The sequence below is a fragment of the Paenibacillus sp. LT-B23 genome (assembly GCF_059417685.1).
This window is the reverse complement of record NZ_JBSQBM010000004.1, coordinates 230,685-277,520: the sequence shown is the minus strand read 5'-3', so window position 1 is coordinate 277,520 and position 46,836 is coordinate 230,685. Positions and strand designations below refer to the sequence as shown.

Below are 46,836 nucleotides of genomic sequence, written 5' to 3'. Positions count from 1 at the left end.
AACAAACATAAGCTTGTATAACGTATAGCACTAGTACAAGGTCTCCATACTCCAGCGTATGTCGTAGATGCGCTGTGATCAACTCATTAGCCATACGACCATTGTGTTCAGACGATATTTAGCGATGGAATACGAACGTCGTCAAGCGAATGATGATCGGACGTTCGGGGGGCTCTTTTTTCTCTTATTCCTCGGAATGTCCGAAGCAAAAACAAAGAAGAACAAAATGTCTGTATTTTCAACTACAGGATAGAATCTCTAGTTTACCCAGCTATATCAAGGGTTTGTTTAAAAATTTGAGCGGCGAAAGTTGAGTTACTAATTTATGAAAACTTATAAGAATTAAGTATAGAATGCATTAACTTAGTTAATAGGATGTTGAAAAATAACAACGGACACTACCTTGTTGGTAGTGTCCGTCAGCAAGTCAAATGAAGCGACGTTTAACGATCTCTGGTTAACATCCGCAGATTTCGAAGTGGTCTCCAAAATACCCCACGAATAAGTCCCTTATTTGCAAAAGCCCTTTTTCTCTTGTAGTGCCTTTACGCTGTCGAAGCCGAGACTTTGTGAACCAAGCAGACTCGGCTTGTCCCCATAAAAACCATGGAAGTCCGACCCGCCCGTCATGATCAGCTCGTACTCATGCGCCAGACTCCGGGCTCTCGCTTCATCCATCGCGCTGTGATCCGGATGTTTAACCTCGATGCCCATTAGTCCGGCCTCCGCCCATTCCGGCACCGCGTCGTAGTTGTCCATCTGCCCCGGATGCGCCAGCACCGGGATGCCACCGGCGGCAAGGATCGTGCGAATCGCATCGAACGCATCCACATAGGTTAGCGGCACATAAGCGATACCAGTCTCCTTACCGTCGCCACCACGTGCAAACAGTGTCTTGTACAGCGGGCTGTAGATCGCGTCGGTGTAGCCACGGTCGATCAGGGCATGCATAATGTGCTGCTTGTACACACCCGTCCCACCTTCTGCATACGACTGCACCTGCTCCCAATCGATGTCGTACCCCGCTTCGCGAATGCGTTCCACCATCTCCCGACACGCCTCATGCCGGGCCGCCCTCAGCGGCGCGCACAGCTCCTCGATCGCCGGATGATCCGGCTCTACATAGAAGCCAAGAAAATGTGCGCGTCTCCCGCGTTTGTAATCGTAAGCCGATATTTCGATGCCGGGAATAACCTCAACTCCGTGCTGCTCGCCCAGTGCAATCGCTTCTCGCAAACCCATCGTCGTGTCGTGGTTCGTGATCGCCAGATGCGTCACGCCCGCTTCCCTAGCGAGCCGAATGACTTCCTCGGTTGTGAAGGAGTTATCCGAGATTTTGGTATGACAGTGCAAATCTACAACGTCCATAGATGTTCACCTCCTCCTATTTGGATATAATCTGAATCAGCCGACTATCATCGGCCTTTCGTTCATGTTACAGACAACACTTCCATCTACGATTGTGGTATGGATAAAAGGCCTATTCCCATATTCCCGTACGAGCAAAAGGTCGGCGACCTTGCCCTCTTCGATCGAACCGATCTTTCCATCCAGACCCAGTGCACGCGCCGGATGCAGTGACGCCATATTTACGCTATAGGACAACTCGTATCCGGCATGAAACAGCGCGAACACCGCTTGAATCAAGGACGGCGGATAGTAGTCGGAGCATAAAATATCTACCGCTCCCTCCCGGACCGCCTCAAGCGCGGACAGGTTTCCGCTATGCGAACGGCCGAGCAGCACATTCGGCGCGCCCATGGTTACATAGATGCCACGCCGTCTTGCTTCCAGCGCCACCTGCAAATCAATGGGAAATTCGCTGATTGCAGCGCCCCATCCTACAGCCCGATCCAACTTGTCAAGGCTCTCGTCATCGTGGGAAGCCAGGCGGACGCCGCGGCTGTTCGCCCGGTGCGCCAGCCCGGTCAACACGTCATCGCTTGCCTTCCGCTGCCGCCTACGAATGTCCAGCGCTTCGCGCGCTTCTGCCTCCGACTTTTGTTCCGAACTCATAATGTATTGAAGCTGGATGTCCTCATTGCGGAATTGCCCTTGGCCGGGGGTATGGTCCATAAAGGACAGCAGGTCGATCTCCCCTTGGCTCAGCAGCTCCTCAATCACGGGTATCGCACCTAGATTGACCATCTCCAGGCGCATGTGAAACTTGTGGCGAATCATACAGCGCTCCCGCTGCAACTGCCGGAACGTACGTATGAACCGTATGACGTTGTCGTTCTTACGTGCCTCTTCTCCGGCATCCTCTCCCCACATGCTGAAGGAGTGATACATGGTGGTAATACCTTGAGCGGCCAGCTTCCGTTCCAGTTCGTAAAAGGCAATGTCCAGCGGCAGAGCGGACGCCTTCCGTGGGTACAGTTCCTTCTCGATCGCGTCGCTGTGTGAATCGATCAGACCGGGGAGCACCCACATGCCTGCGGCATCAACTGTCCGGCAAGGCGTTCCGCTCCCGTCCTGTCCGCTGCCGACGCGAACGATGACACCGTCTTCGATGGTCACCTCACCGTCCAAGATACCGTTAGGCGTAACGATGCGGCCATTCACGATTTTCCAACGGCCACTCGCGGCCCCGCATTCTATTTGCATACCAAAGCCGCCTGCCCTTCCGTTGCGGTCAAATCCAGCACCCGATCCGAAATGGTCCGCATCACTTCCCGATCGTGGAAAATGCCGATCATCGTGACGCCTTGCCGCTTCAATTCTTCCATCATTTCCAGGACAACAGCAGTCGCTTCCCCGTCCAGCGAAGCCGTCGGCTCATCCAGAATCAGCAGCCGCGGCGGCATGACGAACGCTCTGGCCAGATTAACCCGCTGCTGCTCGCCGCCGCTGAACGTGGCCGGATACGCCTTCCATAAGTTGCTCGGAATGCGCAGTCGTTCAAGCATTTGCTTGGCTTCCTCCTCGGCTTGCTCAGCAGGCATTCCATTTGAGAGCAAACGCTCCATGACGATGTCGAGCGTCGAAACGCGCGGAATCACTCTCAGAAATTGCGACACGTAGCTGATTTCCGTTTGCCTGAGCCGCACGATTTGCCTCTCCGTTGCCGTGGCGAGATCGATGCGGCCGAAAGCGCGGGAGTCATACCAGATATGCCCCGCTGAGGGTAAATACGTTCTGTATATGCACTTCAAAATCGTCGATTTGCCCGCGCCGCTTGGACCCGCAATGCCGAGAAAGCGGCCTTCGTCGATTTGAAAGGAAAGGTCCTTGATCGGGAATACGCGCACCCCTTGAGAAATATGCAGTTCAAACGTCTTAGACATTTTTTGTACATCGACTATCACCGGCAGTTCTCCTTTCGTTTATAACAGCGAATGAACCAGCAGTTGCGTATACGGATGCTGCGGGTCCTCCAATATTTGATCGGTTAGCCCGGACTCCACAATCTTGCCCGAGCGGAGCACCATGGTTCGGTCGGCCAGCATGCGGATAACGCCGAGATCGTGCGAGACGACGACCATTGCGACGTTCAGTTCGCTTTTCAGACTTCGAATCAGATCGAGAACCCGCGCTTGTACGGACAGATCGAGCCCTGTCGTAACCTCGTCCAGCAGCAGCAGCGGCGGATTGTTCGCCAGCGCCTTTGAGATTTGCACCCGCTGCTGCATCCCTCCGCTGAACAACGCAGGGGCCTCGTCCATCCGGCTTAACGGTATCTCGACGCGATCCAGCAGCTCCGCCGCCCGCTTGCGGATGCTCCCAACATGGAATTGTCCGGCATCGAGCAGCTTTTCCGCAATGTTGCCGCTGCTCGAGAACGACATCCGCAAACCCAAATGCGGATTTTGATAAACGAGTCCCATGACGCGGTTGCGAATGTACCTTTTTTGCTGGGAGGACACATCGAACAGATTCGTTTGTCCGTCCTGATATGATGAAATGTACATGGCGCCGGCGGAGGCAGATTCGTTGAAATAGAGGCAGCGCATCATCGTGCTTTTGCCGGAGCCGCTTTCGCCCACCACGCCCAGAATTTCTCCCGGATACAGCTCGAAATTCAAGTTGTCGCATGCCGTAATCGATCCGTATGTTTTGGTTAAGCCCGTTACCCGGAGCAGCGGAACCTCCGTCCCCGTAGGATTAAGCTTGTCCGCCAATGCAAGTTCAAGAGTTTTGTCCATGAATGCGCAGCTTCCTTTCCTCGCTTCTTTTGTGGCAATAAGAGGTATCCGAGCACTGATAACGGGCTTCTCCGCTCACTTCGTCGACCGACATGTCCATATAAGAATCCGTGCTGCCGCAGTGCCGGCAGGCGTGGCCTTGGAAGCTTTCCGGCTCGAAGGCGTAGTCGTCGAACTGCAGTGACACGACGCTTGTGTATGGGGGAACGGCATAAATCTTCTTTTCCCGGCCGGCTCCGAACAGCGTCAAATGATCAGCCCGGTGCAGCTTGCCGTTATCCCAGCGCGGGATCGGCGTCGGGGCCATCATATACCGCTCATGCACGATAACGGGATAGTTGCTGCCCCTATTGATGAAATCCCACTTCACTACACTTTCATACAACGTCAGCCACATGGAGCTGTAATCCATCTCCGCATGCTGGCGCTGCGTGACCTGCTCGCTCGGTTCCACCTCGCGCAGCGGCTCGGGCCCCGGAACCTGCAGCACCAAAATTTGCTCGCCCGCGAGGCGCTCTTCCGGAATGCGGTGACGCGATTGCACGATCGTCGCCCGTCTCGTATCCTCCGTTGTCGCCACCGCACTGGTACTGCGGATCAGATTCCGAATGCTGACAGCGTTGACGCTGTCGTCGTTGCCCTGGTCGATCACTTTGACCACATCGCCCGAACCAATCAGCGAGAGCGTAATTTGCAAGCCGCCCGTGCCCCATCCCCGGCCGACCGGCATCTCCCGCGAGCCGAACGGCACCTGATAACCCGGGATGGCGACGGCCTTGAGCAACGAGCGGCGGATTTCCCGCTTGCTGCCTTCGTCGAGAAAGGCGTAATTGTAGGCCGGCGTATCGAACCTTGCCGCTGTTGTATGGGCATCTTTATTGACAGTCATCTTCCGGTTCCTCCCCTTCGCTGATGGAATCGTTCCTGTGAACCGCCGCTTTCTGCAGAAGATCCAGTGAGGACTGAAACGTAACATAGTGGGGGAGCTTCAAGTGAGAGACATACCCGCTCGCTTCCACGCAGTCAATATGCGTGAGCACGAACTCTTCGTCCTGCGCCGGCGAGCTCCCTTTCGTATCCAGGCTTCGTTCCAGCACAGCCATCGCGATCACTTTCAATTCGTTTTGACCGACGACCAGCCCGTAGCCCATCTCCAAATAAGGCTCGCCGGTTCGTTCATCCTTCTTCAGCTCGTTGATCAAATCCGTCTCGGTCACGAGCATCTCTCCGATGTAATAGGGCTCGTCCTCCACGCCGTCGCCATACGGGTCGTCTATCAACACAGGAACGTAGCCGACGCGCAGTTCGGCCAGCAAACCATGAACTTGGCCGTAGCCGCGCATGCTGCTATAGGCCAGCGCATTCATCGCCCCGGTCTCCCCACGGGCCAGCGTCTGCAATTTGGCCGATCGCGGTGCGGGAAAGGTCAGCCCCTGCCGGGTCACATCGAACGGCTCTTCCTCGGCCTCCCGGTCAGCCGACTTCACCAGGCCCTGCTGCTTCAGCAGTTCGACCGCCTTGGAGACCGTCGCATGCTGCTCCTCATCCAGTGCCGGGTTCGGCGCACATTCCCGCAAGAACGCTTCCCGCTCGCGTTCGCCTTCCTCGTAAAGCGAAAAATCGAGCAACCGGTGCGTATAATCCCGGGTAGGACCAAGTAATTGCCCGCCAGGCAAATCGCGAAAGGAAGACGATATTCTGCGCACCAGCCGCATCGCGTCCATATCCAGACAGCGGGAGTAGTGATTGCGCTGCAAGGTGGACCGATAGGCGCGCAGCAGAAATACCGCTTCGCTGGGATCTCCTTCCGCCTGCTTCAAGGCCAGGGCAGCCAAGCGCGGCTCGTATAACCCCGCCTCGCCCATAATGCGATCGACAAGCGAGCGCATCTGCGTCTGGATCGCTTCCGTCGCCAGAAGCGGTTCGGCTTCCTTCAGCCGATAATACCGGCTAAGCCGATCCGCCTGCACGATCGCTTCCTGTCCCCCCGTTACTGCTACATATGCCATTATATTACGCCCCTTCCACCTTGGTTGTTCGCGGTAAACCGATGATTTGACCGGAACGGGTGAACAGCACGATATCCGCACCCATCGGATACTCCGCATTCCACCGTTCGCGTGTACGCAGCCAGAATGCCGTCAATCCGCCGACCCCGATCCGCTTCTCCGTCTCAATGCCCGGACCGGATAACCGCAAAAGGACAAGACCTCTGCCGGACGCCGGAATTTCTTCCGTCAGCTCGTCCACCTCCAGAACAACCGTGCCGCTTCGTTCCGGCGCTGCCAAAGACCCCGTTCGTATCGTCTCGCTCCACGCCGCGACGTCGGTGCGTCCGTCGGCGAATATATAGTCAGCCTGGTCCGGTTCGCTCTGTCTGGCCAATGTGTAGGTTTGAATGTCATGCGCCAAACCGTCCGCCTGCGGCAGTTGGACGCTAAATCGAACCTCGCCGTCGAGAAGGGAGTACGCCAAAGCCCGTACCATGCGGACGGAAGCATCCGACGCTTCGACCTTGCCGGCTTGCGCGGCGATCGTACGGACATCCCCCGGACGGGCAAATGCCTGCAGCAGCTCGCGGAACAGCCCCCCCGCGTCGTGTACACGATCGAACACAGCTGTTTTATTCGTTGCCATACGCTTCCTCCATCGTTTCAAATTGAACTTTCGTCTGTTGGACCAGTTGCCATTCCCGCAACTGCTTTTGCCGAATCACGTTCTCCTCGGTCAGCAGCAGATGCTGCCAATTCGCCGTCTCTGCGAGCCGCAGCTTAACAGCAGCATCGATAACGGCGAGTTGGAACGCTTGATCGGGGCGGTTGCCCATCAGAATGCCGAATCCGATCGTGCCTTCCACCGAGACCGTACATTCCGTCGTCAGCACCTCCGTAAAATAAAACGGCTGGCCGGACACCGAATCTCTCGCTTTGCACATCACCAGACTTTTCTCCGGCGCTTTCACGATGCTCACTGCATATTTCCCCTCGATATCGGCAGCCATTCGCTCCATCAGCGCCGGATCGCCTTCGATCAGGATACGTGTTCTTCTTACCCGTTCTATCATAGCGTCCACCCCGCTTTCGCCTGCTCGAACCGGAATGGATTCGTAAACGCCAGCAGACCGCCACGTTCGTCCCTAAATTCAATGCGCAGCCAATCCCCCGGCTCCACCGGCACGCGGAGGCGGATGGATCCACTGCCCTTCATGTTCCCGGTCACCTCCGCCTTGCCGTTCTTAACGACGTGCACCTCGTGTTCAACCGTAAACTGGGAGGTGATTTGCAATTCGACGCCTGATGACTCCCTCAACGGAATGCGGTCCCCGACGACATAGACGCGGCCTTCACAGATAACACTTGCCTCTACCGGCTCTCCCCGGGAGACGATGACTCTTCCTTCCTTAAGTCCCTTCAGCAAATCCGCTTCTGACAGCTGTGCGGCCAAAATATAGGTCGTCGGATAACCCAGACGATACGTGTCCGATTTCTCGCGATGAAAGTCGCTGCCGCCGATCCCGGCTATGCTCACACCCTGGTTCAGTAGCTCGTCCCACCGCTGCAGCGCCTGTTCGTTGTCGGACATTTCCTCCAGTCCATTCCACACTTCAAAGCCAGCAACCAGCGACCAATCGATGTCCCATTCCTGCCACTGGCACTGGTTCGAATAAGCGGAGTACGGATGGTTGACGGAAAACAAAGCTTCCTGCTTCTTCGCATCCGACGCTGCATCTTGGAACGTTCGACTACTGCCGTCGACGCGCCAATCCATGCAGCAGGACAAGCCGATCGCGTTGGCATGACCCCGGTTCGTCGTCAGCTCCATTCCCCGGATGACGACAAAGTCTTGATCCTTCCGGCCAAAGTCGTAATCGATGTCGGCAAACGCGCTGAACGTGTTATGGTCCGTGAGGCACATGTACTTCAAACCGCGCTCGATGGCCGTGCGTCTCAGCTCTTCCGGACTGAGCAGACCGTCGGAATGATTGGAATGAAGATGAAGGTCGCCGGGATACCAGATCAGCGCCACCGAATCCCGCTGCTTCGGCCGGCACACCTTCAAGGAAAATGAGGTGCGGTCAACCAGCGGAATAGCCCATACGTGCAGCCTCCACTTCCCGGAAACGACCGGTCCTTGAATCAATCCCCGGGTCGCAAGGTCTCTGGCGATGCCGATTTCAAATTCCTTTCCGTACTCCTCTTCGTACCAGGGAACGAAGTGCCCTCTGCTGCGAATCGGATCGTTCCACTGGAACGCTAGACGGCTGCTGCCCTCTATGTGAATTTGAACGAGCAGTTCCTCTGTATGGTCCGGCACATCAAACGTCGTTTCCCATGTGCTTGACCGTTCGTCGATAAATCCTGACACTTCGAAGAACGGTTCCCATAGTTGTTTGTCATTCTTGTTCTGTTGCTGCATTGCTAACCCTCCATTCATTTGATCCCGAAATAAACAAACGCCCGAATGATCCGCTGCCTAGCTGCCCAGAACACGATCAGGATCGGTGCCATCAACATGAGATTGCCTGCCATGACCACATTCCAGCTAATCGCCCCTTCTGTCGAGCGGATGCGATCCACACCGATCGGCAGCGTACGCGCCGCGTCCGAACTGGTCATGACAAGCGGCCAGAAATATTCGTTCCAATGCGAAATGAAGCTGAGCAAACCGAATGCAGAAATCGTCGGCATCGCCATCGGAATCATAATTTTACGAATGATGCGCCATTCCCCCGCGTGATCCAATCTGGCCGCCTCCACTAATTCATCCGGAATCTGCTTGAACGCCTGACGGACCATAAATACGCCGAGCGCGCTGGATGAGAATGGAAGAATAAGCGCGAATAACGTATCGACCATATTCCACGAGCTGAGCAGCAAATAGACTGGCAAAAAGATCAGCTGCACGGGAATCATCAACGTTACGAGCGTTAGTGCGAACAGCAGCCGGCTACCTCGGAACCGGTATCTGGCGAAAGCGTACGCCGCGGGAATAACCGTCAGAAACTGCAGCACCAGAATACTCCCCGTTACGACGATGCTGTTAACGATATACCGCAGGAAAGGTCCCGATTCCCACGCCAAGCGAAAATTGTCCCAGGTGATCTGCCGCGGCAGCCAGGCCGGCGGAAAGGTCAGTAATTCAGACGCCGGCTTGAGCGCCGTTAAGATCATCCACAGAAACGGGACGAGAAATAAAGCGCCTAAACCAATCGACATAACGGTGGGCGCTACGGCAAGCCATCGCCTTATCGTTTTCATTCGTGTCACCTACCTATAATGAACTCGCCGCTCCAAAAATTTGAAATGAAGCACGGTCAAAATTCCGATCACGACCATCAGCACAACACCCGCCGCCGAGGCATAGCCGATTTTGAAAAATTGGAATCCGTTCTGATAGATGTAATAGACGAGCATGTTGGTCGAGTTGACAGGACCGCCTGCCGTCATGATCGATACCGTATCAAACACCTGAAATGAGTTGATCATGCCGATCACGACCAGAAAAAACAGCGTCGGCGAAAGCATCGGCAGCGTAATTTTCAGGAACGATCGGTGGAAGGGCGTCCTGTCGAGTGCCGCAGCTTCGTAAAGCTCTTTCGGAATGCTCTGCATACCGGCCAAAAAGATCAGGGCGTAAAATCCGACCTGCTTCCAGACGGAGACGAGAACAAGCGACAGCAAAGAGGTATCCGGACTACTGAGCCACTGCAGCCCCGGCAGTCCGACCGCTCTCAGCAGCCCGTTCAGCAGTCCGTACTGCGGGTCCATCATCCACATCCAAAGCACGGACACAGAGACCATCGACACAATATAGGGACTGAAGGTCGCGCTTTGCAGAAATCCGGCAACCCATCCCGCCCTGTTCATCCATAGAGCCAATCCGAGCGCCAGGATCATATTAGCGGCTACCGTCAAAAACGTGTAGAGCAGCGTATTCTTCAACACCTGAGCGAACAGCGGGTCTGTCGCCAGATCGATATAGTTTTGCAAGCCGACGAACCGCTTGTCCGGACTGAGCAAATCCCACTGCATAAAACTCAAGTAGATCAGGTAGAAGATGGGATAGATGAAAAAACAACTAAATACGAAGATCGCCAAAGCGATCATGAGATACGGACGTGCCTGCGTTCCTTTCATGCGATCAGCCCTTTCTCGAAGGCTGATTCGTCGGAACGAATCGGCCTTCAGGGCTCGGCATCCGCTGACCACGCTCATCGAAGAAATGCAGGTCGGAATAAGCGACGAAGAAATCGGCGACGGGTCCCTGCTGATTCGGAGACAGAAAGTCCCGCCAATACATGGCACCGATTTCCGTCTGCAGCTCATAGACGGTCTCTGCGCCAAGCGTCTGACCGGATACGATTACTCCGTTTACGACGAGCCCCGATGTTTCCCGTTTGTCCCACAGCTTCAGCTTTTCCGGCCGAAACCCGACATGAGCGGCACCGGCAAGCCGTTCTTGCAGTTCGGCGGGGAACAGATTCGAGAAACGGCTGCTGTCCACCAGATTCATCGGAGGCGAGCCGATGAACTGCGCCGTAAACCGATTGGCCGGTTCATGATAAATGTCCAGCGGACTCCCCTTCTGCTGAATTTGTCCGCTATTCATCACGACGATCTCTTCCCCCATCGCCATCGCTTCGTTCTGATCATGCGTGACGTACACGAACGTCGTGCCGAGGCGCCGATGCAGTTCGACCAGTTCATTTCTCATTTGAATCCGCAGCTTGGCATCCAGATTGGACAGCGGCTCGTCCATCAGGAACACTTTCGGCTTCTTGATCATCGCCCGAGCCAGCGCCACACGCTGGCGCTGGCCGCCGGACAGTACGCCCGGATTTTTGTGCAAATAATCCTGCAAGCCGACCGTCTCTACCATTTCCTCCACAAGCTTCGTCCGCTCTTTTTTGGGCACCTTCCGGTTCACCAGACCGAATTCGATATTTTCCCGTACCGTCATAGTCGGATACAACGCGTAGTTTTGAAACACCATGGCGACATCCCGCTCGCCGGGACTAACACGATCCACGCAAGTGTCGCCGATCCATACTTCGCCGCGATCCTGTGTTTCCAGACCAGCGATCATCCGCAGCGTCGTCGTCTTTCCGCAGCCGGATGGACCCAGCAGTACGGTGAATGAACCGTCGCGGATGGTCATGGTTAAATCGGGGATGACCGTTTTGTTCTCGAACTGTTTTTGAATGTGCATGAATCTGATTTCGGCCACCTGATCTCCTCCCTTACCATTCGTTTTCGTTCACTCATTGTTTTTGCAGCAACTCGTTGGCCTTCTGGGCCACTTGGGCGATAACGCTCGCGGGATCCGTCTTCGGATCGAGCATTAGCCTTTCGATTTCCGTGCGAAGATTGGTGGCAATTTCTTTATAAGCCGGTTCCATCGGGCGGGCCGCCGCCACTTCCATTTGCTCTGCGGCTATGCGGTACACCGGGTTTTGCTCGAACAATGTCTTCATGTCCTGACTGTTTAATGCCGAATTGGTAGCAGGAATATATCCCAAGTTCTGGGCGACCAGCACTGCTTGTTCCGGTTCCGCCAGCCAATTCAGAAACTTCCAGGCCGCTTGTTTCTTCTCTTCGGACAGCCCTGCGATCATGGCGATGTTGGCTCCCATGGCATTGGACGAAAACGATATGCCTGCGTCCTTATTGGGAAACAGCGCGGCTTGCAAAGCGAAGCCCGCTTGCTTGGCGCCGTCTGTAATTTCCGCAATATCCGACGTACTGTTCAAAATCATCGCCGTTTGCCCGCTCAAGAAGCTTTGCTTTGTCTTCGCGTACTTGTTGGCTTCCCCCGTATCCACCGGAGAATCCATCACGCCGTCCCGCCGCAGGTCGGTCCAGAATTTCAGTGCCTCAAGGCCGCTGGCCGAATCGAACGCGGCCTTTTTGCCGTCGTCCGACAACATCGTGCCACCCGCCGCGCTGATACTGGCCTCGAAGCGGTATTCGTCCAGATTGGTTGTAATGCCATACCGTTTTCCCGGAATCGCCAGCTTGTGAGCGTAAGCGGCCAGCTCGTCCCATGTTTTTGGTCCGGACGGATCAAGGCCGTTCTCCTTCAGCAGCGTGGCGTTCATGAACAAGATATTCGTGCTGATCTTAAAAGGCAGCGAGTACAGCTTGCCGTCTACATAAGAATCGCCCAGCATGCTTGGTACGAAGTCCTTCAGCTTGTCCGGCGTGATCAAATCGCTCAAGTCCTGCAGCAGACCTGCACGGGCAAGAGAACCCGTATCGACGTTTTCAATCTGCACAACATCCGGTAAATTTTTGGCGACGGCCGCGGCCTGAATTTTCGCCAGTCCTTCTGAATAACTGGCCCCGACAAAGCTGCCAACTACTTTCACTTCGTTTTGCGAACTGTTGAACTTCTCGATGAGTTGGTCCGCCGTGTCGGTATGCTTGCCGCCGTGCGTAAACCAGAACTTGATCTCGACCGGGCCTCCCCCGCTTGCTGCTTCGCTAGACTGCTGTGACGAGTTCTCGGCAGTCCTGTTCTGAGGGCTTCCCTCTTCCTTGCTCTGACATGCGGAAAGCAAAAGCAGAATGAACGCCAGCGCTATCATGCCTGTTCCTTTCAAATGCTTCAGCATCTTTCGTCTTCCTCCTTATGGGGCTGATCCGACGGCGTTCCAGGCTTGCTCAACAAGCTGAGGCTGGCCGAGTCTTCCAGCGTTTCCATTTCGACGACACATTGCTGGCGATCGCCTCTTAAACGCGAAATGACCATCTCCGCCGGTTGGCCGTCGGGGTGTAGATTGAGACTTTTAATCCAGAGAATCGGGATGTTTTCCGGCATTTCCAGCAATTCGGCGTCTCGGTGCAAGGGCAGCCTGGCCACGATAACCGAAACCTTGCGCAATGGCGTAAAGTTGTACTGTTCCTTCAGTAAACCGTACAGCGAACGGAAGTTTGGCAGAAATCGATGCATATCGGGAACGAACTTTGCCGGAAGCGTCGACGTGGCCACCGTCACCGGCGACGTGCCCGCGAAACGCAAAATTTCCAGACGATACACCTTGTCCGCTTCCGTCAATGCCAGAGCTTCCTGTTCGGTCATCGTAGGTTCGCCGAAATACCAATCCAGCAGATAGGCACTTGGCTGTTCACCGGCCCGGAGCAAAGCATCCGTAAACCGGGAGTGCCTGGAAAAGGTAGACGAAATCATGGTAGGCTTCTCTTTGACATAGGTGCCTTTGCCATGAATGGACTTCACCCAACCCAGACTGACCAGACGATCGATTGCGCGTCTGACCGAGTAGCGATTGGAATGAAATACTTTAATCAGTTGACGCTGAGAGGGCAGCTTCTGGCCTACGGTCAACTCTTGGGTCGTAATTTTTTCGATCAAATAATCAGCGATGATCAAATGCTCCTGCTCGTGTTCCTTTTTTTGCATCTTATCCTCCTCGCTGTGTAGCGGTCCGGCCGGTATCTACAATGTATCTGGGCGACCAGTTCACATGGTTATCGCAATGTAAACTCCAGAATAAAAATTGTTAATTATTTAGATCAAGTAGAAACGCCGTCCTTAAAAGGACGGTATCCGTTTCAGCGAGAAATATAAAAATAAACTATAGTGTGAGACATAAATCGGATAGGAGGCTATTCATTAGTTGAATAGCCGTCCACGTTTGGTGTAATCCCCGTCACAAAAAGCGCCATACTTTCGGACGCACTTCCAGAGCGTGATCAGAAAGTTGGCGCTGTATTCGTGCTGGAACAGAAGGTAGATTTCATCAATGAAGATAAACGTATTCTTGCCTCTGGCTCGGTTTTGGATTCCCTCCTGAGAAGTGAACCGACATTATGCCATCCGTCTTCTGCTTTATTATTCTGCACATTTGAAAGGCAAACGGAGACGAAAAACTTTGCTTTGGATGTGAGCAAGAAAAACCACCTGGATTCGCTTCGCCTCCCTCTTGTCCATCGAAGTTAGCAAAATGAGCCGGATCGGCTTGACCGCCAGCAGCTCCATCGCCATTTCCAACCCCGCATAGAAAGGCGGAACCCATTCGAAGCCAAGAACCCCAACACTGAGCGGCTCCTGCAGCAACAACCGTTCTGCTTCCTTCCCGATGTTTGCAGGGTGTACGATAAAATCCGGTTGCGTTCCCAGAAACGCGGTTAATTCGTTCAAACAGGTGTCGTGATCGGATACGAGTAAAACATGTATGGGTTCGGTCATCATTTTCTCCTCAGTATTTGCCCAGATAAAACCGGACATCACCCTAGAGGCAATGTCCGGTTTCCATGTGGGACAACCAGCTGCACAATCCATTCAGTTGGATGATTGCCTTGTTACCCGGGAAGCAATGCTTTTGTTGCTCAGCATGTTATTGCGAAATCGCTTCTTCTCTTTTATCGCCTCAACGCTTTGAATTCCTAAACTCTGCGACCCCAGCGGACTCTGCTTATCACCGTAGAAGCCGTGGAAATCCGATCCGCCCGTCATAATCAACTCATACTCATGAGCCAGCGCCCGAGCTCTAGCCTCATCCATCGGGCTATGATCCGGATGCTTCACCTCGATGCCCATCAGTCCGGCTTCCACCCATTCCGGTACCGCGTCGTAGTTGTCCATCTGCCCGGGGTGCGCAAGCACCGGAATACCTCCCGCGGCGAGAATGGTGCGGATCGCGTCGAACGCATCCACATAAGTCAGCGGCACATAGGCGATGCCTGGTTCTTTGCCGTCTCCGCCGCGCGCAAACAGCGACTTGTACAGTGGGCTGTAGATGGCGTCGGTGTAGCCGCGGTCGATCAAGGCGTGCATGATGTGTTGCTTGTACACGCCCGTTCCACCTTGGGCATACAACTGCACCTGCTCCCAATCGATGTTGTACCCTGCTTCCCGGATACGCTCGACCATCACCCTGCACGCCTCATGCCGGGACGCCAGCAATGGCGCGCACAGCTCCTCGATCGCCGGATGGCCCGGTTCGACGTTAAAACCGAGAAAGTGCGCCCGCCGGCCGCGCTTGAAATCGTAAGCCGAAATCTCGATGCCGGGGATTATCTCTACGCCATAGCGCTCCCCCAACACCATCGCTTCCAGCAAACCCATCGTCGTGTCGTGGTTAGTGATCGCCAGATGCGTCACGCCCGCCTTCGAGGCCAACCGGATGACTTCCTCGGTTGTAAACGAGTTGTCCGAGATCTTCGTATGACAGTGCAAATCAATAAGTGCCATTTACTTCTCCTCTGCAAATCGGGTCATTCCATTGGAATGTGAGACGAGTACTGCCGCTTGCAATCCGAATGTGAAACCGCAAAGCAAGCTCGTTTATGCGTTGTCGAGTTCCTTGAAGGTTTCCACCGCCCAATCACATCGATCGGTGATGACAGCGCTGATTCCAAGACCGGCGATGGCGCGAAGCGCATCGGGATTCGTCGAGGTGCGCGTGCTGGCCAAAGGCGCTGCAACGGCGATCGTGGCATATCCACGATCATGGATGCGCGCGATGTGCTCAGGCAGGTACTCGGTTGGCAGCAAACGAATGCAGCTCGCCTTGACTTCGTCAGCCATGTCCAACGGATCAATCCCCTCAGGGGCATGGATCGAAATGGCAACGTCAGGAAATCTTTTGCGGATCGCGTGTGCGAGCTCATAGGTATAAGCCGTGAAGATGATCCGATCCATTAATCCAGCGCGTTCTGTCACATTTCCAATCACCTGGAATGTCTCCGGCGTCGCGTCCTTTGTATCGACCATTACCGGCATACTTCCCGTCATCGACAGGAAGGTCTGGTATTCAAGCAGCGCCGGAAACAATGCGAGTGCCTCACTTAACTTCAGATCACAAATACGTTCGTTGCTGCCTGCTACGCGGAGCAGATTGTCGTCATGGATACAAACAACATGACCGTCAGCCGTAAGATGCACGTCTGTTTCGACGGTATCGGTTCCCGTTTCGATCGCGAGCTCGAACGAGCGCTTGGTGTTTTCAAGAGCAATTTCGGGCAAGCCACGGTGAGCAATCACAACGGGGCGCTTAAGATCGAATGGCAAGGGAGACCACATAGACTTTATCTCGTTCCTTTCGTCGCTTTGTTTAGTGCTATTTTCAAGTTCCCATTGTTGTTCGTTTGTCATGATCATACTCCTCATTTATCGATTTGTTTGACGCATGGTTCCCAAATCCAGGACCGTATCCGCAAGCTGTTCCATGATGTCGACATCATGGAACACGCCGATCATCGTCGTTCCCTTCCGTTTCATTGCCTGCAATAACGCCACCACGTTCATTTTGGATTCCTGGTCGAGAGAAGCGGTCGGTTCGTCCAAAATCAACAAACGGGAAGGAACGACCAAAGCCCGGGCCAAATTGATGCGTTGCTGCTCACCACCGCTGAATGTGGCAGGATATGCTTTCCATAAGGAACGCGGAACGCGCAGCATATCCAGCATCTCGCCGGCTTGTTTGTGCGCTTCGCCGGTGTCCGATCCGTTCAACAGCAATCGCTCGGCAACGATATCGATCGCTTCCACCCGCGGAATGACGCGCAAAAATTGGGACACGTAGCGAATTTCCAGCTTTCGCAGCCGGCTGATTTGGCGCTCGTCCGCCTTGGCAAGATCGATATCTCCATACGTTAGCGATTGAAACCAGATGTGCCCTGCAGTCGGCAAATAGGTGCGATAAATGCATTTCAATATGGACGATTTCCCGATTCCGCTCGGTCCGGCAATGCCGAGAAATTGTCCGCTTGGAACGGAAAATGACAGATTCCTTAAGGGGGATACCTCCATCGTTTCGTTTAGTGCCAGATGAAACGTTTTGGACAATGATTGTACTTGTAGCATGATGCTCACCTGCCTTCTACAGTAGGGAATGGACCAGAAGCTGCGTATACGGATGCTGCGGGTCCTCTAAGATTTGATCGGTCAGCCCTTGTTCGACGATACGTCCTTGACGCAGGACGAGCGTCCGGTCGGACAGCATGCGGATCACGCCCAGATCGTGGGAGACCACGATCATCGCGACCCGCATGTCGTGCTGAATCTCCCGGATGAGATCGAGCACCTTGGCTTGTACGGACAGATCCAATCCTGTCGTCACTTCATCGAGCAGCAAGATCGGCGGACGATTCGCAAGCGCCTTGGCGATTTGCACGCGCTGCTGCATGCCGCCGCTGAATCGTTTGGGGGGCTCGTCCATCCGCGATGGCGGTATTTCCATACGCTCCAGCAATTCCGCGGCTCGCGCCCGGATCGTACCGACATGGTAACAATCCGCCGCCAACAGCTTCTCCGCGATATTTCCGCTGCTCGATATCGACATTTTTAACCCCAGATGCGGATTTTGGTACACCACGCCCATGAGATGGTTGCGAATATACCGTTGTTTTTGCGCGGATGCCGAGAGCAGATCATCGCAATCATCCCCATCAGCGGATAAAAACAAAGTTCCGCATGTCGGCTTCTCGTCAAAATTCAGACATCGCATCAAGGTGCTTTTGCCCGAACCGCTCTCGCCGACAATGCCGAGGATTTCGCCCGGATACAACTTGAAGCTGATATCGCAACAGCCCCATGACGTTCCACACTGAGGACAAACATTGCCGTTCGACGGAGGCGTTTGACAAGCCGCGCATCCGGGACCGAATCGCTTTCCGATTTTTTCAGCTGCGAGAAGAGGAGATTCTTCCTCCTTCGGTTGTATCGCAGGCGGCAGGTTGCCATCATGCTCCTTCATCATGGTCATCGGGTTGCTCCTTTTTTGTTGCATTTCTTTGTTTCCGGCAAAACGCCGTATCCGAACACTGATATTGTTTCTTTCCCGTATGGTCGTCGACTGTTTCTTCCAAATAAGAGGTACGGCTGCCGCATAGCCGGCAGCATTGCGCATTCATGCTCTCGGCCTCGAACGGGTAATCGTCGAACGAAATCGGGACGATGCGCGTGTACGGAGGAATGGCATATATTTTTTTCTCCCGGCCGGCGCCGAACAGCGTCAAATGCTTCGCGCGATGCAGCTTCAGCGTATCCCAGCGGGGGATCGGCGAAGGCGACATCAGATATCGGTCTTCGACCATAACCGGGTAGTCGTTGGAGATGGCCACATTTCCCCATTTCACCACATGCTCGTACAAACTTAACCACATGTCGCTATACTGTTTGTCGGCATGCAGACGACGCGTCACTTCTTCCCGCGTTTCCACTTTGCGCAAAGGTTCGGGAAAGGGAACCTGTAAAACGAGGATTTGTCCTTCCTGTAACGATTCTTCCGGAATCCGATGCCGGCTCTGAATGAACGTGGCTTCCGTCGTATCCTCCGTCGTCCGGATTCCGGAAGTGTCTTGGATCAGTTGACGGATACTGACGGCATTGATGCTTGAATCGCTGCCCTGATCGATCACCTTCAAACAATCGTGCCGGGTGATCAGCGACAAGGTTAGCTGAAGGCCGCCGGTCCCCCAGCCTCTGGCAATCGGCAAATCCCGGGAAGCAAATGCGACCTGGTGACCCGGGATAGCGACGGCCTTCAATGTTTTGCGACGTATTTCCCGCTTGGTGCCTTCATTCAGAAAAGCGAAATTGAATTCAGTCATCTTCCTGATGTTACTTTCCGTTTCTGGCATGCTCACTCTTCTCCCTCGGCTCCGACTTCGACGTTTCTCCAATGCGTTTCATCATATCGAGATAAGATTGGAAAGACACATAGTGCGGCAAATTCATATGCGACATAATGCCGCCGGAATCGAGCGGATCGATATGTTTGAGGACAAATTGTTCGTCTTCCGCCGGCGCCGCTCCTCCACTCTCCAAGCTATACTCCAGCAGCGCCATGGCGATCGCCTTTTGCTCGTTATGGCCGAAGACCAGGCCGTAGCCGAATTCCAAAACAAGCGCTCCCGACTTGTTGTCCTTGCCAAACGACTGAATCATCTCCACTTCGGAAACCAATAGTTCGCCCACGTAGAGGCAATCGTCCGTTTCATCTCCAGCCAACGGATTGCGAATATGCAGCGGTACATACCCGACACGCAACTCTCCCACGACCGGATGCTTCTTACCGTATCTGCTGGTGCTGCTGTAGGCCAATGCCACGAGCGCTCCAGTTTCTCCACGGGATAGCGCTTGAAGACGCGCAGATCGTACCGTTGGAAAAGACAAGCTTTGTCTGGTTATATCGAAAGGCTCTTCCTCTTCGACCTTGTCCGGTGCGGCAATCATGCCTTCGCGCCGCAAGCGATCGATCACTTTCGGGAATCGCCCGGACGCCCCAGCTTCCGGCATAAAGCGAGACAGCTCCGCCAAAAAGGCGGCGTTATCGTCCGTCGTGGCATGCCGCAGCGTAAAGTCAAGCAGACGATGCGTATAATCGCGGGTCGGGCCGAGAATTTGTCCGCCCGGTATATCTTTGAAGGCGGCGGATATACGCCGGATCACCCGCATCTCGTCGGTATTTAAGGTGGCGGAGACATGATTGCGGATCAACGTAGAGCTGTAAGAGCGCAATAAAAATACGGCTTCGTAAGGATCGCCTTCAGCCTGCTTTAGCGCCAAGGCCGCATATTCAGGAGCGTAAAACCCGCTTTCGCTTATGACCCTATCGCGCAGCATTCGCAGTTGATGCCGGATCAGGCCGACGTCCAGTTCTGCGATGGAATCCTTCAATCGGTAGTATTGAACCATGTTTCGGGCGTGCCCGATCGCTTCCTGACCGCCGGTCACCATCACATAAGTCACGAGATTGTCCTCCCTTCGATCAAGGTTGTGCGCGGCAAGGCCATGACATTTCCTTGCCGATCGAATACGATGAGATCGATGCCGACCGGATACTTGGCATTCAATCTCGCTCTCTCGCGGATCCATAGGGGAGCAAGCCCCTTGATCCTGCAATAGGCGCGGTCGCAAATGCCCGGACCAGCCAGCACGATCGATGCGGCTTCAAGCGTTGCATCCGCCACCTCATCGACCCGAACAAAAAGAGTGGCGCTGTCTTCCGGCTCCTGCAGCGTTCCGCAGCGGATCTCGGTTAAAAGCCTTTCCAGCGCCGCCTCCGGCAAGTCACCGTCGACAAACAAGTAGTCGGCTTGCGCCGCATCGGCTGTTTGTGCGTAAGTTTGCCGACAAATGGCTTGTTCCAGCGTTGTGCCCTCCTTCATCCGTACGGCGAAGCGAACGTCGGCATCCAGCAGCGCCAGGGCTAGCGCCAACCCCATTCTGTTTTCCGGCGTCGGCTGCAGCAATTTATCCGCGGCAGCGCCTATGTTTCCTACGGTTCCAGGTCTGGACATCGCATCAAGCAACGTCCGGTAAACCGTACTGGTGTCGTGAATCAGATCGAACACGCCGTCGTCTGTGTCAGTGCCTATCATCGGATTCCTCCTCCGGATCAAAATTCACTTTCGTTTGCATGATTAGCGCATGCTCACGTTCTTGCTTCTCCCGAATGCGTTGTTCCTCGTCCAGCAGCAAACGATGCCAGGAGGCCGTCTCCGGCAACTCTGCCCGGAATGCCGCATCCACCACAGCAAGCTGGAAAGCTCGCTCGGGTTCTTCCCCCATAATGGCGCCAAAGCCACACACCGGGCCGATCGATACGGTGCATTCCGTTATGAAAACCTCTCCGGCATAAAACGGCTGCAGGCTCACGGAGTCGCGCGCTTTGGTCAAAACCAACCCTTTGGCCGCCGGTTTTTCCACGCGAATCTCGTACTTTTGTTCGATTTGCCGGCTCAATTGCGACAGCAATCGTTCGTTGCCTTCTATTAAAATTCGTGTTCGTTGCGCAGATTTCACCCGGCCACTCCCTCACTTCTGACTTGATGCTAAGCTTCCTATTGAGCCCCTGTCAGGCGATCGTTTAGTCTACTTACAATTCTGCCTTCGACCAATGTGTGCGTGATAAAGGGATGACCGTTTCGCTCGTCCACCACCAAAATATCGGCGGCTTTTCCCGGTTCCAATGACCCTGTAACTGTATCGATTCCCAGTGCCTTGGCCGGATTAAGCGAAACCAAGTTGGCTGCGTAAGACATGCCGTAACCCAAGCGGTATAATTTAAAGGCTGCGAGCAACAGAGAAGGCGGGTAATAATCGGAACAAAGGAAATCCACCGCGTCTTCTTTGACTGCATCCAGCGCGGAAAGATTGTTGCTTGTCGAATGTCCCAGCAGTAAATTCGGAGCGCCCAAAGCGACATGCATGCCGCGTCGTTTCGCTTCTTTGGCCACCGACAACTCAATCGGGAATTCGCTTATTCGGGAATGAAGCTGTGCGACCCAGTTCAACTTCTCGATGGTGTCGTCATCATGAGAAGCGATGGGAATTCCTTGTTTGTACGCCAGATCAGCAATTTCCTTGAGTTTGGAAGCATCCACCTTCTCCTTGTCCAGCTGCCTGTTTACGTAATGTTCGGCTTCGCCTTCCTGAATCTTCTGCTGCCGAATCGCATTTTCCCGAAACAACGCGAGATTGCGAAATTGGCCTTGGCCGGGCGTATGATCGGTGAACGAAAGCTGATGAATGTGCTTGTCCGCCAGCAATCGTTCCACGAATTCGGCCATCTCCAACTTTGTAATTTCGAACCGAAGATGAATGCGATGGCGGATCAGCGCCCCCTCGTGCTGCAATCGATGCGCTGCGGACACGATTTGTTCGATTGTATCTTGATTCCGCACCGCGCTTTTGGCATTCGCATCGGCCAAACCGAGAGCGTGGTACATGGTCGTAATGCCTTGTCCCGCCAGCTTTCGTTCCAATTCGCGAAAAGCCGATTCAACAGGAAGCACACTTCGAACCCTGGGTTGAATTTCCGTCTCAATGGCATCGCTGTGCGAGTCGACGATACCGGGAAATATCCAGTGTCCTCTGGCATCGATATCGTCAGGACCTGTGTGCAAAGGAGCCGTCGCGCCAATGTCGACAATTTTTCCATTATCGACTGTAACGGTGCCATTCTCTACGACGGCTTCAGGTGTCACGATTTTTCCACCGTAAATGCGAAATGTGTTCATAAGTCCGCTCTCCTAGTTTGTGTCTTGTTCCTCTAATGTTGCAGAGGCTTGCGCAACCGTCTTCGCCGCCATATTTTCATAGTCGATGACGAGTTGAACCCGATCTCCCCGCGTTCGGGAAATATCAATTTCAACCGGAGTACCATCGAGATGCAAGCTTATATTTTCTTTCCAAACGACAGGGATGTTTTCCGGCATGCCCAGTAAATCCGCTTCTTTTTGAGAAGGCATTTTCGCTTCGACAAACGAGCATTTCCGTACGGGAACAATGTTGTAGTATGTCTCCAGTAAGGCATGCAAGGAATAAAAATCTTCAAAATACCGATCCATTTGTGGAACAAGTTTTTCCGGGAAAGTCGAGGTTGTAACCGATATCGGTTCATCATCCGTAAAGCGCAATATTTCCAACCTGAAAACTTGATCGATCGGCGCCAAGCATAAGATTTCGCTCTCATGCGCGGTCGGCTCACCAAGATGCCAATCGATTAATTGAGCCTTTGGCTTTTTTCCAACTTGGATCATGGTGTTTGTATAATTACTGTATTTGGAAAGAAAGTTTGAAAACTTCGCCGATCTTTCGTTAACAAAGCACCCTTTCCCATGGATGGAAGTAACCCATCCCAAATTCTCCAAACGGGTCATGGCTAACCGGGCAATATGATGGTTAACGCCAAATTGTTTCGATAATTGGTTCAGGGATGGAATTTTTTCTCCAACTCGAATTTCATTGCTTACAATCCTTTGAATCACATGATCCGCAATCTCCAGATAGGTGCATGAATGTTCCTGTTTATCGACCAAATCCTCTCTACTCCTCCTTTCAGGATAGCTCTACAATATCTGTGCGCACAGTTCGAATGGTTATCGCAATGTAAAAATTGTTATAGGAAATTGTTAAGATTAATCCTATTTAATGCTTTGCTTTTATTTTTAATTTCACTCTGGTTGAACTATATTCAAAAACAAACGCTACGAAAAGAATAAAATAGGTTATCATTCCAGCTTCATGCAGATCATAGTAAAAAGAAGCGGCTTGAAACAGGTTGAAGCCTATACCTTCTGCACCTGCCGCTGCGCTGACAGCAACAGCTGTAGCAAAATTAATTTCAAATCGTATAAATGTCCAGGAAATTAAAAATGTCATTGAAGTCGGGATTACTGCATGGATGACGACCTGCCACCAGCTTGCGCCGCTGCTTCTCAAGGCTTCAATAACGCTTCTGTCCAATTCTTCAAATGATTCTGAATAAGCTTTAATCAGATATCCGATCGTATGAAAGCTCATCCCGATCACCGCAGATGTACTGCCTAAACCTATTGAAGCGGAAAATATCAATACCCAAAATATAGTTGGAACGGCTCTAATCATCGCAACAAATGCTTTTATTATATTTGAAGCCGTTTTTGATGAAAGATTTTCAGCAGCAAAAAGACCCAAAATCAAGGCAACAATTCCGCCAAACACAGTCGTTATAACGGAAAGCCCCAGTGTGGCAATGATGCTGTCTACTACATCCATAAATTTAAAATGATTCAGTTGAGGTTCAAAAAAGAATAGCTTAAAATTATGAAGTGTTTCAGGTATGCTTTTTTCCAAATTCAGATTTTTATAATCAAGGCTCAAAAAAGTATATACCGTCAATAAAACGAGTATAAGGATAGTGGACTTGGTTAATAAATTCGCTTTGCTGAATGGCTTTATTTTAATTAGCTTTTCATCAGCCTTCACTATAAAATCACCCTTCTTATATAATTGGATACAAATTCAATGAGTAGAACAGATACAACAGTGACAACAATAACAAGACTTGCTTCATGATATTTCATCAATTTGTAATTTAAATCGAATAAAAAACCGATGCCCGTTCCAGTAAGCATGCCAAGCAGCGTTGCTTCTCTGATATTTGATTCTATCTTATAAAGAATCCAGCTTATGATTTGGGGAGTACATTGCGGCACGACAGCACGAAAAATGGTAAGTACATAATTTGACCCTGTGGCTTTCAGCGCTTCGACGGAATTCTGGCTTGATTCATCAATGGTCTCCATGAAGGCTCTCGTTAAAAAACCAAAAGATACCAAAAACAATGCGATATAACCTGTTAACGCACTTTGCCCAAACGATAAGAGGAGCAGCATACCCCAAGCTACATAAGGGACATTTCTTGATAGAGAGGCAATGCCCCTGCTGATACCACTTAAAAAAGGATTGAAACCGGTTGTCTTTGATCCTATTAGAGCAAAAACAAAGCTGAAACATGCTGAAGTGGTTGTCGCCGCAATAGACATCAAGACTGTATCTCCCAGCTTCATCAAAATATTCGGCAGCTTTTCTAAGGATTGTACGTCTGGATAAAAATTCAAAGCAGCCCAGACAGTTGCCTCATAAAAGCCTGTGAATCCCTTTATTACATCATACTTTGTTACAAAAACCGAAAGAATAACGATTGCCACCAGGCTAAAAAAAAGGAAAGCATTACGTTTGAGCTTATTAAGAAAAAAATCGGATGTCATTGCTGTCTCCTTTCCCTATCTGTTATCAAGTTCAATATGGGAACCATATATTTCATTTATTTTTTCTGTATCTATATCCGTATTATCGTCATACACTACTTTTCCAGAATGAATGCCAATAATTCTGTCGGAATATTTTAAAGCAACTTGAACCTGATGTAGATTCACAAGACATGTAATATTCATTTCCTTTGAAATGCTTTTCAAATGGTCCATAATGATCGTTGAAGAGCTAGGATCAAGAGAAGCTATCGGCTCATCACATAGTAGAAGCTTTGGATTTTGTGCAAGTGCACGCGCAATCCCAACTCTTTGTTTTTGACCGCCACTCAGCTGATCGCATCGATTATAGATCTGTTTTTCCAAGCCAAGCATTTCAATAATTTTAAATGCCTGCTTTTTTTCTTCTTTTGTAAACAGACCCATCAAGCCTTGAATGGTTGATTTATGTCCTAATCTGCCATGAAGTACATTTTCTATGACAGATAATCTTTCTACAAGATTATAATGTTGGAATATCATTCCGATTTGGGTTCTTAGTTTTCTCAAATTATTCCCTTTTAATTGTGAGGTGCTTTGCCCGTTAAAAATAATGTCCCCTTGAGACACATCAATCATCCTGTTAATACAGCGAAGAAGGGATGATTTTCCAGCTCCTGATGGACCAATTATTGAGATGAATTCGCCCTTTTCCACTTCGAAACTTATATCAGATAAGGCTAATGTTCCATTAGAATATTTTTTGGAAACCTGTTTAATAATCAATTGACTCATGTGGACTCCTTTAGAAAATGGAAAGCCCTCTTTTAGAGGAGAGCTTTCATATTTTGATTAAAAATTGAGATGTTAATTAGGAATATAGTCCATAAACCCCCGTACAGTGCCATACCACTCATCTTGGACCTCGATAAACCGCATTTTACCTTCTTTCGTTTTATTCTTAAAAATACCCTTTACCTTCGAATCTGCCGGAACAAATATTTTTTCATTTTTTGCAGTTTCATCCGAAGTCAATGCGGCTGATATTTTCTTAGCCGTTTCATCTGAAATTAAGCTGCTATTATAACTAAACCCCATATTTGGCATCGGAGTAGAACTGATGACAACATACTCGCTCCCACGAAAAGCGCTTATTGTCTCCGGTGCATGATCATTGATTCTAAAAATGGATCCAGGCTTGTCTACAGAGCCCTCAACAATATCAACATAACTTTGCAATGCGGTATCAGGAAAGTTTGCAATATCAGCTTTTCCCGAAAGCATATTGGCTAATGCACCTAAGTTTGTATTTCCATACAAAACTTCACTAAAATATTTTCCGCTCTGGGTTAATTCCTCAATATTTATATTTTTCCATTTGTCTGTATTTTTCGCTTCTTTAGTTAATAAAGCGATTGGAATTGCAAATCCTGATGTCGAACTCGTACTCACATAGGATATCTTCTTGCCTTCAGTATTGTTTAGCGTATACTGTTCACCGGATTTATACTGGCTTTCGACTCCCTTTTTTACAACCATTAAGCAATAGTATTGTGCGTCGCTAATCGTTCCGGAGTCTCCGGTATTGACGACAAGTGGGAGTATTTTACTATTTTTAGTATGTGCCCTCACATAAGCCGTAGGCCCGATGTATCCAAGCTGAGCGTTACCGGACAAAATCGCTTCTGTCGCGACAACAATATCTGTTGTAAGCTTATTTTCAACTTTCTTGCCTGTTACCTTTTCTATCACTTTTGCTATTTCGTCTCTTGTTTCTTGTAATTCATTGCCTGACTGGTCCGGAAGCCAGGCAATTGTTAATGTATCCGGTTCTTTTACCGTCTGATTGGTATTATTCTCTGATATGTTTTGCGATGATTGAGAACATGCAGCCATGGATACTAACAAAATCATTAATATCACCGGGATAAAAAATTTCTTAAACATTTTGATATCACATCCCTTTCCTTGTCCTCTAGGCAAAATTAAACCCTTATAATTGGTTCAGCAATAGATTTCTTTTTCAGACTCGAATTTCATTGCTTACAATCCTTTGTTTCACATGGTCCGCATTCTCCAAATAATTGCATGAATATTCTTGTATATGGACCTAATCCTCTCTACTCCCTTCTTTCAGGATAGCTCTACAATATCTGTGCGCACAGTTGTCATGGTTATCGCAATGTAAAACTTTTTATAAAAAATTGTTAAAATTCATAAGATAATCGGTTGTGACTGTTTCTACAGAAAAAATCCATCCGGTTTTAAAGTCCAACCAGATGGAAGATAGCCGTACTATAAAAATGGCCCCCTTGCGTTTGACTCGATCCACTGACCTCTCTTCCTGTACCGTGATTATGTGAAAATTCAGCGCCGGCACTACACTTGTATTAGCTTTAGTCTTACTATTTAGTGCTGTATTTGTTGGGCCGTCCAGTTATGCAGCAACTTCTAAAGATGACAAAGGAACTTGTACCACCTTTTGTAATAATGGTGGGAAAGACGCATATAACCTAAATTCCCGGTCAAATTATAACGAGGTAGGCGAAGGAACTCCCAGCGCAACGTAAAGTTCAATCTGGCGTTTGGTGATCTCGCCGAATTGCAGATCGTGTCCGGGACGTTCATAACACTCGATCACATCGAGTTCATCGAGCAGTCCCTGCATCGTATAGCGCCGGAATAGTTGTTTCTCCTGCATCACTTTCTTAATATAGGATAAATAGAGGAGTGCGATGAACTCTACAAACAGTTTCCCATCCAGACTTCGTTCGGAGGAAACCTCCATGCGACGGAAATTCAGGCGTTCTTTCAAGTTGCCAAAGGCTTTTTCAATCACATCCTTGTTGCGATACACGGCGAGTGCTTCGATGGGGTCTTTGATCTCATTGCTAAGCAGTGCGAAATACCCGTAGTTCTTGGCAGCGGCATCGATTGCCTCCTGCTTAGGCTTGATGGAGAGGCCCCGTTTAGGTGTAGACGTGACTTCAAAGTACTTGGCATACACTTTTTCATGTGCAGGCTCGCGTTTTCCGCTCTCCAGTTCTGTTTTCAGTTTTGTGAGCAGCCGATTCAATGTATTGGCGTCTTCGGCTTCTTTCTCTTTGTTGAAGTACAGGTGCAAGTAAGCGCGGCGCTCCCCTTCAATGACATCGCCTTTATAAGGCTGCGTCTGTGAATACTTCCAAGTGATCGTAGCCGAGTGCGCATACAAGTTGTAATCGGGATGGAAGTTCTCCCATTTTTGTAGCTGCGGCTTGGCCGTCTCCAACTCGGCTTGCACGTATTTGAGCGTCACTTTCACGCCGATGAGAAATTTCAAATGATGCTGATACATGGCATTGATGTTCGCTTCACTATAGAAGCCGCGGTCCATGACCAGTTTGATCTTTTTGTAGGAAAAGAAGTCCAGATCGGTAAGCAGTTTCTTAAGGGTCTGTACATCCGAAATGTTTCCAGGCAACTTGCGGTAGTAAAACGGCAGATTGGACTGCTCGCCAAAGAGAAGAGCCAGATTCATTTGCGGAAGTGGATCATGTTCCTTGTTTTTTCCGTATTTGACCTGTTTCAGGCTTTCCGAGTAGCTGGATAGGGTGGTCGTATCGTAAGCCCAATACTCTTTTTCTGCCCGTCGCCTGCCCTGCAGCTGGAAAAAACGCTCCCGGGCTTCTTCGGAGATCGAGGCAAAAAAATCGCTGCTGCGTTGTGAAGGAATATCCTTGCCGTAAGGATGGTGGTGAGTCAAGGCCCACTTCGAAAATCGCTGCAGCGGATTGTGGTCCTCCAGAATGAGAAAAAAGGCGATGGACAGAAGCTGCTTATAATGATTAGGAAAGCATTGCTTCAAGTCTGCTGTAATCTCCAACTTTTCACCGATGGCGCTGAGCAAATAGGTCGCGCCGCCGTATAAGCGATTCGTCTCTGCCACAGGAACCGGGCCGCGCTTCACGGTAGGCTCTGTTGCAGCCAAGCGCTTGGACGGAAGGAATTCGCCCGTTTGCGAGTCCAGCTTGCCAATGCAAATACGACGGCTGCGCGATTGTTGCTTCGTTTTGTCCCAGTAGTTCTCGGACTCATAGACGTATGTAATCCCGTTTTTCTTATTTTTCAGATAGATAAGCGGCATATGATCCCCCCATTCCACGTTATAATTATAACGTGGAATGGGGAAGATTGGCAAGAGATATTGGATAAAAACCGCGTCGTTTCAAGGTTTCTGCACTATCCTCGTTATAATTTCGCGGGAATGCAGGATACAAGACGACAACTGTCGTGGCTAGAGCAACTATCTTTGTTAGTAGCCCCGATAGCTTATCAATATTGCTAAAAGTAAGCTTTGATAAATCAATATTATAAACCCAAGCAAACGATAAATTGTAGTATAGAGCTATAATGAGCAGAATAGAAATAAGCATTCTCTTGGACGGGATGAACATACTAGCAAAAATATTACAAATAAAGCCAAAAACACTATCACTAACCAAATAATCATATAACTCTGACTTCTGTCCTGACACCCTATAAATCGTCAATAGATTGGGCCTGAATTTATGAATCAAGAATCTTAGCTTTTGGATGTCATAGTGTATTTTTCACATCTTTATTAGAATCTTAGGCTTGTTTATCATAAGTGAGCTTGCATGATAATATGAGCTTAAGCATTTTTTTGTCCTCAGTCACCTCAATCAGGCCAGCCGGTTTGTACACAAAGCCGATCCGTACAGTTTATACATCGGGGCTTGGAAGCCACCATAAATTGAAACGTACTATGTTGTAGTATGGGAGATTCAGGAACTCTACAAACCTGCTTGCTATTTTTATGCTGGGTTTGCGAGTGGAAAAATCATGATCATACTCACGAACAATGCTCGCTCATTATTTTCTATTTTCATATAAATCAACCATTTACTTCTTAAATTTCGTCGTAAATGTACGTCTTGGTTTTGGCATCGTAGATCCGCTCCTTCTTCTTATCTGCTTATTCTACTAGCCCTTATATTTTCTGTCCAACTTAGTGTAGCCGATCCAACAGAACAAGCAACTACTCATGGAGAATGACATTTTAAAGCAAGCCGCGCTGATCATGGGACGAAAGTAAATGTCATTCGCCAGAATAAACATAAATACTCGGTATCAGCAATGTGCGACGTCCTGAACATCCCCAGAAGCACCTATTATTATGAAGAATGCAAAGTCGAAGTTCCATCCGAGGATGAAATTTCCTCTATTATTGTAGACATTTTTCAAAGGAGTCGCCAAAACTATGGTACGCGTAAGATAAAAAAAGAGCTGCACCAACAAGGCTTTACGGTATCTAGGCGGAGAATAGGACGAATCATGAAGGAATTCGGACTGGTTTCCTCGTATACGGTCGCTCAGTACAAGCCTCATTCCACGAGATACAATGAAGCCAAGCAAGCGAATGTATTGAACCGGAAATTTGAACAAGAGCAGGCGTTATCTGTCGTCGTAAGCGACCTGACGTATGTTAGAGTGGGTTCATATTGGAATTATGTATGCTTCTTTGTGGATCTGTTTAACCGCGAAATTATCGGCTACAGTGCGGGACCACACAAGAATGCCAAGCTGGTTTACCGTGCTTTGGCCTCAATTAAGGGCAACCTGAATGACATTCAGCTCTTCCACACCGACCGAGGAAATGAATTCAAGAATAAGCTCATCGACGATGCGCTGGAGACTTTTCAGATTGAGCGTTCTTTAAGCATGAAAGGCTGCCCCTATGACAACGCCGTTGCGGAAGCCACGTTTAAAATTTTCAAAACGGAGTTTGTGAAGAAACGTCATTTTGAAAGTCTAGCTGAGCTAACCACAGAATTACATGACTATGTACACTGGTTTAACCATATTCGGATTCACGGTTCTCTGGATTACTTGAGTCCGGCTGAGTTCAAGCAGAGGCACCATAAAAAAGTTGTCTAGTTTAGTGTTGACAATCCATCTTCTATACATAAAGTTACGGAAGCTGCGGATAGATCATAATTTTGATTTGGAATCTTTTAGCGTCCAAGCTATCTCTACTGCTTCCTGCGTTATGTTCGTGATCTTTTATTAGCGTGTAAAGGAATATGAAGACTGGTCTACAAACGTATAAGCTTACTCTGGTGGCGTTGTGCTTTGTTCAATTCACGCATAACTAACGCACATAATCCCATCCCCAAGCCCCCAACAAGCAAAACAAGTATAAAAAAAGGCACATTCCGTCTTTCAAATGTTATAAAGCAGAGGATGACAAGAACGCTAAAAATTAGGTTAACACCATAGGCTGCGTATCTCTTTAGATAGCTGCGGGCCTGAACAGGAGTGCTCCAAGTGAAATCCGGAGAGCACAAGTCAATAACCACCTTAACAAGCGTGTGTATACCGGTTCCAAAAAATATTAGAGGAAGCAGCCAATAGAACTCCTGCCAGCCGGTAAAGCCATCTTTATATAACAGAAAAAGGACTGCAGGAAGTATACCTATGACCTCGCAGGCTAAGCAAAACAATAGCTTTGTATTGAAAATTTGAGCTAAAGAAATAGGCAAACTCTGAATAGAGGCCCATTCACGACCTTCTCTGGAGAATGCAACATCGGAAACCGGCATTGCCAAGCTTACAAACTGCGACAGAAGCAAGGTAACTAATAGTTTCGCGGTTTCTGGGTGAACATGAGCTGATATGATACTTTTTAAATTCCCTTGAAAACCATACGCTAAAAACACACCGATAATAACCATCACACAATAATTCGTCATAAAAGCGGGAATTCGTACAAAATTGACAAATTCTCGTTCGAGTAATATCCACTTGAGCGACAGTCTAGACGAACGATGTACAGAATCAATAGCTCCCCCTTTTCTTCCCTTAAGCCAGTATTTGAGAAGTATTGTTCTTGCGAGGAGGGATAAAACGACAATGAGGATGACTAGGCCAATCCATGAGTCCGGGTTGCTCAGCCCATGGGCCAGACCGCTTCTTAAGTTATCATTAATTCTGAACACATAAATGACAGCAGCAATGACAAGGACAAAGAAACTCAAGCTAATTGATCGATACTTTCTCCCTCCAGGAGCCAGATAAGTCCCCAGAACCGAGGCCGTAAGTGACACATGGAGTGTGATAATTGGCAATAGTATAAAACATACCCCGCCAGCAACAAACTCTCCCAGCAGTAACTCGTGTTCTTTCCAGATAATATAAACGAAGGGATAGACCATACCAAGCTGATAGATATAAAGTCTGATCAAAAAAACGAAATAATAAGCACCTACAATCTCCTGCCTTGCCAAAGGAAAAGCTAAAAGATACTCTATATTTCGCCCATCGTATAATGCCGAAGTAAACCATCCGATAGTAAAGTATAAAAAGAACAATTGAATTCCTGCGATGGTAAGAAGCAGCATACTTCGCGAATCAGCCAATATGAATATTTCTAGAGTCTGGCTAAATTCCGCTGTTAAATAGACCAAGAGCACGGCTGCAAGTGATAACGTAAGCACGCCGCGCCCTACGCGATTCCTGAATAATTCATAACGTAACACCCATTTAAACATCCGCCAACCTCTAGCCAAGCGCTTCATCCAGACATCACGCCCATAAATACATGTTCTAGGTCTTCGGTAAGCTCACTCATTTTCGTCTGAAAGGCCTCTTTACCTTCCTTCAGAATGAACACATGGCTACATATATTTTGAGCGATATGCAGCAGATGTGTAGAGAACAGAACCGCTCCTCCCTTACATGCGAAGTTCTGCAATGACTCCTTCATTAATAGGATCGAAGTAGCGTCCAGCCCGACCATAGGTTCATCCAAAATTAACAACGGTGGATTGATCATTAGTCCTGCTGTTAAAAGAAGCTTTTGTTTGGTCCCGAGCGACATTTCCCCAATCTCTTTTTCCAAGTGAGGGACCAAACCAAAAGCACTTATCAAGTCATCTTGTCTGGTATAAGCTTCACGATAGTTAACCTCGTAGATTTGACACATCCACTCAAGATACCTGTTACCACGCATATTTTCGAATAACACCGCATGATCTGGTATATAAAAACAGTTCTTTTTGGCCTGCACGGGATGGCTGTCTATTGAGATTCCGCAAATATCGACAGAACCTGATGTTTTTTCAATGATTCCTACAATAATCTGAAGAGTTGTGGTTTTACCCGCGCCATTTTCTCCAAGAAGCCCATAAATTTGTCCCGATTCAAGCGACAAATGAAGATCGGTAAGCGCTTGATTCTGCCCATATGTCTTCGATAATCCGTTGATGTCCAGAATTGATGCAGGATGTTTAGTCATTTTTGCTTATACCGTTTGTAGCTTACCCAAGCCATTACAAGCATCAAAACGGCTCCTCCCCAATACATCCCGGAGTTTTCACCACGATCCAGTAATCGGAATCCTCCAATTAAAAATGTCCCGGCGGCGAAAATGAACAATAAATAAGCTTTATCTTTCATCAAATCACTCCTAGATCATTATTATTTTGTTGTACATTCCAAAGTCTGCGGTAATTCGAGTTGTAATGAAGTAAGTAAGAATGTGCTCCTTCTTCGATACAATGAGAATTCTGAATAAATATAACGTTATCATTCTCACGTATAGACTCTACATCATGGGATATTATTACAATAGTACATCCTTCAAAGTCTTCATTCAAGCATCTGTATAACATCTCTTTCGAGGTTACGTCAAATGACGAAGAAGGCTCGTCAAGCAGCAAAATGTCAGGCTTCTTAAGTAGTATGTGAGCTAAAGACAGTTTTTGTTTTTGTCCACCTGATAATTGTACCCCTCCGTTTCCCATAAAGGTTTCCAATCCTTGTGGAAGTTCTTCTGCCCATTTTTTAAGACCCACTTTATCTAAAACACTGAGAATTTCTTTTTCACTAACATCTTCTTTTACATATCTTAAATTTTCAAACAATGTATTAGAAAAAACAAAATGATTTTGTGAGATAAGTCCTATTTTTGAACGAATTTGGGTATCAGTGTATTTCCCCAGTGCTTCATCATCCAATAAGATCTCACCGCTATCTACTTGATAGTGCTTTAATATTAAGCGAAAAATTGTACTTTTACCTATACCATTCGCTCCAACAATTACATTTCGGGTATATGGAACTATCTGAAAGTTCGCCCGATCCAAAATCGGAACTCCCCCTTTATATTCAAATGATACATTATCAAATATTATTGCTCCTTTAACATACTCTTTGTCTATGCTTATTCCCACACTCAACAAAGAGGGTTGATCTAAAATCCAATAGATTCTCTCTAATCCTGAAAGTGATTTTTTATACTGCAACCATGTATTAGATAAGGAAAACATCGAAATATATACTTTTTCAATATAAGACTTGTAGGCGATTAAACTGCCTATTGACATTAACCCGTCAATTACATAATAACCCCCTAAGCCATAAGTCACGAGCATAATTAATAATGCTCCTGAACCCATAAAGAAAGAGTTTTGTAACGTTAAAATTGACATATGAATATTATTTTTAGACCAATTCCGTAAAACCTGGTTGTACCAGTGAATGATACGCGGATAATTACCTACGTTCTTAATGTACTCCATGCCTGATAACATATCTTTATCTATATTAAATAACGCGGAAATATATTCTCTTCCCTCCATTGATTTCTTATGAAATTTATTCCCGGATTTCTTTTGATAAAAATAAATTGCAGGGATTATTAAGATTGTTATAAGAAATAATGAAAAGTTTAAATATGCCATAATCACCAATGAATAAACTAGTGAAGTGCTTTGTGAAAAAATCAAAACCATTAATCTGGATGCTAAAAGATCGATTGAATTAGTATCGACTTCTAATCTGTTTAGCAAATCACCGGTTTCATTTTTGTGAAAAAATGACAATGGTAATCGTAGCAGTTTTCGAACAAGCTTTAGCCGAAACTTTATTACCGCCTTCTGTCCGATAACAGTTTGCAAATATGATTGAAATCCATCAGTGCCCACTTGAACTAAGAATACTAAAACAAAAGAAATAATAAGCAATAAAAGCATTTTAAAATCTTTCTTAGGAATTGCAACGTCGATAATACTGCGTACAATAAGCGGGTTTAATGCTACTATTAAAGAAGAAATTAAGGTTACAAAAAACAGAAAAATCCACCAGTGAGAAAGGGAACGTAAATCCTTTATCATACGTTTCATTAAGTTTTCGTTCTTCTTCTTTTTGCTTGTTCTGATCCCCATAACAAATAAACCCTTTCCACAAAAACGCATTAATGAGTCGTTTGCATTGTGCGAGTATACTCCTGAAATTCATTTCCTTCTATCCAGTCACATAATTTTTCTCCATGAGAATTTGCATCCAATCCTCGTAATGCGCATCCTTTGCAATACTCTTTTTGCTCACAATTGGAACCGCATAAGTCACTTTTAACTGGAGATACCATCCGAAACAAACGATAAGCTAGTGGCGAATCGAAAATCTCATTATAATTTTGTGTAAACAAATTACCCATATCCATGACCCCTGAAGATAACATAACACAAGGTCTGACATAACCAGCAGGATCTATGACTACTGATTTCCACCCCATTCCGCAGCTAGGAACTTTCAAATTTTTTCTAACTTCATCTTCAGTTAAAACTGTAAGAAAGTCAGAATATTGATCTGCTAATTTCTTTTCATTGTCCATTATAAGCTTAAGTTTTTCTTGATCATGTTTAACATTCAATGATTCACCACGACCGAAATGGTCAATATGTGCGTAGCCAAACAGAGAAGCCCCTAAACTCTTAGCTAGAAGTAAAGTTTCCTCAATATCCCAGATGTTTTTGTAGTACACTGACATCGCTGCTCGCACAAAAAATCCTGCTTCACTAATAGCCCGGATACCATTACATGTTTTCTCAAATGAACCTTTGACACCCCTTAATCCTTCATGGACTTTGGCAGTAGAACCATCCAATGAAACATTAAAGGCTACCTTTTTTTTGTACGGCTGAAGCATAGTAAGCAAACGGTTCGTAATTTTGGTGCCATTCGTCAATAATGCCACAAGATCAAACATCTCCAAGGCAAGCTCGACAATCTCGTAGAAGTTAGGATGGATTGATATTTCTCCCCCTGTTAGTTCGACAGATATAACTCCATTTTCTTTCAGAAGAGAAAAAATATATTTTACTTGGTCTAATGACATCATTTGGTCGCCATCAGGACCGGCATCACGGTAACAGTGGGCACATCTTAAATTACATTTAGTCAGTAACTCAACCATGACATGTACCGGTGTTGCATATTTTGGATTGCCTGTTACATTTATTATGCGGAAATCCGGCTCATCTAAAAGTACAGCTCCTCCATTTTCTACTAATTGTCCGATCATCTGTTCCGTTGCTGCACCATGAATAAAGGGATTTTCCACGTGATATTTGCGTCCTAAATTAGTTAGAATTTCATTTCCTGTAAATATACCATTACTGAAGGATATAATTTCGGCTGCAGTCTTGTTTAAGGTTAGAACTGATTCTTCGATATTCGATAATGAAGCGGTACGATTATCTCTTATGTGTAACATGCTTTTTCCTTCTGGATTTATGTGTAAGTGGGATTTATCAGTCAAAGCAACATATTTGGACATTAACACAATTATTCCCCGCTCTCTTTTTTGAGGATAAATAGTACGGGGACCTAATAAAAGGTCCCCTTTGATTCACAAACTAAAATTCCAACTAATTCCAAACATTAAAAACATTCACAGTGACGGTTAACTCAGCATCAACCGTTGGTGTAATAACACAGGCTGCACAAGCGCTACAGGTTGGGCAAGTCGTTTTTTCTGGTACCATTTCTGGTGTTTCCATGTGTTTTTACCTCCATATATTGTTTTATATTACAAATATATTTTATTACTGTAAATATTGTATTTCTGTTATATTCGTCACAGTCATTCTTTTTTTTGCTACATAAAAGGACTAATTAAGAACCATCCAGACTAAGGGTTAAAACGGCTAGGTAATTACGACAATATTCATCTCCATAGAACTTACGATAAACCCATTGACCTGTGCACCGTACGAGTGGTTCCCCCGTATCTACGCCTTCAAATAGGTTTTTTCTTTTAGTTGCTTCATGAGTTGGCTGACACGACCTTGTGAGAGTCCTAATAAGCCAGCAAGCTCTTTCTGAGAAGCTTCGGGATTACTTCTTAGTGCTGTTAGTAAAGCCTTGGATGTATCCTTTCTTCTCCGATGTACAGTGCGTGGTGGGTCTTCAGTAGTAATCGCTACTTCAGATAATTCCCCTGCCCCTTCACATAAATCATTTAGGCGAGAATTACACAAAAAATGATTTTTAAAGTACAATACATTCTCTGACGCTCCGCAAAATAAACACGTTCTTCCTTCATATCTTCGTAGCACAATTTTCCCCACTGAATCCTCAACAAAAATCTCCAATGGCTGGCCTTCTTCAATCCTCATTGTTCGTCTCAGTTCTTTGGGAAGTACAATACGTCCTAATTCATCGACCTGGCGCACAATCCCGGTGCTTTTCATGACCTCCCTCCTTCAAAATACGCACTGTTATTTTATATGAATCCCAATTTGTCGTAATCATAGATTTAAGTCATCAATTGAGTTTGCGAAGCTTTTTTACTTCCTCCGGCATCTCTGGGTCATGAGCAATCCACCAGCAAGTTATATTCGCTCCAAGTACAGCAAATAATCCTGCCATCATACTTATTGCCTTCCATGGTAGCTTTGAGATCTTCATTATTTTTTACTCCTTATTGATGAGGATAGATAGTTGTGAAACCATAAAGCCTAGCATACTTGCCAAGATTGCAGTGCTTACGATTTCCAAAATAAACATGACTACAATGACTATCGAGTAAAAAGCGTTTATCTTTTTACTTACTTTGTGTAAGCTCAAGCGCTCCGATCTTTTTGCTGCAGCCTTCTTTTCCGTGACGATGGAATACATAAAAAGACATATTGTTACCATAGAACACACAGCGCTCGACAATAACAAGTTATCTGACAAAAAATCAATCATTAAAACATTCAGCACAAAAACTACTACAGAAATAAAGTAGCATTGTTTAAAGCTCTTGGCATGATACCCCCCTCCATAACTTCTCATTATGATAACGGTTCCCATCCAAGCTGCTGATTCAATTACTCGGTCTAACGCGATGGAGACCATCAGAATCGTTACAACAATTATTGAAATTTCCAACATTACTTGTAACCCATAACGAATAATAGGTATGTCTTTTTCCTCAAGAACTCCCTGACGAATAGTTGCTAATGTGATTCGTTTCACAATTTGTTCAATCATTTATTGTATCCCCCACTCTAAATATAGCAAATATAAATGGAAGATAGTTGTAATGTATGCCAAAAACATAACAGCCTATGTGAACAACATCTTTGGTAAGATATTTGTAAGATATCCGTGGCGTGTCTATTCAGAATCGTTATAATTCTACAATGTTTTATTGACGTTGTTTGTCGTATTGCCGAAGTAACTGGCGAAAAATAAAATTACAGATGTATAATTGGATTATATTACTAATCATAGGAGGTGATCAATTTTGTTCAAAATAGCGATTTGCGATGACGAGATATACATTCACAAATTGGTAGAACAGTTTCTTCAACAAATTTCTGCAAGCACATCTTTTGTCTTTGATGTTCATTGTTTTTTCTCCGGTGAAGAACTACTTCTGCATTACAAAGAACATGGACTCTATGCATTCCACATTCTCATTTTGGATGTAGAAATGGGCGGTATGACAGGAATCGATGCAGCTTGCAAGATTCGCTCTCTACCAGATCGAGATGTGCAGATTGTATTTTTGACCAGTTACACGGAGTATATGATGGATAGTTTCGAGGTTCAGGCGTTTCAATATTTACTCAAACCGGTTTCTTTTATACTTTTTGAGGAAAAGATCGTAAAACTATGCCGATATATTCTTTCGTCTACTCATAAATTTTTCGTTATTAAAATAGAAGAGAATCAGTTGTTATTACGGAGTACAGATATTATTGCTATCGTCAAGGTAAAGCACTCTTTAGCCCAAAATAGGCTTAAAGTAATTGATAAACAGCAAACGTATACGATTATCGGCACATTATCGGAGTATTCCAATAAAATGGAATATCCTTTTGTGCTCATTCATCGATCGATCATAGTTAATATGGAGCATATTCGCAAATTTTCTGCCACTTCAGTGCTAATGTCGAACGAACAAACGTATCCTGTTGGGCGTTCCCACTTCAAACGTCTAAGAGAGATTTATGCCCATTTCGTCATTGCACAATTCAAGGAAGGAGGATAAGAAAATTGCACTATGGATTATTCATCGGTACTACAATCCTGCAATTGATTTTGTTAAATCGTTATTTTTCTGTTTTATATCGCGCTTTGGTTAAGAATAACCATGGTATTGTTTTTATTCATTATCTTTTGTCCGGAGTGATTTTGTATATATCATCAACCTCTTTCTTCCCTACTATTGTTACAGGTGTTTTATCTATCATTAGCACGTTTCTTATAGCACTTCTTTATCAAGGTCGCTTTGAAAGCAAATTGATTTATAGCATGTTATACCTAATTCTAGGATTTATAGCTGAGTCTCTTTCCTACTACTTCATTACAGTATTTCATCAGGAGTATTCTACTGACCAGCTATCTAGTACTGCTCAACGTCTATTTATTTTGCTCTGCTGCACTTTCATTATGCTTCTTTTTATTAGGATCATTCAGTTTATTAAAAAGGGGCACGATTACAAAATTAGCAAAGTTTATTATCTGATTATGATATCCATTATCCTAATCAGTTTGTTTATTCTAAACGTCTTGTTTTTCAACTTAAAAAAGAACATCATTTATATCCTGTCTATCCTTAGCATTTTGGAAATGAATTTTTTGATCGTTTTTATGTTTGACAAACTAATCGAAAACTTTAGATTGGTTAATGAAAAGTTGGAATTGCAAAAGCAGGTGACGTATCAGGACAATAGTTATGAAAAAACAGCACAATCTTTTAAAAACATAAAACGAATCATTCATGATACGAAAAAACAATTGGTGTTTATCCGCGCTTGTATTCTAGAACAGCGCGGTGACGAGGCAATCGTTCATATCAATCAAACCCTGGACCACATAAATGCCGCCTACTTACAGGTTACAACTGGAAACCTCGTGATCGATGCATTGGTCAGTCACGCACTGAATGACGCTTTGGATAAAGAGATACATTTTAAACACGACATTCACATCGTTGCTGCTGATATTCGTCTGGACCGTTACGATTTATGTGTGGTTCTCGGCAATGTGTTGGATAATGCGATTGAAGCCGCTCATCTTGTTCCGAGGAAGGAAGATAAATTTATCCATTTACATATATTCACCGATGCCCATACGCTATTTATTCATGTGATTAATTCGCAGCAAAAAATTGCTACGGACTCAGCGCAACGTACTTTAAAAGATAACTTTGATTATCACGGCCTCGGATTAATTAATGTTCAGCAAATCGCTGAAAAATACGGAGGCTATCTTTATACTAATGCTTCTAACAAACAATTTGAAACCTTTGTTATGCTTCCCTATGGAGAACATGAAGAACAATGTGAGGAAATAGATAGGATAACTTCTGCTTAAAAATCTAACATATCGTTCATAACATCCCCCTTTGGTTGAAATGCAGGACATGCGTCCGGCTCTTTCAGCATGAAGTAAGGATGTTTTTTTATGCCCTTTTCTTGTAGTAAGTAAATTAGACAAAATGTGTCAATATTTTGTCTCAAGTTGTATCTCTAACAATCGCTTCCCATTTCAGTATGAGAGGAGATGTTTAAAATGAGCCATGAAAAAGAATTATTCACTAGCATTGAGAAGGTTGTCAGTCGCTACATCCATTCTTGTTTGTTTCACACCAGTCGGGATTTTTTCAGAAAAGTCGACCGAGATTATCATTTTACCAAACCGTTAGACGAGAACATAGACGACATACACCTCATGATCAATCTCATGGTTTCTCCAGTTGCCCAAGTGGAAGCTCAAGAATTCTTGCTTTCAGCTATACGTGAGTTGAATCCAATGGAAAAAAGGCTACTCTATCAGAAATTTTATGAAGAGAAGTCGGATATGGAAATTGCTAAAAATCTAGGACTAACCCAACAAGCCGTAAGCAAGGCTAAGCGACTTTTGTTGGACAAGCTTAAAAGCCAATTGGAGATGTAAATTCAGACCACTCCCCCCTATACGGAGTCCGCCCCCTTTCCCACTGAGAAACATAGTTTCAGGGAAAGGAGGAGAAGTGCATGCGGGAAGTAATGGAACTTATTGAGTTGGCCCAAGTTGGAGACCATCAAGCGGAAGAAGAGTTATTGTGCCGTTATGAGCGATTAATTCACAAATATGCTTGGCACAACGGTAAATACAGCGAAGATTGCAAACAACAATTAGTCATTGCCTTTATTCTAGCTATCCGCCGATTTGATTTAGATCGTTATCGTAATTAATCACTAGACAATTATGCTCAAAAATTAATACAGAATAATAGGTTAGCAAACGATTACACGAAAAATGGTTTCTTATTTTTGAATAACAAATGACCGAGTAATCACTACCCAGGGAATATGCTGCCCCATTCCCATCTTTATAGGTTCAGGGTAGTGGCATGGTTGGATTTTATTACAAATTCATGAAAACTTATTAGAATTCAAGATCTTTGGTTGTTTTTTAATCCTTCATTCCCATTTAAGTATAGAGGATAATTTTTCGATTCCTCTCGGATGATCTTTCCTCTTCTATTGACGACATATTAGGCAGGTACATCTTTCTTTGATAACTTCATATGTCCTGTTTCAAGTACATTCCTTTTGCCTCTGTTAACTAGCAGAAGCGACAAAGCGGAAGCGCCACGATGGCCTGTGCCTATGGCTCTCTTAAGACGAGCCAAGACAACTCCAAAGGTCTGAGCGACAAATCTTCTGGCTGAAATCAACCCGTGGTAGGTTGAATCGCCATAATCTGCAAAAGGGATCATGATACTTCTGCCCGGCCAGCGTAACTGCATCGGGGGCAGCCTGCTCGGATGAGGGGGAACTTCGTGAAAGATCGGAGTTATGATGTCGCGTAACCAACGGCAGCTTGAACCAGGTTTCTTTATTTTGCTCCACTGGAGATGAGAACATGGGGAATCTATGCTACTATGCACACAGCCCGCCACTATCTAGTTACATACCTTTGCAGAAAGAAGTGTTTCCCAAGATGCAGAACAATGCTCTTTCTTCTCTTCCACAACAAGATCTATGCACCCTCATGTATCAAGATTATCCGGACGTAGTCAACATCACTCAACTATGTGACATGCTGGGCGGCATTAGTACCAAGACTGCCTACAAAATTCTGCAAGCCAATCGCATTCAACATTTCAGAATTGGTAGAGCCTACAAAATCCCCAAAGTCCAGATCATCACCTACCTTCAATCCATTATGAATTCATAACATAGTTTTTTACTTTCATGCTTTAATGCGTTGAACTATCAATTTTACTATGATATACTTGAAAGTGTCAATGGTAGGAGTTCTGGGCTGCTTATTCAAGGAGGGAATTAAATTGGTAGCAGGCCACCTACAGGAAAAGAAAGGTCTTTTTTATATCGTCTTGAATTGTAAAGATGAAGAAGGTAAGAGAAAGCCGAAGTGGATTCCAACTGGCCTTACGGTAAAAGGAAACAAAAAAAGGGCCGAAGCGATGTTGTTAGAGGCAAGGCTTAATTTCATGCTTCCCTCAAATGATGTTGAGGAAGAAACAGTAATTGAAGAAGTTATTGAAGAGGAACCCACTCCAGATTTAGTTGAGGATGGCCCTTTGTTTGCTGAATTTATGCTTAAGTGGCTGGAAATGATGAAACACCGTGTTGAATTTATAACTTACGCTTCCTACCACAACATTGTAGCCAATCATATTGTACCGTACTTTGAAGAAAAGGGACTTCTTCTCAAACAATTACTACCGAGTCACATTCAGGATTATTATCAGTATGAGCTCAATGAAAATGGCGTGACAACCAATACAGTCATCCACTATCACGCCAATATTCGCACAGCATTGCAGTACGCGCTCAAAACGGATCTAATCGACACCAATCCAGCAGATAAGGTTGAACGGCCCAAGAAGAATGAATTTGTCGGCAGCTTTTACAACAATCAGGAGATTAATTTACTTTTTGAAAAAGTAAAGGGCGAATTCATTGAGCTGGCAATTATTCTCGCTGCCTTTTATGGATTACGAAGAAGTGAAGTTGTCGGACTCAAGTGGACGGCCATCAATTTTGAAAATAAAACAATCAGTATTCGGCATACTGTAGTTCCGGTTTATTTTGAAGGAAAAGAATATGTCATTGAAAAAGACCGGACGAAAAATAAATCCAGCCGTCGTACGTTGCCTTTAGTTCCAGCCTTTGCAGAGCTGTTGTTGCGGATTCGAGAAGTACAGAAATTAAATAAGGCCTTATGTGGAAACTCTTACTGCACCGATTATGAGGAGTACATCTATCTGGACAAGTTAGGACAGCGGGTAAAACCAGGCTATATTACTCAGAACTTCACCAGAACGTTAAAGAAACACGGACTGCGTCGAATCCGTTACCACGATCTGCGTCATAGTTGTGCCAGTCTCTTGCTTGCAAATGGAATCAGCATGAAAGAAATCCAGGAATGGTTAGGACACAGTAATTATTCCACAACAGCCAACACCTATTCTCATTTGGAATACAGCTCCAAGGTATCTTCAGCGCAAACCATGAGCGAGGTTCTGACATTTTAAATAAAAAAATCGCATAGCTCTCATTACTTCATAGAGCCATGCGATCTTCCCTTCGTTCTCGCCTCCGGAAAAAGGAGAGAACTGGAGGAGAGAACTCAGTAAAAAGTTCTCTCCCAAGCTGGTTTTAAAACAAGGTTTTTTCGGAAAAAACCCTTATAAATCAAGGATGCCGAGGACCGGGATCGAACCGGTACGGTAGTCACCTACCGCAGGATTTTAAGTCCTGTGCGTCTGCCAATTCCGCCACCCCGGCATAAATTTAGGAACGCTATTTTCATACTTACTTGACTTATAAGTAACGGAGAAACATCCAGCTTATGTACAAAATGGTTCTCGTTATGAAATACCGTTTTAATGGGCACCAACATATAATACGACAATTTCATCAAGTTGTAAAGTATTTTTTTCTAAAATAATAAAATTTCTTTTCTGCATAACTTGGGCGCATTTGAATTACACTAATAAACGTCTTTCCAAACTACCAGAAGGGGTGTTACGAATGCGTGAAGGTATGATTCCAACTGTTCTTGGAACGGTAGTATCGGCTTCAGGCGCTGTGTTGCTGAGCAGTAAGTACAAGCTTGCGGCTACAGGCATTCTCGGTTTCGGACTGGCTCATGTTGTTCTGGGAGCGATTGATCTGATTGAGCATCGCTAGTCGTTTGGGAAGTGCCGGGCGGGAGCTATTTCCTCCCCGGCTTTATTATTATAGCCGCTTTAGCCGCCTTAAGCGTAACGTTTATATAAAATGTTTCCACCATAAAGGAGCGTGTGATGTATTATGAAAGAACATATTAGGGAAGACAAGGGTGGTGCTGTCGATCAGGTCGAACATGAACAGTCGTCAGATCAGCGCGAGCCAGGTTTTAATCGTATCCCTGACCTCGATGCCGATACTCCTGCTGCTACAGATATGATTGAAGAAGCTGTGGGCCGTGGCCTAAACAAGTTGCGTAACGATTTTACAGATTAAAGCATGGGTCATAAGGCATGGGTTACTCAAACAACAACATTGAACCAAGCCACCTTATAAACGGTGATTTCTAGTGATCACTTGAAAATAAGCATAAACCAGCCAATAATCGAAACCCAAAGCACAATACTAATCAGGATTCCCCACACGATGCCCACTGAGAAATTCCCTTCACTCTTCGGTACAGCATGGCCAAATTTCAATCTAAGCTTCATTTGATTCCAGTTCATAGAACCCCCTCCTTAAGTTCTATTTCGGAATATGAAGCTCATTTATGTAGATCAATAGTCATGTTTTCCAAAAAAATAAAAAAGGGCTTTTTGTCCTATCATCCAGTCCGGGGAAAAAGCATTACTGCTATTCCGACCAAACAAATCAATCCACCCACGATATCGTACAAATCAGGTGTCTTTTTATCAATCCACCATCCCCATGCAATGGAAAGGACAATAAAGACACCTCCGTATGCTGCATACACACGCCCAAAAGAGGAGAAAACCTGAAAAGTTGCAATGACTCCGTAGACAGCCAAAATCACCCCGCCGCAAAGTCCGACATACCATGTCTTCCCTTCACGCAGCCACTGCCAGATCAGATACCCTCCCCCAATTTCAGCTATGCCAGCCAAAATAAAAAGTAACGCTGCCTTTAACACCATCTCACATCCCTATTCTGATAATCTTATCAGCTTTATTTCTTAGGTGCCATCCTTAAAGCACTCGACCTAAAATAATAATCAACGCCATCACGCCAACCAGAATAAGCAGATTGCTGACCTGACGCCATAAACCAGAGGCTCCCTCAGAGTGAAGCTTCCGCTGGTTCACATCAAAATTCGCTTTGGCTCCTTCAGCATCTACAGGGCTAGAAAACGGTCGATTATCTTCATTCATGTAAATGACCTCCTTATCAATACCACCTTAATGATACCAAACTTTTCCGCTGATTTCGCGTTGATTTTATACTCATGCTTACTGTATATTTCCCACTGCACCTGCATATTTATGAAATGTACAACTATGTGTCAATATTTCACTGAATATAGAGTATGATGGTGAATCAAGGCAGAGTAGGTATTTTGACACCTTTTATTGCAGGACGGTAGTTATGGTATAATTTAGTCAACTTAATCACGATCGTATCGAGAGTACAACTACTTGTCCATCTGTATAGAATTCACATCCATGAATCCGCATCCGGGTTACAACCTGCATAATCTGATTGTAATTTAGGAGGAGGATACCGATGTCCCCAATCTTTCTAGCTACTTTAATGTTAATGGGCTTGTTTTTACTCCAGGCAGCCATTGTTCTGGGCATCATACACTGGATTTCCAAACGTAGCCGCCGTCCAGCGCAAACCAAAATGGTTCTTATCATGGGTTTGCTTGCGTCGATTTTCGGCTTCCTTCTGGCAAAAGACTGGATGTATTCACAGGGACCGAACTGGTTGATCTACTTCTGTTTGCTAATAATCCTCATTAGCGCATGTATCCAACTGAGAAAACGCAAAGAAAAAATGTAATTTCATCATGTTGTCATCAAAGGAGGAGCGCCATGAAATCTCACTCAATACGCTTTTGGTTGCAAAGGGTGCTACTGCTACTACTTGTTTTACTATTCAGTGTCTCTCAACAATCGTTCATTATAGCTGATGCCGCTCCGCCTGCTAATCCCCAGGCCTCTGCCAAAGCCAGGCAACTACTCACCTACCTTTCCAATGTGCCGGAGGGTACGCTAATTTCCGGGCAGCATGATTATTTGGAAGCACCGGATGAACAAAACAACAAGTTACAACAAATCAGCGGACAATATGCAGGACTCCATGGCTATGAGTTTGGAGGATTAGCCAATCAGTCCCACGCAGCCTTACAAGAGCAACGTCAGCGTGTTGTGGACAGTGCTATTCAGTGGAGCCAGTCCGGCGGAATTGTAGCTATTACCTTTCATCAAGCGTTACCAGGTAAACCCAAAACGTGGAAAAACGTGCAAACCAAGCTTAGTCAGGCTGAATTTAATCACTACATCACGCCGGGTACCCCGCAATATCGACAGCTGATTGCAGATATTGATGAGGTCGCACTTTCCCTCAAAACGTTGCGGGACGCAGATGTGCCTGTTCTGTGGAGACCCTATCATGAAATGAACGGCAACTGGTTCTGGTGGGGAAACAAACAAAATTACGCCCAGCTCTGGAATGTGATGTATGACCGATTCGTTAATGTTCACCATCTGAATAATCTGTTATGGGTATGGAGTCCGAATGCACCGAACGCATACAGCACACCGTACAGTCGAACTTTTCCGGGTATAAACAGAGTGGATATTCTTGCAGCTGATATTTACAACAATGATTACAAAGCCTCATATTACACCGGGCTGCTCAAGCTTGCACAAGGCAAGC

53 protein-coding genes, 1 tRNA gene and 2 pseudogenes (1 of these 56 cut by a window edge) are annotated in these 46,836 nt (G+C 46.6%); 12 read left to right on the top strand and 44 right to left on the bottom strand.

From position 1 onward, the window contains the following. Positions 1–76 precede the first annotated feature (76 nt). Positions 77–314, top strand: a pseudogene (locus ACWXW9_RS08145) (IS4 family transposase); the annotation flags it as partial. A 196-nt stretch (positions 315–510) separates the two neighbouring features. Here ACWXW9_RS08145 and ACWXW9_RS08140 read toward each other — a convergent pair. From ACWXW9_RS08140 to ACWXW9_RS07995, 30 genes are all read right to left on the bottom strand, one after another. Beyond that, complete coding sequence (locus tag ACWXW9_RS08140; protein WP_494928981.1) at positions 511–1,368, bottom strand: PHP domain-containing protein; 858 nt, start codon at positions 1,366–1,368, stop codon at positions 511–513. A 36-nt stretch (positions 1,369–1,404) separates the two neighbouring features. Beyond that, complete coding sequence (locus tag ACWXW9_RS08135; RefSeq protein WP_494928980.1) at positions 1,405–2,607, bottom strand: alpha-D-ribose 1-methylphosphonate 5-triphosphate diphosphatase; 1,203 nt, start codon at positions 2,605–2,607, stop codon at positions 1,405–1,407. Further along, the gene (gene phnL / locus ACWXW9_RS08130; RefSeq protein ID WP_494928994.1) at positions 2,598–3,287 is read right to left on the bottom strand and encodes a phosphonate C-P lyase system protein PhnL; all 690 of its coding nucleotides are present in this window, start codon (positions 3,285–3,287) and stop codon (positions 2,598–2,600) included. The genes ACWXW9_RS08135 and phnL overlap by 10 nt, the downstream gene beginning before the upstream one ends. Positions 3,288–3,326: 39 nt before the next feature. Next, entirely contained in the window at positions 3,327–4,145 is an 819-nt protein-coding gene (locus tag ACWXW9_RS08125) for an ATP-binding cassette domain-containing protein (RefSeq protein ID WP_494928979.1), read from the bottom strand. Then, on the bottom strand, positions 4,129–5,034 hold the full coding sequence (locus tag ACWXW9_RS08120; protein WP_494928978.1) for an alpha-D-ribose 1-methylphosphonate 5-phosphate C-P-lyase PhnJ: 906 nt from the start codon (positions 5,032–5,034) through the stop codon (positions 4,129–4,131). The genes ACWXW9_RS08125 and ACWXW9_RS08120 overlap by 17 nt, the downstream gene beginning before the upstream one ends. Continuing rightward, complete coding sequence (locus ACWXW9_RS08115; RefSeq protein ID WP_494928977.1) at positions 5,021–6,154, bottom strand: carbon-phosphorus lyase complex subunit PhnI; 1,134 nt, start codon at positions 6,152–6,154, stop codon at positions 5,021–5,023. The genes ACWXW9_RS08120 and ACWXW9_RS08115 overlap by 14 nt, the downstream gene beginning before the upstream one ends. Positions 6,155–6,158: 4 nt before the next feature. After that, positions 6,159–6,803: a phosphonate C-P lyase system protein PhnH gene (phnH, locus tag ACWXW9_RS08110; protein ID WP_494928976.1), complete on the bottom strand. Its 645-nt coding sequence runs from the start codon at positions 6,801–6,803 to the stop codon at positions 6,159–6,161. After that, positions 6,769–7,209 carry a phosphonate C-P lyase system protein PhnG gene (gene phnG, locus ACWXW9_RS08105; protein WP_494928975.1) on the bottom strand — a complete coding sequence of 147 codons (441 nt, stop codon included), beginning with the start codon at positions 7,207–7,209 and terminating at the stop codon, positions 6,769–6,771. The genes phnH (ACWXW9_RS08110) and phnG (ACWXW9_RS08105) overlap by 35 nt, the downstream gene beginning before the upstream one ends. Next, complete coding sequence (locus tag ACWXW9_RS08100) at positions 7,206–8,561, bottom strand: CehA/McbA family metallohydrolase (protein ID WP_494928974.1); 1,356 nt, start codon at positions 8,559–8,561, stop codon at positions 7,206–7,208. Before ACWXW9_RS08100 ends, phnG (ACWXW9_RS08105) begins: the two co-directional genes overlap by 4 nt. Positions 8,562–8,575: 14 nt before the next feature. Further along, positions 8,576–9,403, bottom strand: a complete 828-nt coding sequence (locus tag ACWXW9_RS08095; RefSeq protein WP_494928973.1) for a carbohydrate ABC transporter permease — start codon at positions 9,401–9,403, stop codon at positions 8,576–8,578. A gap of 9 nt (positions 9,404–9,412) precedes the next feature. Further along, on the bottom strand, positions 9,413–10,177 hold the full coding sequence (locus ACWXW9_RS08090) for a carbohydrate ABC transporter permease (RefSeq protein ID WP_494928993.1): 765 nt from the start codon (positions 10,175–10,177) through the stop codon (positions 9,413–9,415). A gap of 109 nt (positions 10,178–10,286) precedes the next feature. Beyond that, positions 10,287–11,372 (bottom strand): ABC transporter ATP-binding protein, encoded by a 1,086-nt coding sequence (locus ACWXW9_RS08085; RefSeq protein ID WP_494928972.1) that lies wholly within the window; start codon positions 11,370–11,372, stop codon positions 10,287–10,289. A gap of 34 nt (positions 11,373–11,406) precedes the next feature. Then, entirely contained in the window at positions 11,407–12,759 is a 1,353-nt protein-coding gene (locus ACWXW9_RS08080; RefSeq protein WP_494928971.1) for an ABC transporter substrate-binding protein, read from the bottom strand. Continuing rightward, positions 12,753–13,565: a GntR family transcriptional regulator gene (locus ACWXW9_RS08075; RefSeq protein WP_494928970.1), complete on the bottom strand. Its 813-nt coding sequence runs from the start codon at positions 13,563–13,565 to the stop codon at positions 12,753–12,755. Before ACWXW9_RS08075 ends, ACWXW9_RS08080 begins: the two co-directional genes overlap by 7 nt. A 432-nt stretch (positions 13,566–13,997) precedes the next feature. Continuing rightward, the gene (locus ACWXW9_RS08070) at positions 13,998–14,357 is read right to left on the bottom strand and encodes a helix-turn-helix domain-containing protein (protein ID WP_494928969.1); all 360 of its coding nucleotides are present in this window, start codon (positions 14,355–14,357) and stop codon (positions 13,998–14,000) included. A 90-nt stretch (positions 14,358–14,447) separates the two neighbouring features. Next, positions 14,448–15,359 carry a PHP domain-containing protein gene (locus ACWXW9_RS08065; protein ID WP_494928968.1) on the bottom strand — a complete coding sequence of 304 codons (912 nt, stop codon included), beginning with the start codon at positions 15,357–15,359 and terminating at the stop codon, positions 14,448–14,450. A gap of 93 nt (positions 15,360–15,452) precedes the next feature. After that, the gene (locus ACWXW9_RS08060) at positions 15,453–16,262 is read right to left on the bottom strand and encodes a glycerophosphodiester phosphodiesterase (RefSeq protein WP_494928967.1); all 810 of its coding nucleotides are present in this window, start codon (positions 16,260–16,262) and stop codon (positions 15,453–15,455) included. A 15-nt stretch (positions 16,263–16,277) separates the two neighbouring features. Next, positions 16,278–16,973 (bottom strand): phosphonate C-P lyase system protein PhnL, encoded by a 696-nt coding sequence (locus tag ACWXW9_RS08055; protein WP_494928966.1) that lies wholly within the window; start codon positions 16,971–16,973, stop codon positions 16,278–16,280. Between the two features lie 16 nt (positions 16,974–16,989). Continuing rightward, positions 16,990–17,868 carry an ATP-binding cassette domain-containing protein gene (locus tag ACWXW9_RS08050; RefSeq protein ID WP_494928992.1) on the bottom strand — a complete coding sequence of 293 codons (879 nt, stop codon included), beginning with the start codon at positions 17,866–17,868 and terminating at the stop codon, positions 16,990–16,992. Continuing rightward, a complete protein-coding gene (locus ACWXW9_RS08045) occupies positions 17,852–18,721 on the bottom strand; it encodes an alpha-D-ribose 1-methylphosphonate 5-phosphate C-P-lyase PhnJ (protein WP_494928965.1) in 870 nt (289 codons plus the stop codon). The genes ACWXW9_RS08050 and ACWXW9_RS08045 overlap by 17 nt, the downstream gene beginning before the upstream one ends. A 10-nt stretch (positions 18,722–18,731) precedes the next feature. Beyond that, the gene (locus ACWXW9_RS08040) at positions 18,732–19,850 is read right to left on the bottom strand and encodes a carbon-phosphorus lyase complex subunit PhnI (protein ID WP_494928991.1); all 1,119 of its coding nucleotides are present in this window, start codon (positions 19,848–19,850) and stop codon (positions 18,732–18,734) included. A gap of 8 nt (positions 19,851–19,858) precedes the next feature. After that, positions 19,859–20,494 carry a phosphonate C-P lyase system protein PhnH gene (phnH, locus tag ACWXW9_RS08035; protein ID WP_494928964.1) on the bottom strand — a complete coding sequence of 212 codons (636 nt, stop codon included), beginning with the start codon at positions 20,492–20,494 and terminating at the stop codon, positions 19,859–19,861. After that, on the bottom strand, positions 20,481–20,918 hold the full coding sequence (gene phnG / locus ACWXW9_RS08030) for a phosphonate C-P lyase system protein PhnG (RefSeq protein ID WP_494928963.1): 438 nt from the start codon (positions 20,916–20,918) through the stop codon (positions 20,481–20,483). The genes phnH (ACWXW9_RS08035) and phnG (ACWXW9_RS08030) overlap by 14 nt, the downstream gene beginning before the upstream one ends. 38 nt (positions 20,919–20,956) lie before the next feature. Further along, positions 20,957–22,135, bottom strand: coding sequence for an alpha-D-ribose 1-methylphosphonate 5-triphosphate diphosphatase (locus ACWXW9_RS08025; protein ID WP_494928962.1), 1,179 nt, complete (start codon positions 22,133–22,135; stop codon positions 20,957–20,959). Between the two features lie 12 nt (positions 22,136–22,147). Beyond that, positions 22,148–22,936: a GntR family transcriptional regulator gene (locus tag ACWXW9_RS08020; RefSeq protein WP_494928961.1), complete on the bottom strand. Its 789-nt coding sequence runs from the start codon at positions 22,934–22,936 to the stop codon at positions 22,148–22,150. Positions 22,937–23,045: 109 nt separating this feature from the next. Next, positions 23,046–23,864, bottom strand: coding sequence for a PhnE/PtxC family ABC transporter permease (locus tag ACWXW9_RS08015; protein ID WP_494928960.1), 819 nt, complete (start codon positions 23,862–23,864; stop codon positions 23,046–23,048). Beyond that, entirely contained in the window at positions 23,864–24,649 is a 786-nt protein-coding gene (locus tag ACWXW9_RS08010) for an ABC transporter permease subunit (RefSeq protein ID WP_494928959.1), read from the bottom strand. Before ACWXW9_RS08010 ends, ACWXW9_RS08015 begins: the two co-directional genes overlap by 1 nt. 15 nt (positions 24,650–24,664) lie before the next feature. Then, a complete protein-coding gene (gene phnC, locus ACWXW9_RS08005) occupies positions 24,665–25,423 on the bottom strand; it encodes a phosphonate ABC transporter ATP-binding protein (RefSeq protein ID WP_494928958.1) in 759 nt (252 codons plus the stop codon). 72 nt (positions 25,424–25,495) lie between these two features. Next, complete coding sequence (locus ACWXW9_RS08000; RefSeq protein WP_494928957.1) at positions 25,496–26,575, bottom strand: phosphate/phosphite/phosphonate ABC transporter substrate-binding protein; 1,080 nt, start codon at positions 26,573–26,575, stop codon at positions 25,496–25,498. 583 nt (positions 26,576–27,158) lie between these two features. After that, positions 27,159–28,754, bottom strand: coding sequence for an IS1634 family transposase (locus ACWXW9_RS07995; protein ID WP_494928956.1), 1,596 nt, complete (start codon positions 28,752–28,754; stop codon positions 27,159–27,161). 900 nt (positions 28,755–29,654) lie between these two features. Here ACWXW9_RS07995 and ACWXW9_RS07990 point away from each other — a divergent pair. Next, positions 29,655–30,568 (top strand): annotated as a pseudogene (locus tag ACWXW9_RS07990) (IS3 family transposase); the annotation flags it as partial. Positions 30,569–30,726: 158 nt separating this feature from the next. On the opposite strand, the gene ACWXW9_RS07985 reads toward ACWXW9_RS07990, so the two are convergent. From ACWXW9_RS07985 to ACWXW9_RS07945, 9 genes are all read right to left on the bottom strand, one after another. Beyond that, a complete protein-coding gene (locus ACWXW9_RS07985) occupies positions 30,727–32,208 on the bottom strand; it encodes a hypothetical protein (protein ID WP_494928955.1) in 1,482 nt (493 codons plus the stop codon). Continuing rightward, positions 32,205–32,927, bottom strand: coding sequence for an ABC transporter ATP-binding protein (locus ACWXW9_RS07980; RefSeq protein ID WP_494928954.1), 723 nt, complete (start codon positions 32,925–32,927; stop codon positions 32,205–32,207). The genes ACWXW9_RS07985 and ACWXW9_RS07980 overlap by 4 nt, the downstream gene beginning before the upstream one ends. After that, positions 32,924–33,088 carry a hypothetical protein gene (locus ACWXW9_RS07975; RefSeq protein ID WP_494928953.1) on the bottom strand — a complete coding sequence of 55 codons (165 nt, stop codon included), beginning with the start codon at positions 33,086–33,088 and terminating at the stop codon, positions 32,924–32,926. The genes ACWXW9_RS07980 and ACWXW9_RS07975 overlap by 4 nt, the downstream gene beginning before the upstream one ends. Next, positions 33,088–34,806 (bottom strand): ABC transporter ATP-binding protein, encoded by a 1,719-nt coding sequence (locus ACWXW9_RS07970; RefSeq protein ID WP_494928952.1) that lies wholly within the window; start codon positions 34,804–34,806, stop codon positions 33,088–33,090. The genes ACWXW9_RS07975 and ACWXW9_RS07970 overlap by 1 nt, the downstream gene beginning before the upstream one ends. A gap of 80 nt (positions 34,807–34,886) precedes the next feature. Beyond that, entirely contained in the window at positions 34,887–36,251 is a 1,365-nt protein-coding gene (locus ACWXW9_RS07965) for a radical SAM protein (protein ID WP_494928990.1), read from the bottom strand. A gap of 91 nt (positions 36,252–36,342) precedes the next feature. Next, positions 36,343–36,474 carry a hypothetical protein gene (locus ACWXW9_RS07960; RefSeq protein ID WP_494928951.1) on the bottom strand — a complete coding sequence of 44 codons (132 nt, stop codon included), beginning with the start codon at positions 36,472–36,474 and terminating at the stop codon, positions 36,343–36,345. Between the two features lie 231 nt (positions 36,475–36,705). Then, a complete protein-coding gene (locus ACWXW9_RS07955; protein WP_494928950.1) occupies positions 36,706–37,167 on the bottom strand; it encodes an AbrB/MazE/SpoVT family DNA-binding domain-containing protein in 462 nt (153 codons plus the stop codon). Between the two features lie 73 nt (positions 37,168–37,240). After that, positions 37,241–37,384: a cyclic lactone autoinducer peptide gene (locus ACWXW9_RS07950; RefSeq protein ID WP_494928949.1), complete on the bottom strand. Its 144-nt coding sequence runs from the start codon at positions 37,382–37,384 to the stop codon at positions 37,241–37,243. Between the two features lie 6 nt (positions 37,385–37,390). Continuing rightward, the gene (locus ACWXW9_RS07945; protein ID WP_494928948.1) at positions 37,391–37,951 is read right to left on the bottom strand and encodes an accessory gene regulator B family protein; all 561 of its coding nucleotides are present in this window, start codon (positions 37,949–37,951) and stop codon (positions 37,391–37,393) included. A gap of 256 nt (positions 37,952–38,207) precedes the next feature. Here ACWXW9_RS07945 and ACWXW9_RS07940 point away from each other — a divergent pair, with 256 nt between their 5' ends. The 4 genes from ACWXW9_RS07940 (at position 38,208) to ACWXW9_RS07925 (ending at position 41,148) form a co-directional block, all read left to right on the top strand. Further along, entirely contained in the window at positions 38,208–38,957 is a 750-nt protein-coding gene (locus tag ACWXW9_RS07940; RefSeq protein WP_494928947.1) for a LytR/AlgR family response regulator transcription factor, read from the top strand. Between the two features lie 5 nt (positions 38,958–38,962). Continuing rightward, entirely contained in the window at positions 38,963–40,285 is a 1,323-nt protein-coding gene (locus ACWXW9_RS07935) for a sensor histidine kinase (RefSeq protein ID WP_494928946.1), read from the top strand. Between the two features lie 198 nt (positions 40,286–40,483). After that, positions 40,484–40,867: a sigma-70 family RNA polymerase sigma factor gene (locus ACWXW9_RS07930; protein ID WP_494928945.1), complete on the top strand. Its 384-nt coding sequence runs from the start codon at positions 40,484–40,486 to the stop codon at positions 40,865–40,867. Positions 40,868–40,947: 80 nt separating this feature from the next. Next, positions 40,948–41,148, top strand: coding sequence for a helix-turn-helix domain-containing protein (locus tag ACWXW9_RS07925; protein WP_494928944.1), 201 nt, complete (start codon positions 40,948–40,950; stop codon positions 41,146–41,148). Between the two features lie 302 nt (positions 41,149–41,450). On the opposite strand, the gene ACWXW9_RS07920 is transcribed toward ACWXW9_RS07925, so the two are convergent. Beyond that, entirely contained in the window at positions 41,451–41,705 is a 255-nt protein-coding gene (locus ACWXW9_RS07920) for a hypothetical protein (protein WP_494928943.1), read from the bottom strand. 116 nt (positions 41,706–41,821) lie between these two features. Here ACWXW9_RS07920 and ACWXW9_RS07915 point away from each other — a divergent pair, with 116 nt between their 5' ends. Further along, a complete protein-coding gene (locus ACWXW9_RS07915; RefSeq protein WP_494928942.1) occupies positions 41,822–42,136 on the top strand; it encodes a helix-turn-helix domain-containing protein in 315 nt (104 codons plus the stop codon). A gap of 112 nt (positions 42,137–42,248) precedes the next feature. Then, on the top strand, positions 42,249–43,460 hold the full coding sequence (locus ACWXW9_RS07910; protein ID WP_494928941.1) for a tyrosine-type recombinase/integrase: 1,212 nt from the start codon (positions 42,249–42,251) through the stop codon (positions 43,458–43,460). A 167-nt stretch (positions 43,461–43,627) separates the two neighbouring features. On the opposite strand, the gene ACWXW9_RS07905 is transcribed toward ACWXW9_RS07910, so the two are convergent. Continuing rightward, positions 43,628–43,713: transfer RNA gene (locus ACWXW9_RS07905), tRNA-Leu, on the bottom strand. A gap of 246 nt (positions 43,714–43,959) precedes the next feature. On the opposite strand from ACWXW9_RS07905, the gene ACWXW9_RS07900 reads away from it, so the two are divergent. Beyond that, the gene (locus tag ACWXW9_RS07900) at positions 43,960–44,118 is read left to right on the top strand and encodes a hypothetical protein (RefSeq protein ID WP_013371953.1); all 159 of its coding nucleotides are present in this window, start codon (positions 43,960–43,962) and stop codon (positions 44,116–44,118) included. Between the two features lie 123 nt (positions 44,119–44,241). Beyond that, a complete protein-coding gene (locus ACWXW9_RS07895; protein WP_494928940.1) occupies positions 44,242–44,433 on the top strand; it encodes a hypothetical protein in 192 nt (63 codons plus the stop codon). A gap of 77 nt (positions 44,434–44,510) precedes the next feature. Here ACWXW9_RS07895 and ACWXW9_RS07890 read toward each other — a convergent pair whose 3' ends face one another. The 3 genes from ACWXW9_RS07890 to ACWXW9_RS07880 all read right to left on the bottom strand — a co-directional run bounded on the left by ACWXW9_RS07890 (position 44,511) and on the right by ACWXW9_RS07880 (position 45,326). Next, entirely contained in the window at positions 44,511–44,663 is a 153-nt protein-coding gene (locus ACWXW9_RS07890) for a hypothetical protein (RefSeq protein WP_162833923.1), read from the bottom strand. 98 nt (positions 44,664–44,761) lie between these two features. Beyond that, positions 44,762–45,088: a YnfA family protein gene (locus ACWXW9_RS07885; RefSeq protein WP_494928989.1), complete on the bottom strand. Its 327-nt coding sequence runs from the start codon at positions 45,086–45,088 to the stop codon at positions 44,762–44,764. 55 nt (positions 45,089–45,143) lie between these two features. Beyond that, positions 45,144–45,326: a hypothetical protein gene (locus ACWXW9_RS07880; protein ID WP_494928939.1), complete on the bottom strand. Its 183-nt coding sequence runs from the start codon at positions 45,324–45,326 to the stop codon at positions 45,144–45,146. A gap of 352 nt (positions 45,327–45,678) precedes the next feature. Here ACWXW9_RS07880 and ACWXW9_RS07875 point away from each other — a divergent pair, with 352 nt between their 5' ends. Together ACWXW9_RS07875 and ACWXW9_RS07870 are read left to right on the top strand one after the other, a co-directional pair. Further along, positions 45,679–45,957: a hypothetical protein gene (locus ACWXW9_RS07875; protein WP_494928938.1), complete on the top strand. Its 279-nt coding sequence runs from the start codon at positions 45,679–45,681 to the stop codon at positions 45,955–45,957. Between the two features lie 32 nt (positions 45,958–45,989). Next, on the top strand, positions 45,990–46,836 hold the 5' portion of the coding sequence (locus ACWXW9_RS07870) for a glycosyl hydrolase (RefSeq protein ID WP_494928937.1). It continues 185 nt past the right edge of the window; 847 of the gene's 1,032 nt are visible here — the first part of the coding sequence; the start codon lies at positions 45,990–45,992; its stop codon lies off the right edge, out of view.

Bases quoted from the DNA above. Each gene is read 5' to 3' on its own strand.
- ACWXW9_RS07890 (WP_162833923.1), bottom strand. From the start codon at position 44,663: ATGAACTGGAATCAAATGAAGCTTAGATTGAAATTTGGCCATGCTGTA.
- ACWXW9_RS08140 (WP_494928981.1), bottom strand. From the start codon at position 1,368: ATGGACGTTGTAGATTTGCACTGTCATACCAAAATCTCGGATAACTCC.
- ACWXW9_RS08000 (WP_494928957.1), bottom strand. From the start codon at position 26,575: ATGTTTAAGAAATTTTTTATCCCGGTGATATTAATGATTTTGTTAGTA.
- ACWXW9_RS07875 (WP_494928938.1), top strand. From the start codon at position 45,679: ATGTCCCCAATCTTTCTAGCTACTTTAATGTTAATGGGCTTGTTTTTA.
- ACWXW9_RS07915 (WP_494928942.1), top strand. From the start codon at position 41,822: ATGGGGAATCTATGCTACTATGCACACAGCCCGCCACTATCTAGTTAC.
- ACWXW9_RS07920 (WP_494928943.1), bottom strand. From the start codon at position 41,705: ATGCAGTTACGCTGGCCGGGCAGAAGTATCATGATCCCTTTTGCAGAT.
- ACWXW9_RS08095 (WP_494928973.1), bottom strand. From the start codon at position 9,403: ATGAAAACGATAAGGCGATGGCTTGCCGTAGCGCCCACCGTTATGTCG.
- ACWXW9_RS07925 (WP_494928944.1), top strand. From the start codon at position 40,948: ATGCGGGAAGTAATGGAACTTATTGAGTTGGCCCAAGTTGGAGACCAT.
- ACWXW9_RS08070 (WP_494928969.1), bottom strand. From the start codon at position 14,357: ATGATGACCGAACCCATACATGTTTTACTCGTATCCGATCACGACACC.
- ACWXW9_RS08010 (WP_494928959.1), bottom strand. From the start codon at position 24,649: ATGACATCCGATTTTTTTCTTAATAAGCTCAAACGTAATGCTTTCCTT.
- ACWXW9_RS07930 (WP_494928945.1), top strand. From the start codon at position 40,484: ATGAGCCATGAAAAAGAATTATTCACTAGCATTGAGAAGGTTGTCAGT.
- ACWXW9_RS08125 (WP_494928979.1), bottom strand. From the start codon at position 4,145: ATGGACAAAACTCTTGAACTTGCATTGGCGGACAAGCTTAATCCTACG.
- ACWXW9_RS08060 (WP_494928967.1), bottom strand. From the start codon at position 16,262: ATGACAAACGAACAACAATGGGAACTTGAAAATAGCACTAAACAAAGC.
- ACWXW9_RS07980 (WP_494928954.1), bottom strand. From the start codon at position 32,927: ATGACTAAACATCCTGCATCAATTCTGGACATCAACGGATTATCGAAG.
- ACWXW9_RS08025 (WP_494928962.1), bottom strand. From the start codon at position 22,135: ATGAACACATTTCGCATTTACGGTGGAAAAATCGTGACACCTGAAGCC.
- ACWXW9_RS08100 (WP_494928974.1), bottom strand. From the start codon at position 8,561: ATGCAGCAACAGAACAAGAATGACAAACAACTATGGGAACCGTTCTTC.
- ACWXW9_RS08045 (WP_494928965.1), bottom strand. From the start codon at position 18,721: ATGACTGAATTCAATTTCGCTTTTCTGAATGAAGGCACCAAGCGGGAA.
- ACWXW9_RS08135 (WP_494928980.1), bottom strand. From the start codon at position 2,607: ATGCAAATAGAATGCGGGGCCGCGAGTGGCCGTTGGAAAATCGTGAAT.
- ACWXW9_RS07985 (WP_494928955.1), bottom strand. From the start codon at position 32,208: ATGAAGCGCTTGGCTAGAGGTTGGCGGATGTTTAAATGGGTGTTACGT.
- ACWXW9_RS08050 (WP_494928992.1), bottom strand. From the start codon at position 17,868: ATGATGAAGGAGCATGATGGCAACCTGCCGCCTGCGATACAACCGAAG.
- ACWXW9_RS07970 (WP_494928952.1), bottom strand. From the start codon at position 34,806: ATGATAAAGGATTTACGTTCCCTTTCTCACTGGTGGATTTTTCTGTTT.
- ACWXW9_RS07895 (WP_494928940.1), top strand. From the start codon at position 44,242: ATGAAAGAACATATTAGGGAAGACAAGGGTGGTGCTGTCGATCAGGTC.
- ACWXW9_RS08065 (WP_494928968.1), bottom strand. From the start codon at position 15,359: ATGGCACTTATTGATTTGCACTGTCATACGAAGATCTCGGACAACTCG.
- ACWXW9_RS08080 (WP_494928971.1), bottom strand. From the start codon at position 12,759: ATGCTGAAGCATTTGAAAGGAACAGGCATGATAGCGCTGGCGTTCATT.
- phnG (WP_494928975.1), bottom strand. From the start codon at position 7,209: ATGATAGAACGGGTAAGAAGAACACGTATCCTGATCGAAGGCGATCCG.
- ACWXW9_RS07945 (WP_494928948.1), bottom strand. From the start codon at position 37,951: ATGATTGAACAAATTGTGAAACGAATCACATTAGCAACTATTCGTCAG.
- phnL (WP_494928994.1), bottom strand. From the start codon at position 3,287: ATGTCTAAGACGTTTGAACTGCATATTTCTCAAGGGGTGCGCGTATTC.
- ACWXW9_RS07960 (WP_494928951.1), bottom strand. From the start codon at position 36,474: ATGGAAACACCAGAAATGGTACCAGAAAAAACGACTTGCCCAACCTGT.
- ACWXW9_RS07900 (WP_013371953.1), top strand. From the start codon at position 43,960: ATGCGTGAAGGTATGATTCCAACTGTTCTTGGAACGGTAGTATCGGCT.
- ACWXW9_RS07975 (WP_494928953.1), bottom strand. From the start codon at position 33,088: ATGAAAGATAAAGCTTATTTATTGTTCATTTTCGCCGCCGGGACATTT.
- ACWXW9_RS08115 (WP_494928977.1), bottom strand. From the start codon at position 6,154: ATGGCATATGTAGCAGTAACGGGGGGACAGGAAGCGATCGTGCAGGCG.
- ACWXW9_RS08055 (WP_494928966.1), bottom strand. From the start codon at position 16,973: ATGCTACAAGTACAATCATTGTCCAAAACGTTTCATCTGGCACTAAAC.
- ACWXW9_RS07880 (WP_494928939.1), bottom strand. From the start codon at position 45,326: ATGAATGAAGATAATCGACCGTTTTCTAGCCCTGTAGATGCTGAAGGA.
- ACWXW9_RS07995 (WP_494928956.1), bottom strand. From the start codon at position 28,754: ATGCCGCTTATCTATCTGAAAAATAAGAAAAACGGGATTACATACGTC.
- phnC (WP_494928958.1), bottom strand. From the start codon at position 25,423: ATGAGTCAATTGATTATTAAACAGGTTTCCAAAAAATATTCTAATGGA.
- ACWXW9_RS08090 (WP_494928993.1), bottom strand. From the start codon at position 10,177: ATGCAGTGGGATTTGCTCAGTCCGGACAAGCGGTTCGTCGGCTTGCAA.
- ACWXW9_RS08120 (WP_494928978.1), bottom strand. From the start codon at position 5,034: ATGACTGTCAATAAAGATGCCCATACAACAGCGGCAAGGTTCGATACG.
- ACWXW9_RS07965 (WP_494928990.1), bottom strand. From the start codon at position 36,251: ATGTCCAAATATGTTGCTTTGACTGATAAATCCCACTTACACATAAAT.
- phnH (WP_494928964.1), bottom strand. From the start codon at position 20,494: ATGATAGGCACTGACACAGACGACGGCGTGTTCGATCTGATTCACGAC.
- ACWXW9_RS08040 (WP_494928991.1), bottom strand. From the start codon at position 19,850: ATGGTGACCGGCGGTCAGGAAGCGATCGGGCACGCCCGAAACATGGTT.
- ACWXW9_RS07950 (WP_494928949.1), bottom strand. From the start codon at position 37,384: ATGAAGATCTCAAAGCTACCATGGAAGGCAATAAGTATGATGGCAGGA.
- ACWXW9_RS07955 (WP_494928950.1), bottom strand. From the start codon at position 37,167: ATGAAAAGCACCGGGATTGTGCGCCAGGTCGATGAATTAGGACGTATT.
- ACWXW9_RS08075 (WP_494928970.1), bottom strand. From the start codon at position 13,565: ATGCAAAAAAAGGAACACGAGCAGGAGCATTTGATCATCGCTGATTAT.